Source organism: Halopenitus sp. POP-27, from assembly GCF_029889855.1.
In the GTDB taxonomy this organism is placed as follows: Archaea; Halobacteriota; Halobacteria; order Halobacteriales; family Haloferacaceae; genus Halopenitus; species Halopenitus malekzadehii.
Genome location: NZ_JARANU010000007.1, coordinates 1 through 57,671, shown reverse-complemented (window position 1 = coordinate 57,671; position 57,671 = coordinate 1). Strand labels below are relative to the sequence as shown.

The following is a 57,671-nucleotide window of genomic DNA, read 5'->3' as shown; positions in this document are numbered from 1 at the left end:
AACCACAGCATCACGGCGCCCGCGAGGACGGCGAGGGAGTCCGCACCGGCCGCGAACAGTCCCACGCCGAAGGGCGCATAGACCGCGATCGACGCCCCGAGATGACCGGTTCGATACACGGTCTGGCGTCCGCGTTCGGGACGTATGAACCGTTGGGTTTCGGACCGGTAGCGGCCGCCGCTCCACAAAACCTATTCGTGCGACTGCGGTAGACCGGACCGAGAGATGTTCGACCGCCCGTCACGTCGCCGGATCGCGAACGCCGTGGGGCGGTTCGTCCGTGATCGGGCCGCCGTCGATCGGCGCGCGCTTGCCGCCGTTCGGATCGGGCTCGGGCTCGTGATCCTGATCGACCTCCTCCTCCGTAGCCGTCATCTGCGAGCGCTCTATACTGACTCCGGCGTGTTGACGACCGACGCGCTTGCGAGCGCGTACCCGTCGCTTGCCGGCGTCTCGATGCACGCCGTCGCGGAGTCGGTTGCAGGACCCGCGGGCGTCGCCGCCCTGTTCGTGGTCGCCGGCATCGTCGCGGTCGCGCTCGCCGTCGGGTACCACAGCCGGATCGCCGCGGCCGTCTCGCTCGCGTTCGTGCTCTCGTTGCAGGCGCGCAATCCCTTCGTGCTCAACTCCGGCGATCTGCTGTTGTGGCAGCTGTGTCTGTTCGCCACGCTGCTCCCGGTCGGCTCGCGGTGGTCGATCGATGCGGTGCGTGGGACTCCGGCATCGGGTGACAGAGCGCACCCAGGGCGGGCCGACGTGCAGGTCGCGTCGGTCGCGACCGCGGCCCTCCTCGTCCACGTCTCGCTCGTCTACGTCACGAACGCGGTCTTCAAGCTTCGTGGAGACCACTGGATCGCGGGCGATGGCGCCGCGATCGCGTTCAGTATGGACCAGTTCACGGTCCTGTTGGGGCCGTGGGTCGCGGGGTCGCCGACGCTGCTGTGGATCCTGAACTACGCGTGGCTCGGACTGCTCGTCGCCTCGCCGCTGCTCGTGGTCGCACGGGGTCGGATCCGAACCGCGATCGCGGCCGGCATCGCCGGCGGCCACGCGGGGATGGTGCTCACGATGGCGATTTCGGTCTTTCCGCTGGTGTCCATCGTCTCGCTGCTGCCGTTTCTCGGGTCCGGCGTCTGGGACCGGATCGAGGCGGCGACGGCGGGCGTTCGGTATCGCCTCATAGCTGTCGTCGACGGTGACAGTAACGGTAACAGTATGGCGACCGTCGGTGCTGTGATCGGAGGTGGCCTTCACACCGCTGTTCGGGTGGTCGCCGCCGCGTTGCTCGTCGGTACGCTCGTCTGGAACGCGGCCGCGCTCGGCTACGTGGAGGTGGGAGCGGACGACGCCGGGATCGACCCGACCGAGTACGGCTGGGAGATGTTCGCTCCGGACCCCTCCGGGACCGACCACTGGTTCGTGATCGACGCCGAGCTGGCGAGCGGCGAGCACGTCGACGGCCTCGGTCGCGGGTCGGTCACGAGCGAGCCGCCCCCTGACGTGGACGCGACCTACCCCTCCGCACGCTGGCGCAAGTACCTGATCTCGATCACCGTCGCCGACGATCCGGCGGTCTCGCGATCGACTGCGGCGTACGTCTGCCGGACCGTCGCCGACCGGACCGGCGAGTCCGTCGAGTCCGTGGAGATCACCTACCACCAACGGATGGCGTGGCCGGAGCCGAGCGAGGAGATCGGAACCAACCGGCTCGTGACGCACGACTGTCGGGTATGAGATGACGGTCCGATCGCCGTCTGCCCGGAACCGGTCGGACGAACCGGTCGGGTGAAACGGTCGGACGAAACGACTTAGTCGATGACGGGAGACTCCCCGGCAGTGAGCGAACGGTGGCTCCTCGCGTGGGGGACCGGCTACGCGGCGGTGGGGGCGGCATCACTGTTGCTCCCCCTCTACGCGATCGAACTCGGTGCGGGCGCGTTCCTCGTGGGAGCGATGGCCTCGACCGCCGCCTTTGCCGGCGTCCCGGGGGCGATCCTGTGGGGCCAGCTGGCGGCACGAACGCGGCGCCGGCGCCCCTTCGTGCTCGTCGCACTCGCGTCGGTTGCGGGAGTGCTTGGCATCGTCCCGCTTTTGGGATCGCCGTGGTCGCTGCTCGTTGCGAACGCGGCCCTCTGGTTCGTCGTCTCGGCGGCCGCGCCCGTGCTCAACCTGATCGTCGTCGAGGGCGCCGACGCGGCCGAGTGGGACGTGCGGATCGGTCGACTCAACGCCGTTCAGGGATACGGGTGGGTGGCCGGACTCGTCCTCGGGACTGTCTGGACCGCGACCGTCGGCCGGCTGCTCCCCACGGTAGCGGCACAGGAACTCCTGTTCGTCGTGCTCGCCGCCGCGGGCGCGATGGCCACGCTCGCCGCGATTCGGTGGTACCCGGAGCGTCCCACGACGAGTCCCGAGCGATTCGCCCGGGTCTACCATCGGTTGAACCGCTCGGATTGGGGGGCGGGGCGGTACCTGCGTGCGACGCCGTACGGAACCGCCCGGCTCTACTGGAACGTTCGTGAGTGGCTCGACGCCAAGCGCCGCGGGCGACGTCCCGGCGGATCCTTCGACCGGCCGCTTCGGAAATACCTGGTCGCCGTCGGGCTGTTCTCGGTCGGGTTCGCCGTCTTCTGGGGGCCGATGCCGGTCTACCTGACCGAAACGGGCGCCTCGACCGGTGCGGTCTTCGTGTTGTTTCTGCTCGCGAACGCCGGCAGCGCCGTCTGCTATTCGCCCGTTGGGCGGGCCGTCGGACGACGCGGGCCATACACGCTGCAGGCGGTGGCGCTCGGCGGTCGCGCGCTGCTGTTCCCCGGGATCGCGGTCGTCGGGGTCGCCGCGCCCACGGTCGCGACGTCCGCGAACGCGGTCGGATTCACCCTGATCGGCGTGACGTGGGCGTTGATCGCGGTGACGGCGACCGGGATCGTCACGCGGCTGGCCGCCGAGCCGGTCCGCGGCTACGCGCTCGGCGCCTACACGGCGATCGCGGGTATCGGAACCGGCCTCGGGAGCATCGTGGGCGGCGGCGTCGCCGAGGTGGCGGGGTATCCGGCGACGTTCGTCGGGGCCGGGGTCGTCGTGTTGGCGGCACTCGGCCTGTTCGTGTGGTCGGTCGGGTTTGACGGAGCGGGGTCGAGAGCGTCGAGCTGACGCGCCGTGGGACGCGAGCGGAACACACGCCGCGACGCGCACGGTCGTGCCGTTTAACCGCATCCCCGCCGTGTGGTCCCGTATGGAACTGCAGCGACTCGTTCGGGGACGGATCGACTGGCCCCAGATCGAACGAGTCGCGGTCGATCTCGCCGAGCGGTACGGTCGTGAGACGGTGCACGTCCGGTTCCTCGACGCGGACAACTGGCTGTCGACCCCGATGGTCCTCGACGACGACCGCTTCGTGAAGGTGATCACCAAACAGAACACGCTGGTCCACGCCCTGTTCACGACCGGACGCAACCTCGGGGCGTTCTCCTCGGGGACGGAGGGGTTCTTCGAGCGGTTCGAGACGCCCTACGAGATGGCTCGCCACGAGCTCGAGGCGACCCGGAAGCTGCGCGAGCTCGGGATCAACGCGCCAGAGCCCATCGAGGCGCTCGAGATCGACGGGCTCGGCGTGCTCGTCCTGGAGTATCTCCCGGAGTTTCGATCCCTCGACGAGCTCGACACTGACCGCGAGCGCGAACTCGCCCCCGCCCTCTTCGAGACGCTGCGAACGGTCCACGACGCGGGACTCGCCCACGGCGACCTCCGGGCGGAAAACGTGTTGATCCTCGACGGCGAGATCTACGTCATCGACGCGACGAACGTCGCCGACGACGCCAGGGACGACGCCCGCGCGTACGATCTCGCGAGCGCGATCGCCTCGTTGGAGCCGCTCATCGGCCCGCGGGAGACGATCGCGGCCGCGCTCACCGCCTACACGACCACGGAGCTGCTTGATGCCCGTCGATTCCTGGATTTCGTCGCATTGCGCCCCGATCACGACTTCGACGCAACCGGGCTGAAGGGGGAACTCGAGAAGCGTGCCACCCGGTCGCGGGAAGCCGAAAGGGGGAACGCTGTTGGCGGGGAGACCGAGAGCAGGGGCCCCGCCTCGATCGACGAGGAACGATCCCGGTCCTGAGACTCGACCGCGCTCGACTACTCCTTCGGGTCCACGATCTCGGCGTCGTCCGCTGCGGGATCGAACCCGGTGCCGTCGTTTTCCGCCGTGCCGTCACCGCTCGCCTTCCCCGCTTCGTCGGGTGTGGAGAGCACCTCCGCGTCCTCGTCGCGATCCGAGCCGGCAGCGTCGTCTACGTCTCCATCCGCGTCTCCGTCCGCATCTCCGTCCGCATCTCCGTCCGTCTCCGCAGTCGCTTCTGCCCCGGTCCCTCCCACACCGGTTCCTCCCGCCTCGGTCTCTCCCACATCGGCCTCTCCCGCCTCGGAAGCGATCGATCTGGCGGTCTCGGTTAACCCAGGTGTGGCAACCGGAGAGTCGACCGGGGTCCCTGATGCCGGCTCGTTTTCGGCCGACGCGTCGACGTCCATCGGCGGTGCCGCGTCCTCGAGTGCCGCGTCGATCCGGGAGGCGTCGATCCCCGTTTCGGGATCGGTGGCGGGTGCTCCACCGGTGTCTCCGTCCTCATCCGCGAAATCGTGTTCTTGGGACCCGAGGAAGGCGTCCTCGACGGCGGCAACCATCTCGTCGACGGCGTCCCCATCGAGACGGTCGGCGTACGCGTCACGGACGAGCCAGGGGATCCCGTACTCATATCTGCTCCCTGCCACGTGACGGACGAGCCCCGACCGCCGAAGCGGCCGATGTCGTGCGTAGGCGTGTTCGGTGTCGCCGCCGCCGCCGGCGGCGATGTGGGCGGTGACGGGATCGCTGCTCCCCTCACGGCGGTAGTGTCGCAGCATCCCCGTCGACATCTCCGTGAGCGCCTCGACCCGGTCTCGAAGGTTCTCGACCACGGCCTCACGGGTTCCCAGATCGATCGCCTCGTCGAACCGGAGCGCGCTCTCAGCGACGTCCGCAGCGGAGATCGGGTCGACCGCGTCGATCCCGAACGCACCGTCATCGGCGACGCCGTCGGTTGCCACACCGGCGGCGTCACCGGTCGCGTCGGCGGCGTCGAGCGCGTCGGCGAGGTCACCGGCGTCCGCGACCGCCTCCGGGTCCTCGATCCACTCGATCGAGTCCTCCGTGGTTTCGGTATCCTCGCCGTCGTGTTGGTTCCCCACCCCGCGTTCGTCGTCCGACCCACGTTCGTCGTCCACCTCGTCGGTGTCCGACCAACGTTCGTCGTTCGCCTCGCGCTCGTCGTCTTCCCTGGATTCGTCAGCCGCGCCGCGCTCGTGGTCTTCGAGGGTCGACTGGCTCTCACCCGATCCGCCGCGGTGGGGGGCCTCGGCTCGTCCGAGCAGCGCCTGCGAGAACCGGTCGGCCATCCGGGAGAGGTCCTTCGCCTCCTCGAGGTCCTGTTCGAGCTGGGTGATCCGCGCGCGCTTCTTCTCGAGTTCCTGGCGGAGGTCGGCCAGCTCGGACTCCCGCCGTTCCTGCTCGTCCGAGATGGTCTCGAGCTCGGAGACGAGGTCCCCGGAGACGGACTTCAACTCCGGCCGTTCGAAGTCCTCGAGGCCGGGGGTCGCGCCGGCGTCGAAGGTTTGCTTGCGGTGGAACTGGATGCGGCGGATCGACTCGTCCCAGTCGGTCATCAGGAACGCCTCGCCGTCACCCATGTCCTCGATCGCGTCGGCGTACTCGGACCCGAGGATCCGGCTCACGACGTTGGTGTCATTGTCCCACGTCAGGCGGTGCCAGACGAGCCAGTCACACTGGGTGATGAAGTCCTTCTTAACGTCGGCCGGCCGCTGGCTGATGCCGACGATCCCCAGCCCGTGCTTGCGGCCGCGCTTGCCGACCTTGATCAGCATCTTTCCGGTCTCGTCCATCCCGCCACCCTCCGGGATGTACTCGTGACACTCCTCGATCACGAGCAGGAAGGGTCGTTTGAGCTTCTTCTCCTTCGCGAAGAGGTGTTTGACCACGTTGAGGATGAGCTCGGAGGCGACCGACTCCTCGAGATACCCCGAGACGTCGAGGATGATCGGCACGTTCTGGTCGAGCGCGAGCGTGGCGATCTTCTCCGCGTGCTCCGGCGAGACCACGATGTCGCACTCGTCGTCGGCTCCGACGTGGAGGATCTCGTACTCCTCCTTGAGCCCGTAGTACTCCCCGTCGCTGTCGACGATCAACACCGGATAGTTGTCCGCAAGCAGGTTCTCGATCAGCACCGAGGCGGTGTTCGACTTGCCGGACCCGCTTTTGCCCGTGATGAACGACCGCCCGGTCAGCACGTCGACGACGGGCAGTTCGACCGGGTCGCCCGGGTTCGACTCCGCATCCCCCCCGACCCCGTCGCTCACGTCCGCGACGTGGATCGTCTCGGCGTTGTCCTCGCTCATACCCGTAACGACGCCGGCCGGTCCTCAAAGACCTTCGCCCGCGTCCGACGGACGTCTGACGACGATCGGCGTCGATCGGCTCACGTCGTTACCGGCGGCGGGATCACTCGAACTCGGGGAGCGATGCCTGTCCCGTCCGCCGCCGGCGTCCACCGGTCCGATCGCCGTCACCGCGGTTTCGGCCGTCATCACGGCCGTGATCGTCGGAGCTCTTACCGCCGCGATCGCCGCTGGTTCCGTTCTCCGCCTGCGTGTTCTCGAACCCCGACAGGGTCGCCTGGTCGCTGTCGGCGAAGTCGAGCTTGGCGACGCGGACGCCGAGCTTGCGGGCCCGGTCGTCGGCGAACTCCGCGAGGAGGTCGAGTGCCACCGCCTCGACCAGGTCCGGGTCGTCGACGGGACCCGGGAGGCTCCGTGCGCGGGTATGCACCTCGTAGGGCGGCGTCACGACCTTCACGCCGATTGTTCGGTAGAGACACTCGCGTTCGCGGGCGCGCCGGGCCACGTCGGCCGCGAGCGCTCTGACGCGCTCGCGTTTCGTCTCCTCGTCGTCGGTCGGCGGGAGCGAGGACTCCCGCGAGAGGCTCTTCGGGAGCCCGGTCGGAGTCACCTCCCGGTCGTCCTCGCCGCCGGCGCGCTCGTGGAGTTCCCGGCCGCGCTCGCCCAGCTCGGCCTCGAGGGCCGCAGGATCGGCGCTCGCCAGGTCGCCCGCGGTCTCGATCCCCATCTCGGCGAGCGTGCGCGCCGTGACCGGGCCGACGCCGTGAACCGTCTCGGTCGGGAGCGGCGCGAGGAACTCCCGGACGCGGCCGGGCGGGACGACCACCAGCCCCTCCGGCTTGTCGTGGTCGCTGGCGATCTTCGCAGCGGACATGTTCGGCGCGACGCCGACGCTGGCGGTGACACCCGCCTCGCGCTCGATCCGGTCGCGGACGTACCTGGCGTAGCCCTCCGCGAGCGTTCGACGCTCCGCGGGTCCTGCAGCGGCGCTTTCGGGGACGTCGGCGTCACCGTCGTCCACGTCGTTCGCGTCGTCGCCGTTGTTTGGGTCACCCTCGTCGACGCCGGGCTGCCCCGCGAGTCCCCAGGACGTGCGGTCGGTCACGTCCAGGTACGCCTCGTCGATGCTCACCTCGCGGACGACGTCCGCACAGTCGTGCAGGATCGCCTTCACGTCCGCCGCGACCGACGTGTAGAACTCCAGATCGACGGGGCGGTAGTGGGCGGTCCGATCGGGATCCGGCGCGTTCGGATCGTCGGGGTCGGCCTCGGCGCGGCGCGGAAGGCGATCGAGGGCTCGGGAGATCGGGTCCGCGCTGTTCACGCCGAACGCGCGCGCCTCGTAGCTCGCGGTGGCCACCGCGCCGATCGTCTCGCCGGGCTCGTACCCCATTCCGACGACGACGGGCTCATCGCGGAGCGACGGGTCACGCAGGCGTTCACAGGACGCATAAAAGCAGTCCATATCGACGTGGAGGATAACCCGTTCATCCCCCGCCGTGGGCTGCTGTGTACCCGGAAGCGTGTCCCCATCCATCGATCGACCGCTTGGTCGGCGAGCGACTTAAACGCCGGCCGTGAACCGCCTCGGGGTCACGTGGTTCGAGACGCGAAGCGTCTCGTCATCACGGAAATCTGAGATTTCCGTCCGACCCCGGGGCATTCGCCTCGACCGCCTGTAAAGCGAACGTGATGGCGCTGTGGGGATCGGTTTTGTTGATCGAACCGGATTCGATACGAGCGCACATCTTGATTTCATATAGTAAATGTAGAATATTTTATTTAAATGGGGAATGTGGATTCAAGATCCATCGAATGTGGAGAGTGAAAACACAGTAAACGCGATCTATAGGGCTAATGATTCAATATCAAAGAACAGTATATCTGTGTGATTTTATAGTAATATAAATATATGTTATATATTAAATGTAAATGTGTCGGGGGCCGAACGGCGGTGGTGGCAGATGTGATAGCTATTAGAGAACGAAGTCGATATCGAATATCGTGACAGATATATGCGTGTAATAGAAGTCACCGGTTCACCCAATAATTCCCATCAATTCCCGGGAATCTCGACTGGGTCCCGTCAAGTCGACTGATTCAGGTAGTATCGATCCCGTCTGGCTCCGCTATGACCGATCAAGTGGTTCTCTAATAGAGAATATATGATGCTGTCATTCCGGCGTCGAGAACACAAACTATATATTGTATGACTCAAAGATGGTGACGTATGGCATCATCAGTCAAACGGCTGGACGCCGACGCGGAGGTACCGGATCAGGCGTTCGAGGACCATATCATCGATATGGACTTCCACGTCAATCCGGTCGAGGACGAGCTGTTGGCGTACGTCGAGGACGACCGGGCGCTCGACAAGCTGACGACCGAGTTCGGGGCGACGCCGATCGTCGGCAAGTGGGACGCCGCCTACGGCATCAAGGAGGGCCAGGAGGGCCTGTTCACCCAGGGACGCGCGAAGTACGCCGCCGACGTCCGGGAGGCGTGCAAGAACATCGCCGTCGACGACCCGATCGTCAATCCGGGCATCAACAACCTCAACCTCCAGCACCACCCGGTGTTGAAGAACGCCGTCTGCCAGGCGGCAAACGACTACATGCTCGATCAGTTCGTCGACGAGGGCGTCTCCACGTCGATGATGGTTCCCAAGTGGGATCCCGAATACGCCGTCGAGGAGATCGAGCGCGTCGCCGACGAGGACGGCATCGTCGCGGCCTACTCCTGGTTCGATCCGAAGGTCCCGTGGGGCAACGAGCAGTTCGACCCCGTCTTCGAGGCGCTGATCGAACACGACCTGCCGCTGTTGCTCCACGGGTCGTTGACCTACTGGCCACAGCACTCCTACATCGGCGACGACATGTTGACCTGGACGGAGGTGCTCGGGTTCGACTGGCCCCTCCACACGATGGTCAACATCGTGAACATGATCATGCGGGGCGTCTTCGACAAATACCCCGAACTCGACGTCGTCTTCCAGGAGGGCGGCCACTGGTGGGTTCCGTTCCTTCGCTACCGGATGGACGAGTTCTACGAGATGCACCCCGACGACATCAAGATCACGCCCCGGAAGATGGACTCCGGCGAGGAGTACCTCCAGCGGGCGCCCAGCGAGTACCTGCGTGACAACATCTACGTCTGCACGCAGCCGTTCGCGCTCCCGCGCAACGCGGGCCACGCCAGCGACCTGCTGAAGCTGTCGATGGCGGAGGACATGTTCATCTACTCGAGCGACTGGCCCCACCAGACGCTCGACCCGCCGACGTGGTTCTACACGTCGAACGCCTTCGACGACGACACGCGGGAGGCCGTGCTGCACGAAAACGCCGAGGAGATCCTCAGAGGGTACTGATGAGCTCAGACACCACAGCCGACGTCGACGACGAGGAGTTCGACCGTGAGGCGTTCACCAAGGTCGCGACGGTCGACGAGATCCCCGCCGGCGAGGGTGAGGGATACACCGTCAACGGAATCGAGATCGCGGTGTTCAACCTCGACGGCGACTTCTACGCGATCAGCAACCGGTGTGCCCACCAGCGGGCCCCCCTGCACAAGGCCGGCGACCGGAAGATCAACGCCGAAGACACCTGGACCGAGAAACGCGGTGGCGTCAACGTCGAGGACTGTACGGTCTCGTGCCCCTGGCACCTCTGGGAGTGGGACCTCGAGACGGGCGTCCACGAGGCCTCCGGCAAGCGAATCGGAAGCTTCGACTGCACCGTCGACGGCGAGGACGTCCTCGTCCGGATCTGATACTGGCGGGCGAAAATCCTCGTGGATATCCGTCCTCGTGGACGGACGGGGTGACAATACCTGGGAAAATATGTATTCCGCGTTCTGAAATTTCTGCTCGAGTGTTCGTTCGTCGCTGATCGTCCGTCGTCGGGAGATGGCCCGCTCGACCCGATGACCACAAACGGCGGAGAAACGGTTATTGATCCCGAAACACGGCATACCGATCGATCGTCGGACGTTCAGGTGGGGACGGTGGCTGGGTCCGTGACCCGGAACGGAAAATTTGACAGAATTATATCACGATTCGTTATATATAAATTTATTGTCACCCTATCGGCGTCACTTCAGCCGCTCCTGGAGGAAGGAGGGATGCGCCGCCGTGACGCCGTCGATCGCCAGCAGCTTTTCGGAGATCACATCGCCGAGCTCGTCGCCGTCGCCGGCGCGAACCTCGGCCATCAGCATGTGGTCACCCGAGGACGTGTACAGCGCCTCGACCTCCGGAAGGTCCTTGATCGCTCGGGTCGCCTCCACGTATCGGCCGCTATCGACGTCCATTCCGACCAGGGCGATGCTCTGTCCCGAGAGTTTCTTGGGATCGACGTCGGCCGAGTAGCCCACGATGACGCCCTCCTCCTCCAGTTGTTGAATGTACTTGCGAACCGTCGGCTTCGACACGTCAGCCCGGTCCGCGATCTCCGCGTAGGAGGCCTGCGCGTCCTCCTCCAACACGGAGAGGATGCGTTCCTCCGTCGAGACGGTGCTCATACCGGTTCTTTCGTATGACGGGAAAAATACCTTGCGAACCAACAAACAGTCTTTATTGCGGCGAAGCCGGCGTCGACGTCGTCGTCTCCGGACGTCGTGGAAGCCGGCCCGGTCGGATCCGTCAGGGACCGGGCCCGATCCGGCGTGTCAGGCGTGTTTGTCGAGGAAGTGGTCGTAGGACCGTTCCCACTCGTAGTCGTCGTCCCAGTACCGTTCGGCGAGCGGCTCATCGGGCATCTCGCCGATCGCCTGCTTCTCCTGTTGGTAGGAGGGTCGCTCCTCGTCGACGTAGAACCGGCCGGTGAGGACCTCGCCCTCGTAGAGCGCCTCCTCGGTCGTTCGCATCATCTCGGCTGCCTCGACGCGGTCGGTGACGTCGAACTCGTAGTCGTCGGAGTCGTTGACGTCGATGTAGGGGACGTACTGGCGCGCGTCCTTGTTCCAGGTGGGACACTGGGTCAGGAAGTCCACGTGCGCGAAGCCGTCGTGTTCCATCGCCTCGATCAGGATCTCCTTGGCCTGGTTGGGGTTGACGGCGGCCGTCCGTGCGACGTAGGAGGCGCCCGCGTTGAGCGACAGCGAGAGCGGTTTCACCGGCTCCTTGGCGCTGCCGTGGGGCTGCGTCTTCGATTTGTGACCCTTCGGGCTCGTCGGGGAGGTCTGACCCTTCGTCAGCCCGAAGATCTCGTTGTTGAACACGATGTAGGTCATGTCGTGGTTCTCACGGGCCGTGTGAGTGAAGTGGTTCCCGCCGATCCCGTAGCCGTCGCCGTCGCCGCCGGCGGCGATGACCTCGAGGCCGGGATTCGCGAGTTTCGCCGCCCGCGCGACCGGCAGCGATCGGCCGTGGAGCGTGTGGAACCCGTAGGAGTCGAGGTAGCTGTTCAGTTTGCCCGAACAGCCGATCCCGGTGCACAAAAGCGTCTCCTCGGGGGTGCGGCCGACCTCCGGCAACGCCTGTTTGAGCGCCTTCAGGACGCCGAAGTCGCCACAGCCCGGACACCACGTCGGTTGGGGCTCGACGCCCGGCGTGTACTCGTCGCGGTCGATCTCCCGTTCCTCGCCGATGGCTGAGAATGCGCTCATGTCTAATCACCCGCCGCAGGTACGAAGGTGGTCGTGGAACTGTCCAGGTCGTCCCCCTCGACGACGACCGACTCGAATCCGTCGACGATCTCGGCGGGCTCGAAGGGGTTGCCGTTGTACTTCAACAGGCTCGAGAGCTTCTCGCCGTGGCGACCGAGGTTCTTCTGGATGAGCCCGCGGAACTGTCCGGAGGCAGTCATCTCGACGACGAGCGCCGCGTCGACGCTCTCGATGAACGCCTCGACCTCCGCGGTCGGGAACGGCAGCATGTCCGAGACGCCGAGCGCCTTCACGGAGTGGCCGTTCGCGTTCAACACGTCGACGGCCTCCGCGACGGTGCCCTGCTGGCTCCCGAAGGTGAGGATGCCGTACTCGGCCTCCTCGGGGCCCATATACGTCTGGGTGTCGACGGTGTCGAGGTGCTCCCGGATCACCTCGAGCTTCTCGAGGCGCCGGTCGATCTGTGCGGTCCGGTTGTCGGGGTCCTCGTTGATGTGGCCGCTCGGGCCGTGCTCGTTGCCCGTTGCGAGGTACCGGCCGCCCTTCTGGCCGGGGATCGACCGCGGCGAGACGCCGTCGTCGGCCTCGTGCTGGAACCGGTGGAACTTCCCGTCGGGGGTGTGCGGCTGTTCAGTCAGCTGGGCCTCCGAGAGCGTCTTCCCGAGGTCCGCGTTGGGCTCGCGGTCGAAGTGGCTCTTCGGGACGTTCAGCATCTCGCCGCCGAGCTTCTGGTCGTACAGCAGGATCGCCGGAATCTGGTACTCGTAGGCGATCTCGAACGCGAGCCGGCTCTGCTCGTAGGCCTCCTCGACGGTGCCCGGCGCCAACACGACGCGCTGGGAGTCGCCCTGGGAGGTGTAAAGGACGTGTTCGAGGTCGGACTGTTCGGGTTTCGTCGGCATCCCGGTCGAGGGCCCGGCGCGCATCGCCTCGATGAGCACGACCGGGGTTTCGGTCATTTCGGCCAGTCCGAGCGGCTCGGACATCAACGCGAAGCCGCCGCCGGAGGATCCGGACATCGCCTTCACGCCGGCGTGTGAGGCACCGACCGCCATCGCGGCAGCGGCGATCTCGTCCTCGACCTGCTCTGAGATCCCCCCCAGCTCGGGCAGGTTCTTGGTCATGATCGTGAACACCTCGGTCCACGGCGTCATCGGGTAGCCGGCGATGAACCGACAGCCCTCGTCGATCGCCCCGTAGGAGATGGCGTCCGACCCGGACAGCAACACCTGCTGTTCGTCGTGCTCGCCCGAGGGGACGGTGACGTCGTGGGCGTCGGCGTCGTAGTTCTCGAGGACCGACTCGTAGGCGGTCTCGAGGATCTCGAGGTTCGGTTCGAAGATCTTCTCCGGCATCGCATCGCGCATCAGGTCCTCGACGTGCTCGCGGTTCATCCCGATGAGCGCGCACGTCGCGCCGACGCCGGCGGTGTTGCGCATAACCTCGCGGCCCTGCTCGCGGGCGAGCCCGCGAAGGTCGAGCGGATAGACGTGCCAGTCGTTCTCCTCGACGCGCTCGTCGAAGTCGGGGATATCGCTCGGATCGAGCAACCCCTCGTCGTAGACGATGACGCCGCCCTCCCGAAGTTCGTCCAGGTTCTCGGAGAGCGGCTTGACCTCCTCGTTGCCGTAGACGGCGTCCTCCTGGGGATTCCGGGCGAAGGAATCGCCAAGCGCCAACAGGAAGTTGTAGCCGTCGCCGCGCGAGCGGACGGGCTCCGCCGACGCGCGGATCTCGGTGTAGGTGTGGCCGCCGCGGATCCGGGACGGGTAATGTCGATGCGTGAACACGTGTAGCCCCGATCGCATCAGGGCCTTTGCGAAGTTCTGGCTCGTCGAGGCGATCCCGTCGCCGGATCCCCCGGAGATACGCCAGATGAGTTCGTTGTCAGTCATAGTTTGTCGGCCCGCTGTGGGCGCGTGGTCGAACGTTGTGAGGGGCACCTATTATGGCTTGCTATGGATTCACAATGAACGATCCTTGCAGATCCTTAGTTTATAAGTAATGATGATGATCGATCGCCGGGCGGAATCGATATCTCGTGGTCGATCACCGGCGCCGACGGACACCGCTTGTGGACCGCCCCAGTCGCGACGGACACCGCTTGTGGATCACCCGATCGATATGTCCTCGAACCGGCGACGGATTTACCCGTCTGGATGTCCTTTTAATAGGTATGCAAAAGACGGAACTCATCCACCTCCACGACCTGCTCGGGACGGTCTCGACGGACCTGTACGAGGAGGGGACGCTGGCGACGGACGACCTGTCTACGTACCGTGATCTCGGGACGTCGCCGATGTCGATCCGGGGATCACGAGCCGACCACGAGGCGGCCGTCATCGAACTGGCCGACGCGCTGGCCGGCGCGATCGAATCGGAACACGGTGCGGCCTCGACGGCGGAACGCGGCGAGGCCTCGACGGCCGAGCACGATGAGGCCTCGACGTCGGAGGGTGCCCACGAGGACGCCGAATCTCCGGTCACCGCTTAGCGACGGCGGATCCGTTCATCGCTCCGGTGCTTCCGGCGGCGCGAGCAGTTCGATCGGGTGCCGTGCGGGACGGTCGAGCAGGGCGTCGAGTTGCTCGCCACAGGACGTTCCCGAAGCGACGAGCGTCCGGTCGGTTCCGCCGAAGTCCTCAACGAGGGGTTCGCCGACGTCGATGCTCAGTTCGTAGTACTCCGTTTTATACCCGAACGATCCGGCCATTCCGCAACACTCGGTATCGGAGGTGCGGACGTCGTAGCCGGCGCGCTCGAGCACCGCGAGCGTGTACTCCTCGAGATCGAGCGTGCGGGCCTGGCAGTGCGGGTGGTACGCCAGGTCGCTGGTCCGGGTCGCATCGTCGCCGCCGACGAGCGCGTCGATCGACGCTCCGTTCTCGAGCAGGCCGTAGACGTACTCCAGGATCTCGTAGCTCGCGCCGGCGAGCCGGTCGAACGCGGCGGGTTCGAGGAACCGTTCGTACTCCGAGCGGATCATCGCGAGGTCGCTCGGCTCCACGACCACCACGTCGCGCCCGGCGTCGACGTGTTCCGCGAGCGCGGCATACAGGTCGTGGGCACGCTCCTCGGCGGTCGCGACCATCCCCTGTGAGAGCGGCGGCCGGCCGCTCGGCGGGAGGGACGGTACCCGCACGTGGACGCCGAGTGCCTCGAGCGCCCGGACCGCCGCCTTGCCGCGCTCGACGTCGACGTAGTTGGTGTAGGTGTCGGGGTAGAGGATCGCGTCGCGGTCGGCGTCGGCGAGTGGAATCCGGGCACCCCCGCGGCGGTCGAACCACTCGACGAGGCTCTCGCTCGCGAACGTGGGGAGGTCCCGCCGCCGATCGATCCCGACGACGCGTTCGAGGGCCGCCCGGACCGGTCCGGCGTCCGCGAGCTGGTTGGCAAGCGGCGCGGTTCGGTGGCCCCACTTCGCCAGCGTCGCGAAGTCGCCGACGAACCGCTTGCCGAGATCGAGCCCTGCGGGCTCGGCGTCGGGAGCCAGCCCGTCGGGGAGGAACGCGAAGTCACTCGCGTCCGCCTTGCGGCGGTTGATGCGGTCCCGAACGACCGTGTTAATCCACGGGATGTCGATCTTCACCGGACAGGCCGGAACGCACCGGGAGCAGCCGGTACAGAGGTCGTTGAACTCGCCGGCGACGTCGAGTCCCTCGATCCCCGCCTCCCACCCGCCCGCGATTCCACCGGTGTAGGTCTCGCCCCCGAAGACGTGCCCGCCGACGCTCTGGAAGTTGCCACAGGAGTTGGCGCAGGCGCCACAGCGGACGCAGTACAGCGTCTCACGGAGGTCCTCGTCCTCGCGCATCGCCAGCCGGCCGTTGTCGATCAACACGAGGTGGAACTCGCGGTCGGGGTTCGCGGTCGTCCCCTCATCATCGATCGCCGATAGCGGTTCGTCGGGCGCGTCGAAATCCGGCACCGGCGAGGCGACGGGCGGGGTAAACAACGAGGTGTACGCCGACAGCTCCTGGCCCGCTCCCGCCCGCGACAGCAGGTTCACAAACGGCTCCAGGTCCTCGACCGTCGGGACGATCTTCTCGACGCCCGAGACCGCGATGTGGGTGTCCGGGGTCGACGCCACCTTCCGCGCGTTCCCCTCGTTGGTGACGAGGGCGATCGACCCCGACTCGGCCACCACGAAGTTCGCGCCGGTCAGTCCGACGTCGGCCTCGCGGATCCGCTCGCCGAGCGTCTCGCGGGCGAACGCCGTGAGTTCGGTGGCCGTTTCCGGCGGATCCGCGGGGTCGAAGACCTCGGCGAACAGGGCGGCTATCTCCGCCCGATCCTTGTGCATCGCCGGACCGATGAGGTGGGAGGGGGACTCCTCGGCGAGCTGTATCACCCACTCGCCGAGGTCGGTCTCGACCGGTTCGACGCCGGCGGTCTCGAGCGCGTCGTTGAGGTCGATCTCCTCGGTCGTCATCGATTTCGACTTCACGACGGTTTCGGCGTCGCCGACGGTCTCGACGATGTAGCGGTTGGCGTCCGCCGCGTCGTCGGCGACGTACAGGTGCCCGCCGTTCGCCTCCACGCTCTCCCGGAGCCGATCCACGAGGTCGGGGAGGTTCTCGATCGCGTCCTCCTTCACCGCGCGGGCGCGCTCCCTGAGGGTTTCGTACTCGGGGAAGTCCTCGGTGACTGCCTTCCGGCCCGCGTTGTGCTCACGAGTGTGCTCGGCGATCGCGTCGCCCTCCTCGCGCATCGCCTCGCGGATGCGCGCAGCGCGGTCTGCCCGTTCGTCCTGTTCCGTTCGGTCGTTCCGTTCGTCCCGTCCCGTTCGGTCGCCTCGGCCCGCCCGACTCATCGTCCCGCCTCCACGAGAACGACGTGGACCTCGCCCGGCCCGTGTGCGCCCACGACCAGGCTCCCCATATCGGCGGTCGCGCTCGGGCCGGTCGCGATCACCCCGGATCCGCCCCCACGGAGATCCGGACCGAGGCGGTCGATCGCCGTCGCGACGTCCGGAACGATGTCCTCAGTGCGCAGGACCGCGACGTGGCGTTGTGGGTAGAGGCTCACGAGCTCGGTTCCGGCCCGATCGCTTTCGAGGTGGACGCTCCCGGTTTCGGCGATGCCGAGAGTTGCCGGCGTCACGCCGGTCTCGGCCGTCTCGAGATCGCCGTTCGTGGGGCGGTCGATCACGTCGGGCGGGAGCGTGAGCCCCTCCGGAAGCGGCACCCCGATCGTCTTCCCGTCGGTCGCGTCCGCGATCGCGTCCGCACACGATCCGGGAGTCGTCCGCGTGACGGCGACGTCGTGTTCGGACAGCGACTCGCGGAACGTCGTTTCGATCGACATACGGAACCTTGGCGGGAGGGTGTGTTAAATGGTCACGGTCGGGTCGGCGCGTCGTGTTAAGTTAAGCATGAGGCGTCTGATTTCAGATTCCTGTGGCCGAAACCAACCGCCTCAGCGATTCTACTGAGTGGATCGACTTGGGTTTTGTGGAGCGAGAGCGGACACTCCGCGAGATCATTGAAACGGGTATTCGCCACCACCTTGCAGGGCTCTCACTTTCGAATACAGTTATTCTTCTTGAGATTTGGGTGTCGATCGGAGCCGAACGGCGGTTCATAACTGGGTTCAAAAACCCGATCTACAGCCAGCTGGCGGTGAAAGTTCGGATCGCGTTGCTGTCGATCAGAAGGCGATCCGGATCAATTCCGAACAGTACTGGCTGTACGCTGCTGTCGATCCGGAAACCAACAGAATACTCCATTCTCGACTGTTTCCAACGTATACGATTCCGATCGGTCGAGAATTTCTGATTGAATTAGCTGAGAAACACGACGTTGAAGATGCGCTGTTTCTCGTCGATGACGCCGACGATCTCAACGGAGCGCTTCGGCGTGAAAATCTCAGCTTCCGCGTCGAAACCCACGGCTTCAGAAACGTAGTTGAAAGTGTCTTTCGTGAAATACAATAGAGAAAATTTTTATTTTCAAACTGTTTTAGTCACGTCGACCCACCGACCGCAGAAACGTGGTTACAAGCCCACGCCGTCTGGTGGAATTATGCTTAAGTTAACACCGCGGAACGACACGGTCCGACGGCTATACGATGACCCAACCGGACGTTTCAAGCTGCCACATCGACGGCCGGTCACGTCAGTCGTGGCTCATCACTTAGGATCCGTCGTCGCTGTGTTCTACCTCCAGTTCGATCGTGTTTCGTGTCTTTGAAAGGAGATACGGGTAATCTTCGGTGAGCGTCGATCCCTGAAATCGATTGGCCGGGCCGGCTATGCTCACTGCCCCGAGCACGTTTTCATCGGCATCGAGGATGGGCACGGCGACGCCGTTGATCCCTTCAATATGCTCTTCGCGGTTGAACGCGATTCCCTCCTTCCGCACCCGCTGCAGCTCCACATATAATTGTTCCCTGGTAGTGATCGTCTGGTCCGTCGTTTCCGGAAGCCCGTGCCGCTCGATTATTTCGTCGACCCGTTCTTTGGGAAAGTACGCCAACATCGCTTTCCCGAGGGCGCGATTATGGAGCGTGGCGGTGCGGCCGATCGGTGCGTCAATGTCGAGTGCACTCCCGTTGCTCGATTTATGCAAATAAACCCCGAGTCCCCGTTCCTCAATGGACAGTATCACTAACTCGTTCGTTTTGCTGCCCAGCTTACTGATCTCCTCCTTCGCAGCTCTGAAAAGTGGAATGCGCCGTCGGGCTTGAATACCGATTCCCAGAAGTTCCGTACCTAGCTTGTACTTCATATCCTCTTTTATGACGAAATCGTTCCGTAACAGCGTGTTCAGGTGGTAATGGGCGGTGCTCTTTGCGATATCAATGTGATCGGCGACCTCGGTGACGCCGACGGTGCCGTGTTTATCCAGTAGTGAGATGATCTCGAGAAGGGTAGAGTCCGAACCACGTTGGTCGGTGTCTTCACTCATTTGTGTACTGATGAATGAGTGGTATTAACTTAAGTGTAATTCCACCGGACGGCGTAGGGGTGAAGCGACGCTTCCGCGGTCTGTGGGTCGACGTGACTAAAACAGTTTGAAAACAAAGAACTGCAGTGTTATATATCTCAAAGGATGTTTTAATATAGGGTTCGATCGCCGTTGCTATCGACGCGGAAATCAGGCTTTTTCCCGGAGTGATCCGTCGAAATCGTCGGCGTCATCAACGAGGAACACGGCGTTGACGAAAGCGATGCTCCCGTTCATCCAGCAGAAATCAAGCACTTCTCACGGCGCTTTCGACGTCGCGATTTTCGGCTACTTCGGCGAGGATTCCCTGTAAATCGGGGTCATATACGTCGGAAAAACGCCGTGAATGAAGGATTGAAGCCTTGATCGACGGCAACGCACGTCCAGTATGTTCGTTATTGATTGGGACGTCCGTTGATCAACGGAACCACGGTCGGAGTGTTCGTCACCAGCTAGCTGTCGATCAGTTTTCTGAACTATAGTAACCATTAGAACTTTCCGCTCAGAAACTAATATGGTATCTAATGGATCATCTCGACGAGATCTCCGTCAAAGAACTCCAAGATGCACTTGACAACGTCGACGGGAACAAGCCAACACAACGGTTGTTAGCCGCGATCGCGTACAAAAACGGCGTCACGCAAACTGAACTTGCCGAGTGGCACGACACCGGTCGACGGACGATCTACAGCTGGTTCCAACGACTCGATACTGACGACTCACTTGAACAAGCTGTTACTGATGCTCACCGATCTGGTCGAAATCGAAAACTCTCAAAAACACAGCAACAAGAGTTTGAGCAAACAGTCCACGACTCACCCCACGAGATCGGCATTGACGCGCCGGCGTGGACGCCGGCGCTCGCGCAAGAATATCTTGAAGACACCTACGGCGTCGGATACTCAATCCCGAGCTGTCGACGGTTGCTGAAAGAGGCGGGATTGAGTTATCAAAAACCACGCCGATCAGCCGCTGAATCCGACGAAGACGACCAAGAAGAGTTTTACGACGAGATCAAAAAAAGCGGCGGGAAATGGACGCCACAGTAGTGTGTATCGATCAGACGAAGAAATCAGTCCAGGTCGAGCCGCGTGCCGCGTGGTTTCCGCGCGGCACGCGGCCCTCCGTCGAATTGTCCGGGCAGCGGGACTGGACGTGCTTGCTCGGCGCGATCACCGAGGATGGTGATCGGTTCTTCTCCCGATGTACAGAGTACATCACCGCCGACCACGCAAAAAATTTCATTTTAGCACTATGTAAAGAATTTGAAGATGATCTGATCGTCGTTCTTGGTGGAGCACCGTATTTCCAGGCGTCGGCCGTCACGGACCTGGTGGCCCGTGACGACCTCGCCTTCGTGACGCTTCCGTCATATTCGCCAGAGCTGAACCCAGTCGAGGAATGCTGGAGACAGCTTCAAGCAGCGCTCAGCAACCGCTTCTTCGACTCACTCGACGAACTGACAACAGCGATCGACACCGCTCTTGATCAAATCTCTATCCCAGAAGTGGGCAATTATTTCTAACAACTACTATAGTTATGAACGATCGGTGACTCCGATTGATGCCAAAATAGTCCGTAATATGAGTGTGTGTAGAAGTGACATTTCAGTAAGTAAAACAACGGTGGCATCCCCTACGTTCGAATATATAGAACCCCCCCTCCCCCATTGCGAGCGGCTAACTCCGGATGGAGAACCACGGTATGGTTTTCTGTCTCCTCCCGGTCGCGTTACGTTTGGCGAGCACTGTGGTAGACGGCGAAGGATTCGAGCCAGTTTTGAGCTGTCTCTAACGCGACATTGCTAAAACTATTTGCAAACGATGATGTCCGATATTCTATTTCTCAAAAGATACGTTCGATAGCGTTTCGATTTCTATGGCGAATCACTCGAAATCGATAGCCGTCTTCAGCTAAAACTGGGCCGAGATAATCGGCATTGTCAACAAGAAATTCGACATCATCGAGCTGATAGCGGTGGTGAGGCTCGGTGAGGAACCACCGCGTTATCTATTTCGTTGTGGTTGAATGACTGTGTTGAATCGCCATACAGCGGCAGGGTAGGTCGCTAAATCAAAGGAGTTGAAGCGGGAAGCTGCGGTTGTCTATGACGCAGATCTCCCGCTTCATCGGGGAAGTTGTGCCGGTTGCTCAAAGAGTTACTGGCGATGGAGGCGAATCCGCCGCCCCAGACGGTGGCGGCGGATTCGCCGACTACGCACTCGTTTCCCTCCACTGTCTGCGAATTTACCTCGACACATCCTATCGGATGACAATCGACCTACTCAAAGAGATGCCACAAATAATCGGGGATATCGGCCGCTTCAAGGCCGATCTCCCCGTGCCGTCCACGTTGTGTAAGGCGTTCGACCGGATCAGTATGAGTGTCTATCGAGTGCTGCTGCGCCAGTCGGCGCAGCTGCACGAGCTCTCCGAACACGCCGCGATCGATGCCACACTCTACGACCGCTCAGCAGCGAGCCGCCACTACTGTCAGCGAATCAGCTACCGCGTTCAGAATCTGAAAGTCACGAAACTCGTCTATACAGCGTCTCAAGCTGTTCTTGACGTTCACTGTTCAACCAACCGGGAAGGAAGTGACGCTGACCTCGCTGAGCAGATCGCCCGCCGGAACGCGGGCGATCTGCGGTCTCTCGCCGCCGATAAGGGCTATGACAAGCAATCGCTCCGCGAAGGATTACGCGATCTCGGGATCAGACCGCTGATCAAGCACCGCATTTTCGCACCGTACGACCACGCACACAACGCCAGAATCGACGATAACCGCTACAATCAGCGCTCTATGACCGAAACCGTGAACTCGGCTGTGAAGCGCTCGCTCGGCTTCGCCGTGCGAGCGCGGTCGTGGTTCCGCGAGTTCCGTGAGATCGCCTTGATGTGTATGGTCTACAATATCAAGCGCTTCGTCAAACAGTGAATCTCTACGCCTTACAGCGATTCAACAGAGCCGGTTGAATAGAGGCTAATATGGTGGATCTTGTTGGTATAGGGATCAACTGCACCATACAGCCAGAATTGCTGACCGTGGAGGCGGATCATCTTTTCGTCAACCGCAAGTTGATCCGCGGAGACCGTCGAGATTGGCTGTAGATCGGCTTTATCAACCCAGTTGTGAATAGCGACGTTGCTCCGATCGACTCCAAACTATTCGAGATATTACTCACTTCGCGTAGTGATATATAGGGTGAGTGATATTGGATCCCTACTTCAATTGCCCATCGCGGAGTTCGATCTCGTTTCACAAACGACAGGTCGATCCACGCGATACGTTCTCTGAGGCGGTCGATCTCTGGCATAGACACTCAGACATCGTCCGCCTCATCCTCTAACTTAACGCGACCCTCCTCCCGTGGAAAGAGATTAAGTAAGCGTAACTTCAATCCGGTTTCATAGTCATAATCAGTTATGTCTCCACAGATAACGCGGATCGAACTTACTGCATTCACGTATCCAATAGCGGACGTTCGGATCGATCACACGTCACAAAAGCTCGTCTACGCTCCCGGTGAGACACACGAACGTCAAATTCACGCCATCAGAATCCACACCGACACCGAATTCACGGGTGAGTATATTGGCGGGGGGAAACCGGCAGCCACCCAGGTCGGGCTCTGCGCGGAGTACCTACTGGGAGCGGACCCGCTGCAACGCGAGAAACACTGGAACGCGATGCGTGAGATGCTCCGAAAGTACGACCAGATGGGACTCGGAATCATCGACATCGCGCTCTGGGATTTCGCCGGGAAGTACGCCGGGCTTCCGATTCACGAACTGCTCGGCACGCATCGAACGAGGCTCCCGGCGTACGCGTCCACGTACTTCGCTCAGCTCGATTCCGGGCTCAGTTCGACGGAGGACTTCGCGGACTTCGCCGAGACGTGTTGTGAATACGGGTACCAAGGATTCAAAACGCACACGTGGTGTGAAACGGACGCATACGATCTCGAGGCTGAAATCGAACTGATCGAGGCCGTCGGCGAGCGGGTCGGCGACCGGATGGCGTTGATGCACGACCCGGTCGGGAAATACGAGACGCGCGCGGACGCGCTCAGGGTCGGGCGGGCGTGTGACGACTACGGATATTTCTGGTACGAGGACCCGTACAAGGATATGGGACGATCACAGCACGGTCACCGGAACCTTCGGCAGTCGATGGACACGCCGATTCTCCAGACGGAACTCGTTCGGGGAGTGGAACCGACGATCGACTTCGTCGCGAACGACGCGACGGACTTCGCCCGTGCGGATCCGGAGTGGGATGGCGGGATCACGGGAGCAATGAAGATCGCCAGAGCGGCGGAGGGCCTCGGCGTCGACATCGAGTATCATCTGGCTGGACCCGCCCAACGACACTGTATGGCGGCGACCCGCAACTCCAACTTTTATGAGATCGGGTTGGTCCATCCGACGTCCAAGGATCCACACTCGGAATATCCGGTGTATCAGGACGGATATACGGACCGGATAGACAGCATCGACACGGACGGGACGGTGGGCGTCCCGGACGGACCGGGTCTTGGCGTCGACTACGACTGGGACTACGTGAACGAAAACCGGGTTGAAAGGACCGTCTACGAGTAATCGACACCGGATGCGTTCTATTCGGTGCCGTTCTCGGACTCGCGGGACTGACGGCACGCTCGGGAATCCAGAGTGAATCGAACTTTGTTTCGTCGATCCGGCATTCGTTCGATTAAATAGAACGATTTGGTAAGAGAAATCACCGAGAGAGTTATCTGAAACGGCTACAATCCTATATGATCCATACGACGTGACCCAGTGAAGATCGTTGCCGATTGGTGTTCACTTTGTTTATATTTATTTATATATTTTACATTCACTTGATTGGGGGCGATTGGTCGTCAAGCCGTTCACGCCGATAGCGCGCCCTCCCCCATTAACTTACAAACCTACATCTGTTATTGTATCGGATGCCATCCGTGACTATCATTCGCCCTATTCGAACGAATCGACATAATTCATTTTTATTTATTCTAATTTACCGCATTATGCCGTTCCACTCCGAGATCGCTTGTCTCAGGGTCGGGAATCGCCCTGATAACGATCCCCACAACACTTATTAACCCGGTTGCTCTTAGCCGATGTGGCTACGATGAAAACGACCGCTATCGTTATGAACGAACCCGGTGAGCTCGAGATCCAAGAGATAACGATTCCCGACGTGGGTCCGAATGACGTGTTGTTGCGCGTCGAGGTGACCGGAATCTGTGGCACGGACGTGCATATGTATAATGGCGGGATGGATCTCGATTTCCCGGTCGTTCCGGGACACGAGTTTACCGGGGTGATCGAGGAGGTCGGGGAAAACGTGGAGCGGGACTCCAAGGGCACCGAGATACGGGAGGGTGATACCCTGTCGGTCGTCCCGGCGATGGACAACGACGGGACCGATTGGTACTCTCGAAACATGCCGGGGCGTCCCCGGTTGAGCGAGAACGCCGATCGGTTCGGCTTCGATAACGTCGCGGACCAATACGCCGGCGGGATGAGCAAATACGTCGTGTTGCCGTCCAAATCATACTACTACAAGCTTCCCGAGGACGTCCCCTCCGAGTTGGGCGCGCTCGTGGAACCGATCTCGGTCGGGATGCACGCCTTCGAGCGGTCGATGCAGCCCGGACATCCCCACATCCGTGAGGGGTTCGGCGTGGGGCAAAGCGTCGCGGTACAGGGTGCGGGACCGATCGGCCTCTTCGCCATCGCGTCGGCGAAGGCCGCAGGCGCGGGACAGATCATCGCGATCGACGCTCTCGACGAACGACTGCAATTGGCAGCGCAGTTCGGAGCGACCGATCTGGTCAACCTAACCGAGTACGGGGAAGACGAACTCATAACGACGGTAAAGGAGCTCACCGCAGGTAACGTCGGGCCGGACATCGTTATCGAAGCAGCTGGCGTCCCCACGGCGGTCGAACAGGGGATCGAACTCCCCCACGACGGCGGCACCTTCGTTGAGGTTGGTCATTTCGCCTACAACGGCGAGGCCGAGATCAACCCGACGCGAATCGTCCAGAAGGAGCTCGACGTCCTCGGGAGCCTCGCCTACCCGCCGACACAGTTCGAGTCGGCGATCGCTCTCATCGACCAGTTGCAAGACGAGGTTCCCTTCGGGGATCTGTTCAACTTCAAAACGACGTTCGAGGACGCCGAGAACGCATATGAAGCACAGGAAAGCGGTGAGGCCTATCGAGCCACGATTCATCCCCATGGGCTGGAGTGACCACGGGTGGTACCCTCGATGACGCGTCCGTGACCGACCGTATTGACGGATGGCACAGGCGGCCCCAGTAGCACGATCGGGATTCCCAGCAACGCTACCTGGAAGTACGCGTGTACCGCCACTTTGGGTTCGTGGGTCGTGCCTCCAAGTTATGCTTCCTCCGGGTCGTGCTTCCACCCGGTTCGGCGGGAGGTCGTGCGCCGGGGCGTGTGCCCCGTTTGATTCCGTGCGTCCCAAATGTTAATATACGAGCGACGAGTTCCGACGGACGCATGTCGCTAGACCAATCAGAACGGACGGACAAGGATATGCTCAGTAACGGCACGTGGATCGAGGGCGACGAGCGAACGGACGTGATCAATCCGTATGATGGGACGACCGTCGGTACGATTCCGGTGGCGAGTCGCGAGCAGGTAACGGATGCCATTGAATCGGCCAGGGACGCCGCCGAGCAAACGTCGCTCTCGGCGTACGAGCGGTATGAGCTCCTTTCGATCGCTGCGGATCGCCTCGAGGAGCGGATCGAGGAGGTCGCGGAGATAATCACGAGCGAACAGGGCAAACCGATAACGGAGGCGAGAACTGAAGCCGACCGGACAGTACAAACGCTTCGGCTCTCAGCAGAGGAAGCAAAGCGTCAGTTCGGGGAGTACGTTCCGATGGATCCCCAGAAGGGGATGAGACGGGATCACTGCTTCACACAGCCGGAACCTGTGGGAGTCGTGGCCGGAATCACCCCGTTCAATTTCCCCCTTATGCTGATGGCACACAAGGTCGGGCCGGCAGTTGCTGCGGGGAACGCGTTCGTCGGAAAGCCGGCGACCACCACTCCGCTTTCCGCGCTCGTGCTGTTCGAATGCCTCGACGCCGCGGTTACGGAAGTGGACGCACCGGATGGCCTCGTGAACGTCGTTACCGGAAGCGGGTCCGTGATCGGCGAGGAAATCGTCAATCACGAGGCGGTCGACTCGATCTCCTTTACCGGTTCGACCGCGGTCGGCAAATACCTCGCGAACAACAGCGGAATGACTGACGTGACGCTCGAACTCGGCGGAAACGACCCGACCATTCTGTGGTCGGATACCGACATCGAACGGGCTGCCGTCGAGATCGTGCAAGGGGCGTGCTCCAACGCGGGGCAAGTCTGTAACAGCGTCGAGCGGGTTATCGTTGACGAGACGGTCGAGGATGAGGCGCTTGCGGCACTATCCGACGCTGCAAGCCGGCTGAACATCGGCGACCCCTTCGACGACGAGACGGACGTCTCGGCGATGGTCAGCGACGAGGAGTTCAACGGGACCGTGGAGCTGTTCGAGGAGACGGTCGAGCAGGGAGCGACCGTCGAATACGGCGGGCGGTACGGTCGCGATCTCGGCGATCGGGTCTTTGAACCGACCGTTCTCGGAGGCGTTACGCCGGATATGCCCGCAGCCAGCGAGGAGACGTTCGGGCCGCTGATCCCCGTCATCCCGGTTAGTGGCTTCGGTGAGGCGCTGGCGGAAGCGAACGATACGGAGTACGGCCTCGAGGCCGGGATTTTCACGCAAGACATCGACCGCGCGAAGCGAGCGGCGGATACGATCGACGCCGGTGGAGTGAACGTCAATACTGTCAGCGGATTCCGGACGGACCATATGCCCTACGGCGGATTCAAGGATAGCGGCACGGGCAAGGAGGGGATCAAATACGCCGTTGAGCACTTCAGCAGGACGAAACTGGTCGGGTTCCACGACGGGATGAACGGCTAACCGGACCCATTCGAGAGACGGCGTTCAGCATTTGTCGAGTGCTTGTCGACTCGCTCCTTGAACCGGGTATGATCGACCGAACCGTTCGTTTTTCGCCGCTTCGGATGCGGTTGCGGTCATCACAATATAATACCTATTAAACCTATTATCTTGGGAAAAGGTTTATATTATGTGTGTGTGTATAGTCGTCTCGTGACACGTAATAGCACACGGCCATCCCGGCGCAGAGTTCTCAAAGGAGCTGCTGGTTCCGCCGGTCTTCTCACACTAGCGGGGTGTGTTGAAGATAGTGGCGGAAACGGTGGCAACGGCGGGAGCAACGGCGGCGGAAACGGCAACGGTGGCGGCAATGGCAACGGCAGCGGAAACGGCAACGGTGGTAGTGCCGAATTGGAGTTCACCATCGGCGGAGTGATGTCACCTCCCGGCAGTGAATGGGAAGGTGCACAACCCTCCGGACACTGGGAGTTCGAACGGCGGGTGGAAGAACAGAGCGACGGGCGCATCCAAGTGGACAACGTCGCCGAAGGGCAGATCTGTGGCGAGCTGGACTGTCCGGAGAGCGTTCGTAACCAGTCCGTCGAGATCGGGAGCGCCTCGATCGGTAACTCGAGCGCGAGTTTCCCGATGAACGACATCTGGATGATTCCGTACACGTTCCCGAGCGAGATATCGCTCGCATACACGCTCACGCAGGCGGAAACGTACGAGCAGTTCTGGGTGCCGTTCGCCCAGGAGTACGGTGTTATCCCGCTTTGGTACCACGCGCCGGCATTACGGGCGATACACATCGGCGTCGATAGGGCGGACAGTACGGATTACACCCATCAAGTGCCCAGCGACGTAGAGGGGATGGACTGCCGGAGAACGGCGAGTCAGGTCTCCGGAATCGCGCTGAATGAACTCGGTATGAATCCGGTCTCGCTCTCCTGGGCGGACGCCCTGCAGGGGCTCCGATCGGGGACCGTCGACGGGGCGGAAGCGGCTGCCTCGCCCATCTGTGCGTACGGCGGGAACAACGCCGAGGCGCTTGCTTCAAGCATCATCAACAAATGGACCATCCACAACGACACGAAGTGGGCCAACGTCGAGTGGCTCAAAAGTCTCTCGGACGAGAACCTGTCGCTGCTCGCGGACGTGTCGAAGTCCGTCTACGAGGATCTCGTGCAGAAGAATATGGACGAGATCCATCAACAACGGCTCGGAATGTATACCGACGATCCCCCGGAGTCCTCGTGTACGATCGAACACGATCTGGAGTACAACTACCTAGACGACGATCAGATGCAGGAGTGGGAAGCCGCCATCGGCTATGAGGACAATCTGGATCTGTACTCGGATATAATCGGTTCGGCAGGTCAGATCGGCGTCGATGGTGAAGCGTTCCACGAATACCTCGTCGATACAGCTCGGGAGGACTCCGTCCCATCCAGCCACAGCGACTTCACCGTTGACGCGTGGTGGGACGAATACCTCTCCGAAATGTAACGCGAGGTTTTATTTTATTTGGAGGAAATATGTCAGATACTAACAAATATGGTACGGCGTTGGGGAAGGTAGAGGAGAACTTCGAAGGGTACATCGCGATCGTTCTGATAAGTCTCTATACACTGTTGATCTTCTACACGGTGATCCAGCGGGTTACGTTCGAGAACCCACCTTCGTTTACGCTAAACGGAACGCTCCTTCTGTTTACCTGGATGGTTTGGGTAGCGGCGGCGTGGGCGATCCGCCACGAATCGCACTTCCGGTTTTCGCTGGCCAGATCGAGGCTGTCGAACAGGGCGAACTACGTGTTACGGTACGTCGATTTCGTAACATGGGTCTCGTTCGCTGGTATCGTCGGGTACTATTCGATAGAACTCGTTCAAAGACGGCTTGCCACCGGCAGACCCATCCTCGGCACGCCGATTCCGCTGTGGGTGGCTTATTTGGCGATCCCCGTCGGAATGGCGCTCATCATACTACGGGCGACCCAGCAAATAATTATGATCAAACGGAAGTACGATAGCGGTGAAGACGTTACGCCGACATCGGATATCTCAAAATGAATGCTCCAGTACTATTAGCAGTCTCCTCGACCGAATTCCTGATCGGCATTACGGTACTGACTGTCGTCGCATTTATTCTTGGTATTCCGATATATTTGGTGTTCGGATTGTGGGCTCTCGGATACCACGTCGGGTTCGATAGCTTCCCGCTGATCAATATGTCTCAGAGCCATTACGGGGTTCTCCAGAGCTTCTCGTTCACCGCGATTCCGCTGTTCATTCTTGTCGGAGACCTGATACGTGAGGCGGGGATCGCCGAAAACCTCGTCGCGTTTACCCGAGAGTTCATCGGATGGATCCCTGGGGTAACGGGTAATACGGCGATCGGTACAGCCGCGATCTTCTCGGCGATCACGGGCTCGAACGCGGCAACGACGGCATCCGTCGGCTCCGCGCTGTATTCGCCGCTCTGTGAGGAAGGGTATGAAAACGATTACGCCGCAGCCACCATCGCCTCCGGCGGCGTGTTGGGAGCGATCATCCCCCCGAGCCTCCTGCTGATCATCTACGGGGCAGCCTTCGGCGTCTCGATCGTCGATCTGTTTCTCGCGGGCGTCATCCCCGGATTGGCGATGTTGTTCGCCCTTCTAGCGACGAATACCGTTATCGCGTATCGCAACGATTACGGGGTCACGGACGAGTTCGGAATCGACCTCAAGCAGCTCCTGGTCAAAACGTGGCACGCAAAGGTCGGTCTCGGTACGATCGTGGTCCTGCTCGGCGGTATCTTCCTCGGGATCTTCACGCCAAGCGAATCGGCCTCCGTCGCCGTCGTGTACATCCTGGTTGCGGCGATCGGCTCCCGTCAAATAACGTCGATCGATTCGATCGTTCGTGCCTGCTACTCCTCGATCCTCCTGATCGGGATTATCCTGCCGATGGTCGTCACGTCGATCCTGATCCAACAGAGCCTCTCCGATCTCGGTCTCCAGGAGGCGATCTCCAACGCGATCATCTCGCTGGGTAACCCCGTGTTGATCGCGTTGGTTATGACCGTGATTATGTTGTTGGCGGGATCGGTCCTCGACGGGACCCCGAACATGCTCCTTACCGCACCGATGCTGTCCGGGGCAGCGGCTTCGCTCGGCTGGTCGCCCGTTGCCTGGGGTATCATCTTTATGATGGGTGCCTCCATCGGATACATCACTCCTCCATACGGGCTGAATCTGTACGTCATTAGCGGCATCGCGGATATCGATTATATCAAGGTCGCGAAGGCCGCGAAATGGCACTGGGCCGGATTTGTCGTCGTCTGGATCGGCGTGATGATCTGGTATACGGGGGTCGGTGGGATGTAGGGGGTCGTCTCATCCGGGACAACGCCGGTTTGCAACCACGTTTCAGCCGTTCGTGGATCAGCGTTGATGAAACATACAAAAACGTAGATTTTTGTTGCTCTACTTCTTTGAATATATGATCGGGTTTTCCTCGATCGATCCGCGGTTCATCCCTCACATCGAGGCCATCGCCGTCGGAGTCTTTGGAACACGTCATCGGAGTCGACGAGACACACGGCACGTTTGCCGTCGTACATATCAGACATTCTAGAGGATTTTCGCCAGATCGGGGTCTGATCCGCCGAAAAAGACGGTATATTGGGGCGTCACCGGAACTCGGATCGACAACAGCGTGTCGCCGGTACTGCTCAGTGTTGATAGGGCACCTTCGTGCAACGACGATATGATCGGAACGTTCGATCCCGGGTGATCGATCGGCGCTCCGAGTCGAAGTGATAAGCGGCGGTTCCGGTCTCGTCAACGCCATATCAATCAATTATCAAGTATATATTCAAAAGCGATACTTCTGCACGATAGTGGCGGTTTCCCGGTTCACTGAGCGTTTGCGTTCCACGAACGCCACGTCGCTTCGCCGGGGAAGCCCGACGGATGCACTCGGGCGATGAATCCCCTCAGCCTGCTCCGTCTGCAGAGTTCGAAATATCAACCACCTTCCCGTACACCGCGGGCCTCCCCGTACGCCGCGAGCGCGAGTCAACTATCATTTATACGCGGGGCGTCCCACGGGGAGGTATGAGCAAACGCGCGAGTGCGATCACACCGAATGACACGGATCCTCTCGTCGACGCCGACTTCGACTACCAAGGCGGAGACGTCGAGCGGCCGGAACTACTGGCGGCGCTCTCCGAACGCGTCGACGGCGAAGTGCGCTTTGACACCTACACCCGCCAGCTGTACGCCACCGATGCGTCGGCCTACGAGGTCATCCCGATCGGCGTCGTCTTCCCGCGGTCAACCGACGACGTCTCGCGCGTGGCCGCCTACTGCTTCCGGGAGGGGATCCCGGTGCTCCCTCGCGGCGGCGGTACCTCCCTGGCGGGCCAGACGGTCAACGAGGCGGTCGTCCTCGATTTCTCGCGGTATATGGACGAGATCCGGGACGTCGAACCGGACGCGTCGACCGCGACCGTCGACGCCGGCGCGTACGTCGGCGACCTCAACCGGGCGCTCGAGCCCCACGGCCTGAAGTTCGCCCCGGATCCGGCCTGGCGCGACAAGTCGGCCGTCGGCGGCGCGATCGGCAACAACTCGACCGGGTCACACTCGCTCGTCTACGGCAAGACCGACCACTACGTCGAGGAGCTCGAAGTGGTGTTGGCGGACGGCACCGTGACGACGTTCGGCGAGGTGGACGTCGAGACCCTCCGCGAACGCGCCGCGGGAGTGGACCTCGAGACGGAACTCGACCTCGAGGCGTCGCTCGAGGGGAAGCCCCCGGAGACGGCAACCGGATCGGCCGCGGGGGCGGCCGACGATGACGTCGATCTCGAGGCCCGGATCGCCGCGGCCGTCATCCGGATACTCGACTCGGAGGCCGACGCGATCGACGACCGGTTCCCCGAGCTGAAGCGGAACGTCTCCGGGTACAATCTGGACCGCCTGCTCGCGGAGTATCGCGGTGAGTACGGCGAGGCGGGGACCATCAACCTCGGGCGGCTACTGGCGGGCAGCGAGGGAACGCTCGCGGTCGTGACGCGGGCCACCATCTCGCTGGAGGAGATCCCGGAGACGAAGGCGGTCGCGTTGTTGACCTACGGCGACCTGGTCGACGCGATGGAGGACGTCGACCCGATCCTCGAACACGACCCGGCAGCCGTCGAGGTGATGGACGACGTCTTCCTGGATCTTGCCGGCGACACCGAGGATTTCGGCGAGGTCGTCGAGATGTTGCCCGAGGGGACCAACGCCGCGCTGCTCGTGGAGTTTTACGCCGATGACGACGACCAGGGCCGACGAAAGGTCGCCGACCTGATCGCCGACCGCGTTCCGGACGGCGACTCGGAGGCCGACCCGAGCGAGGGCGCTGCGGGCGTTACCGACGCGCCGCGACACGCGCTGACGGCGATGGAGGCCCACGATCAGGAAACGCGCGACCGGTTCTGGAAGATGCGCAAGGCCGGCCTGCCGATTCTCCTGGGTCGGACATCGGACGCCAAGCACATCTCGTTCATCGAGGACTGCGCGATCCCGCCGGAGCACCTCCCCGAATACACTCGCGGGTTCCAGGAGATCCTCGAGGACCACGATACCTTCGCGGCCTTCTACGCCCACGCCGGCCCGGGCGTGCTTCACGTCCGCCCGCTCGTGAACACCAAGACCGTCGAGGGAATCGGGACGATGGAGTCGCTCGCCGACGACGTCTCCGACCTCGTCGTGAGCCTCGGCGGGTCCATCTCGGGCGAACACGGCGACGGACGCGCCCGGACCCAGTGGAACCGGAAGCTGTACGGCGAGGACCTCTGGCGGTCCTTCCGGGAGCTCAAGACCGCCTTTGACCCCGACTGGCTGTTGAACCCCGGCCAGGTCTGTGGCGACGTCTCGATGACCGAGAACCTCCGCTTCGGCCCCGACTACGAGTACGACGCCGGCTTCGATCCGGCCCTCGAGTGGACCAACGAGAACGGGATGCAGGGGATGGTCGAGCTCTGTCACGGCTGTGGCGGCTGTCGCGGCCCTCAGGAGACCACCGGCGGCGTGATGTGTCCGACCTATCGGGCTGCCGAGGAGGAGATCCAGGCCACCCGCGGCCGGGCCAACATGCTGCGGCAGGCGATGTCCGGCGATCTCCCCGAGGACCCGACCGACGACGAGTTCGCGACCGAGGTGCTCGATCTGTGTGTCGGCTGTAAGGGCTGTTCGAAGGACTGCCCGAGCGAGGTGGATATGGCCAAGCTGAAGGCCGAGGTGACCCACGCTCGCCACCAGGAACACGGCGCGAGCCTCCGCGACAAGCTGTTCGCGAGCATCGAGTCGCTCGCGCCGATCGGGTCGACGTTCGCGCCGATCGCGAACGCGCTCCCGAAGCTGCCGGGCGCCGGCTGGGCGATGGAGAAGACGGTCGGGATCGCGGCCGAGCGCGACCTCCCGCAGTTCCGGTCGGAGAGCCTGATCGACTGGTTCGAGGCCCGCGGCGGAGCCGCCGTGCCGGCCGCGGAAGCCACCGAGCGTGTCCTCCTGCTCCCCGACGTCTACACCACGTATATGCACCCTGCGGCCGGCAAGGCCGCGATCCACGTGCTCGAGGCCGCCGACTGTCACGTCGCGATCCCGGACGTCGACGGCAGCGGCCGGCCCGCGTACTCGAAGGGATTCATCGACCGCGCCCGCGAGACCGCCCGTGGGACGGTCGCGGAGGTCGCCCCGAAGGTGGCCGAGGGATGGCACGTCGTGAGCGTCGAACCCTCCGACGCCGTGATGCTCCAGTCGGACTACCTCGACATCCTCGGCAGCGACGACGAGGACGTCGTCCGCGTCGCCGAGAACGCCTACGGGGTCTGTGAGTTCATCGACGCGTTCCGGCTCGACGACGATCTCGCGTTCGACGCGCCCGCCGAGTCGCTGGCGTATCACGGCCACTGTCACCAGAAGTCGACGACGAAGGACCACCACGCGGTCGGCGTCCTCCGGCGAGCCGGCTACGCGGTCGACCCCCTCGATTCGACCTGCTGTGGGATGGCCGGCTCGTTCGGCTACGAGGCTGAGCACCTCTCGATGAGCGAGTCGATCGGCGCGATCCTCGCCGACCAGGTCGGCGACAGCACCGGCGAGACCGTCGTCGCGCCCGGCGCCTCCTGCCGGTCGCAGCTCGATCACCTCGAGGTCGAGACCGACGGCGAACCGCCGCACCCGATCGAGAAGGTCGCGGCGGCGCTGGCGTAGATCGTCGAACGACTACCCGATCACGGACGACTCACGTCACCGCCGAAGCGTTCGGTACCGGGCCCGATCGCGCCGTCGTTCCAAGAGGCTGGTGAGCCCCTTACCGGGACCCCCCTCGATCGGCCACCCCTGCGTGCGCCAGGCGGGCGGCTCCGGCGAGAATGAGGCGCAGGACCCCGAACACTCGCGTGCGGTCGGACACCGTCCCTTCGCGGCGCAGTCGGGGCGCATCGCCTCGCCCGAGTGCGCCAGCCGGAAGTGGCGACAGTCGGGCCGCATCGTGTCGTGGAACGAGCGCCAGCCCCGACCGTAGACGCGCTCGGCGAGGACGAGCCGGCGGGTCTCGCGGTCGGGATCGGCGGAGCCGTGATCGACGGGATCACCACCACTTCCACCACCAGCCGCCCGCAGGTCGCTCGGAAGCCACGCGACCGTCCCCGAGTCGGGATCGACGCCCGTCTCGAAGTCGGTCAGGACGATGCCGGCCTCGATCGGGATCTCGCGTCTGAGAGCCGGCTCGAGCCGCGACCCGGTCGCCTCGGTCGCGAGCCAGGTCTCGTCGAGGAGCCCGGCGTCGACGTCGTACGCCAGCTGGTCGGCGAGCGCCGCGGCGGCGCTCGCGTCGAGGTCCGGCTTGTTCTCGATCGCGACGACGCGGCGGACCCAGTCGGGGTACGGTCGCCTCCGCCGGATCTCGATCCGGCCGCCGCCGGCGCTCCCGCTCGTGCGCTCGTCGATCAGTCCTCGGTCGGCCGCCCGGTGGACCGCCTCGCGGACGTAGCGCCAGGGATACTCGGGCTCCGGGAGCGCGTCCCGGTACCACTCCCAGTCGGCCGGCGCCTTGCGGACGATCTCGAGCAGTTCGCGATCGATCTCCCGGTCGCCGAAGGCCCGGCGCCGGCGGAGGGCGTCCGGATCCACCTCGACGACGACGGTGTCCCAGCGGCGCTTCCGGGTGCCGATCTGCCGGCCGACGATCACGGGCGTCGGATCCCCCGCCGGGCGCCAGGCCAGCTCGGCCCACCGGCAGACGAGCAGCTCGTAGCCGAACTCGGCGTCTGGAACCACGTCTCGAGGGAGAGCCCGCACCGACAAAACGGTACGGTCGTGGCCGGACGTCGTCGTTGCCGGACATCGTCGCACCGGACGTCACGTGCCGCCGGCGAGGCGTTTATGGTTGCGGCCCGAGGAGTACCCCGGGAACACGAATGGCGAAGCCTGTGTTGAAGTGGGCCGGCGGGAAGCGGCAACTCCTCGAGGCGATCTACCGGCGGTTCCCGATCGACTACGACCGGTATCACGAGCCCTTCTTCGGCGGCGGCGCGGTCTTTTTCGATCTCGAGCCCGCGGACGCGACGATCAACGATACGAATCCGCGGCTCGTCAACTTCTACGAACACGTTCGGGACGAGCCAGAGGCGCTGATCGATCGTCTGGAGTCGTTCGAGGATCCGGAGTCGGATCCGGATCCGGATCTGGCGTTCACCGAGGAGACGTCGACGGGACGGGACGTCGAGAACTACTACTACCAGCAGCGCGCCCGGTTCAACAGGCGTCCGTACGGCCACGACGTCGACGAACTCGAGGAGGCGGCGCTGTTGGCCTACCTCAACCGGACCTGCTACAACGGGCTCTATCGCGAGAACGCCGACGGCGGATTCAACGTGCCGATCGGCCGGTACGCCGACCCCGACTGGGTACAGGCCGACCGCATCCGTGCGGCCAGCCGTGCCCTGCAGAGAGCGACGATCCACAACCGCGACTTCGAGTACGTCCGGGAGGTCGCGGCCGCGGGCGATCTGGTCTACGTTGATCCCCCCTACGAGCCGATGAGCCCGACCGCGAACTTCACCGACTACAGCGCTGACGGGTTCGACCGCGAGGACCAGGAACGGCTGGTGGACCTCGTCACGGAGCTGGACGACGCCGGCGTCTCGGTCGTCGTCTCCAACAGCGGCGTGACCGCCGACCGATACCTCGAGGCGGGCCTCGACGTCGATCTCGAGGGCGCGACCCGAGCGATCAACAGCGATGCGAGCAACCGTGACGAGGTCGACGAGATCGTCGCGACGACCGTCCCCGACGAGAAGCGACGCGGAACGACCCAGACCGGACTGGGCGAGTTCTCGGGGTGACCGGCCCAACCCGGACCGACCCAGCCTCGGACCAGCCCGGACCGACCCAGTCTCGGACCGACCCAGCCCCGGACCGACGACGCCGCGATCGCGTCGCCGGAACGCCTAAGTCCGTGTCACCGTACCGTCACGTATGGCCCTCCATGCCCTCCAGGACGTCGATGACGCCCTCGAGGCGACCCGATCGTTCCTGTTCCCGCTTCGACTCGGCCGCTGGCTCAAACTCGCCCTGATCGCCTTTTTCGTTGGCGGGGGCACGAGTATGCCGACGGTACAGATCCCGGGCGGCACGAGCAGCCCCTCGGACCCCGGAACGTCGCCGCCGACCGGCGACGTCCCGATGTCGATTCCGGACGACGTCCTCCCGTTGCTCGTCGCAGGCCTCGCCGCGGTGATCGTGCTCTGGCTCGTGCTCGGCGCCGTGAGCGCGACGATGGAGTTCCTTCTCGTCGAGTCGCTCCGCCAGCGACGCGTCGCGCTGCGGGAGTACTGGGGCGCGCGATGGCGACAGGGGCTCCGTCTGTTCGGGTTTCGGATCCTGATCGGCCTGCCGATCGTCGCGCTGTTCCTCGGCTGGGTCGCGCTCTTCGTCGCCCCCCTGATGGGACTTGCCGACCCGATGATCGCGTTTCCGGTGTTCCTGATCGGGCTCGCCCTCCTGGCCGTTATCGGGGTTCTGTTCACCGTCGTTGACACCCTGACGACCGTCTTCGTGGTTCCGATCATGGTGATCCAGGATGCGGGCGTGCTGGCGGCCTGGCGGCGCCTGTGGACATCGATCCGGGTCGCCTGGAAGCAGTACCTCGCCTACCTCCTGGTGGCCGGCCTGCTCGGGATCGCGGCCAGCCTGCTCGCGACGATCGGCGTCGGGGTCGTCGCGCTCGCGTTCCTGATTCCGGTCGCCGTCCTCGCGTTCGCGGTCCAGGCGACCCTCACGTTCGCCTCCACGGTCGGCGGCGCGATTCTGGCCGTCCTCGTCGTCGTCTACCTCGCGGCGGTGTTCGTGGTCTGGCTGCTCGCACAGGCCGCGATCGTGACGTACCTCCGGTACTACGCGCTGTTCGTGCTCGGCGACGTCGAGCCGTCGCTGGACCTCATCCCGAACCAGCGTGCGGCAGTTCGGAATCCGCCGGCCGCGTAGCCGATCGACTCGCGTCGGTCCGGTCCGCCGGCATGACACCGGAGTTACCGATCGCCGGCCGAGATCTTTGCTGTGCGCGACTGATAGGGTTCAACCCCCTTGGCGCGTTCTCCCACACGGACTCACTCGTCGCTGTCGCTCATCGTTCGTAGTTGTGGGAGGATGCGCCGGCCGGGATTTGAACCCGGGTCGTTGGCTTGGAAGGCCAAAGTCATACCAGCTAGACCACCGGCGCGCATCTATGCGAAATCACCGGTGGAATAAGGACCTTACTCTTTCGAGGCGCTCCCGGCCCCGGGACGCACCGTCACGTAGCAGTTCCCGCTCGAGACCTCGAACGACTCGATCGACAGGTCGCTTGCCGCCAGATCGGTTCGGAATCCCGCCGGCGTATAAATGTGGTAAAACCGCGGCACCCGCTCCCCGCCTGGCAGCGTCCAGTCGACGGTCGTGTCGAACCCGATCGGGGTCCCCTCCACGTCGGTGACGGCTTGCACGTCCGCGTCGGCGACCGGATCGACGTCGGCGAAGCGGTCGTGGGCGGCGCTCCAGGTGCTCACGAGCGCGACACCCGCGGGGTCGAGCACACGCGCGAGTTCGTTCAGGCTCCGAATGCGCCGGCGGCGAGGCCGCAGATGGTGGATCGTCGCCACGTAGATCCCGAGGCCCGCGGTGCCCGTCGTGACCGGCAGCGCCGCGGCGTCACCCTGCAGGAACGACGCGTCGATCCCGCGATCCTCAGCGCGCGTGCAAGCCTCCCGAAGGAGCCCCCGACTCGCGTCGACGCCGAGGGCCGTCTCGGCGCGGTCGGCGAGGAGTTCGGTATGCCGACCGTTTCCACAGCCGATGTCGATCGCCCGGGTCGCGTCCCGGTCCGCGAGGAAGGATTCGACCTCCGGCCAGGCGTACTCGCGCGTCTTCGAGAAGTGGGTCGCGATCCGGTCGTAGGTTGCGATCGGGTCGTGATCGGTGAGCGCCGGGTGGGCCCTCCCTCCGGCGTCGTCGGCCGTCTCATCGCCCATCGCCATCACGTCCGAGTCGAACGAGCATACCGGCGCTCCGGGCGTTGACTTCAAATCCCCTCCGGGATGGAGACGGATCGGGACTGCCGACCCACCGGATGGCCCGGGCGATCACGCCATATCTCACGATCCGAGGACGGCCCGGAGCGCGTTCAGGTACGCTGAGGGGGCACGCCGCCGTGCGCCGGCGAGCGCGCCGGCGAGGCGGTCGCCCGCGTGTTCGTAGATCCCCTCGCCGTGGCCGACGAGGATGCGGTCCGGATCGAGCCCGCGGAGGGGCTTCCGCGGCGGGAACGGACGGAGGGCCGGGTGGACGCCGAGGCCTTCGCCCGCCGCGAGAAAGAGGCCGTTCGTGCCGACCGCCTCGGGGACGATCAACGTCGATCCGTCGAAGAGGGCGACCTCCTGCCAGGGCGGGATCGAGGTGTTCTTCACGCGGATCGCCTCGAAGCCGGTGTCCGCGAGTCGGGGGCCGAAGCGTTCGACCGGCGCGTCCAGCTCTGCGGCGACGCCGGTCATCCACTCCGGGATCCAGACGGCGACGTCGTGGCGCGTCGCGACCGCGGCGGCGTCGCGTTTGTGCCGGTCGAGACAACACACGACGCCGGCCACGTCGCCGAGGTCAGCGAGGAGGGCATCCAGCCGATCGGCGCCGTCCTCCCCCGGCGGATCGACCGGGTCGATCACCCAGACGTCGGGGACGCCACCGGTCCCACCGTCATCTCGGGCCTCCTCGTTCGGGATCGCGATCGCGTGGCTCGCGCGCTGCATCGGCTCGTCCGGATACGCGACCCACCCGATCCCGTCGGCGAACCGATCGATCACGTGGAGGCCGTGGCTGGCGTCGTCGTCGGTGCTGTTGTCGTCAGTGGCATCATCGTCAGTGGCATCGTCGTTTGTGGCGTCGCCGTCGGAGTCACTCATCGTTCCGGATACGGCTCCGAGACGCTTAAAAGCCGGTTCGAACGACGCGGTCGAACGATCCCGGCCGTCCGACTGGACCCGACTTCCCCGACTGGACCCGACTGCCCCGACTGGACTCGATCGCCCGACTGGGCTCGACCGCTTCGACCGCTCCGGTCGGCTACTCCCGGTAGGCGATCTGCCAGCCCGTGACCCCCATCACGATCAGCACGAGCGGCGAGAGGAAGCCGAAGAAGTAGAACGGGGCGTACTCGAGCGTCGCGACGCCGAGCGTTCCCGCCATGAACAGGCCCCCGCTGCTCCAGGGAATCAGCGCGCTGGTGGTGGTTCCCGAGGCCTCGATCGCCCGCGAGAGGTTCGTCGTCTTCAGCCCCTGCTCGGCGTAGAGGTTCTCGAGGGTCATTCCGGGCACGACGATGCTCACGTACTGCTCGGCCGCCAGCGCGTTCATCGAGATCGCGGAGAGGGCGGTGACGCCGGTCAGGCTTCCCACGCCGCGAACGAGCCGACCCAGGTGGTGTGCCAGAACCGCGAGGACGCCGGCCCGTTCGAGCATCCCGCCCAGCGAGAGGGCGGCGATCGCGATCGTGACGATCCACGCGCCGCCGATCAGCCCCCCGCTTGCGAGCAGTTCGTTCACGAGCGCCAGCCCCGTCTCGGGAGCCGTCCCGGACTGGGCGGTCGCCCACGCCGCGCCGAATCCGGTCCCCTGCACGGCCATCGACGTGAACACGCCCGCGAAGACGCCTGTCCCCAGGGTCGGCAACGCGGGGATTCCGTATATCGCGAGCCCGAAGGTGACGACGAGCGGGAGGAACACGACCGGGGAGACGACGTACGTGCTCTCGATCGCCGTCTGGATCTCGGCGATGCGGCCGGCGGGAATGTCCCCGCCAGCACGCAGTCCGAGGACGACGTACAGCAGCACCGACAGGCCGAACGCGACCAGCGTTCCCGCGCGCATCGCGTTGATGTGGTCGTAGAGATCGGTGTTGGTGACCGCGGCGGCGAGGTTGGTCGTGTCCGACAGCGGCGACTGCTTGTCGCCGGTGTAGGCCCCAGTGAGGATGGCGCCTGCGGTCATCGGCGTCGGGATCCCGAGCCCGGACCCGATCCCGATGAGCGCAACGCCGAGCGTGCCGGCGGTCGTCCACGAGGAGCCGACGGCGAAGGAGACGACGGCGGCAAGGACGGCCGAAACCGGGAGGAAGATCGTCGGGGTGAACAGATCCAGACCGTAGTACATCAGGCTCGGAATCGTCCCGGCGTCGATCCACGACGCGATGAGCGCGTAGACGGTGAACATGATGAGAATCACCTTCATCCCCATCAGGAGGCTGCTCGAGACCCCCTCATAGAGGTCGGCCCACGAGAGCCCGAGGTGATAGCGGGCGAACAGGCCGGTGAAGGCGATCCCCCAGAACAGCGGGAACTGCGGGTCGAGTTCGAACGCGACGATGCCGACGCTGAGAAAAAGGATCATCCCGGCGATCGGGACGAGCGCCGCCGCGAGCGACGGGCGCTCCTCCGGCGCGAGATCCTCGTAGAGACGGGGCTCGAAGTCTACCATCGGTTCACGTCGTCGTCAGCGCGCTCCGGTACAATTACCTTTTCAGTCGCGCCCGGTTCGAGAGGGAGTCACACTCAGTGAGACAGGTGGCGCGACCGTATCGGATCACCCGCGGACGGGGAACTATTAAGACGATCAGTCCTGTACGGACGTGTAGAACGATGTCGGCTGACAAGCGCATCCCGGTGACTGAGGAAACGCGGAAGGAACTCCACGAGTTGAAGGAGCCCGGACAGACGTATGACGACCTCCTGAAGGCCCTTGCCAAGCAGCGACGACGGCAGGACTTGGAACAGCGTTTCCAGAAGTTGGAGGAGGCGGACGGCGACGAATTGACGGCCCTTTCGGATGTCTGAGTACGACGTCCTGCTCGGCGACGACGCCCGTGAATTTCTCGATATCGCTGACGAGAAGACCGAACGGATCTGCAGGGATAACCTGAGCTACCTCGCCGAGAACCCGTACCCGGGACGAGGTCGTGGCGACACGGAGAAGCTTCCCATCGACGGACGACGTGACCGGTATCGAATGCATATCTCCCGGACCTACACGGCACTGTACACCGTCCTGGAGGACGAGAAGGAAGTACGCGTGCTGGAGATCACGGACATCGACGACGCCCACAAGCGATACGGATTCTGATCATCCAGCCGATCGTCCCCCGTTTCTCGGATGGTTTATGATCCGGTGTCGGTACTCTCCCTACTCTCGGTCCCTGTATTGGAAGGACGAACGGAACGCTTCGCCCGTTTATTGCGGAGAAACGATCACTCGTTCAGCCGGTCGGAGTCGATCGCGACGTCGGGCGGGGTGACGACGAGGAAGCCGCGGAAGTGCATCAGCTCGCCGTCCATATCCCGGATCTCGCGGGCGAAGCCGGCGGCGAGTTCGTTCAGATCGCCCTCGATCGACAACACCAGCGTGTTGCCGTATTCGACGTGGCGGACCCACTCGGCTGGGTCGGTTGACCCGTCGAGTACCCCGAGGACCACGTCGCCGCGGGCGTCGATCTCCTCGAGTTGGTCCTCCGCGTGTCTGAGGTCGAGATCCCAATCGCTCATACCCGGACGTCCACGCGTGACTTAAAAAGGATTCCCCCATCGCGACGGCCGACGGGGATCACGCTCGGAAACCATCGTTCGATGTTCGACGAACGGTCACTTGATATTTAACCATCGTTCCGTTTCGGCGTTCTCCGAGGCAGATCTCGAGTCGGTCATCGGTGGAATACCCGTCATCGGTGTCCAGTCGGTCGGTTGTCGACGCCGGGTTCGGACGCGCATCGGGTCGCGGATCTGGGGATCGCGGCCGTCGCGAAAAGCTTTAATAGGGTGACGGCCTCAAGTCGAAATGCGATGACACAACATACGGAGGCTTCGTCGGACACCCCGGCGGATCGAGTTCTTCCAGGGCACGATAGCTTCTAATATCGATATCGGTCCTGTTCGAATTTTCGACACGACGTTACGAGACGGTGAACAGTCACCACGCACGTCCTTCAGTTACGACGAGAAACGACGCATAGCGTCCACGCTGGACGCGATGGGGACCCACGTCATCGAGGCTGGCTTCCCGGTCAACTCCGAGGCGGAGTTCGAGGCCGTCAGCGACATCGCGGCCGCGACCGACGCCACGGTCTGTGGGCTGGCACGCGTCGTCGACAAGGACGTGGAAGCAGCGATCGACTCGGGTGCGGAGATGGTCCACGTGTTCGTCTCCACGAGCGACGTCCAGCTCGAGGACTCGATGCACGCGACCCGCGAGGACGCGGTCGAGCGCGCCGTCAACAGCGTTCGCCGCGTCAAGGAGGCGGGCGTGGAGTGTATGTTCTCGCCGATGGACGCCACGCGCACCGACCCCGAGTTCCTGATCGAGATCGTCGAGGCGGTCTCGGAGGCCGGCGTCGACTGGATCAACATCCCGGACACCTGCGGGGTCGGCACGCCGACCGCGTTCGGGAAGACGGTGAAGGCGGTCGTCGAGGCCACCGACGCGCGCGTCGACGTCCACACCCACGACGACTTCGGGCTGGCGACGGCCAACGCGCTGGCCGGCTTCGAGAACGGCGCCCACCAGGCGCAGGTCTCGGTCAACGGCATCGGCGAGCGCGCCGGCAACGCCGCCTACGAGGAGGTCGTGATGGCCGCAGAGTCGGTCTACGGCGTCGACACCGGGATCGACACGACCAAGATCATCGAGCTGGCCCGGATCGTCGAGGACGCCTCGGACATCCCGGTGCCGGCGAACAAGCCCGTGGTCGGACGCAACGCGTTCTCCCACGAATCCGGAATCCACGCCGCCGGCGTCATCGAGAACGCCGACACCTTCGAACCCGGCGTGATGACCCCGGAGATGGTCGGAGCCGAACGCGAGTTCGTGCTCGGGAAACACACGGGAACCCACGCGGTGCGGAAACACCTGAACGAGGCCGGCTTCGACCCGACGGACGCCGAGGTCCGGACGGTCACGAAGCGGATCAAAAAGCAGGGCGCGAACAAGCGGCGCGTCACGGCTGGCGACGTCGAGCGGTTCGCGGAGGAGGAGGGCATCGAACGGCACGAGGAGGTCACGGTCTGATGACCCCCGCCGTGTCGGCGTTCGCTCGGCAGCGACAGCCTCGCTCGAACCGCCATCGAGACAGATTTATGGTGGTTCGGCGACATCGCTCAAGTGATGCGCCGACACGGCACCCGACCACTGCGGCTTCGCGACCTCGAGACGCTCGCGAGCCGCCGGCTCGGAACGTTCCGTGTCACGCCGATCGTAGGGGCATAAGCCCCGTCTATCCCATCCTTCTTCCGACTCGACGCACCGTTTCGACGACCGGATCGACCGGCCCGACCGAACCGGTCGGACCGACTGAACCGGTCGAACCGATCGACCACGCCGATCCGATCCGGTCACCCGATTCCGACCACCACACGGCACCACCGACACGACACCAGCAATGACCACTCGAGACGAACCGACCGACGGCGAGGAGACGGCCGCAGCCGCCGGCTCGGCCGACGCAGGCGAACCGACACACGAACCACCGTCCGATGCCGCGACCGACGGCGGCACCGCTGCCGCTGAGACCGACGCCGGCGCCGAGGAGACCACGGAGGCAGCCGCGACGCGCACCCCAACGACCGGCGCCGAGTCGGTCATCGCCGCCCTCGAAGCGGCCGGCGCCGAGACGGCCTTCGGCGTGCAAGGCGGGGCGATCATGCCCGTCTACGACGCGCTGTACGCCTCCTCGGTCCATCACGTGACGATGGCCCACGAGCAGGGCGCCGCCCACGCCGCCGACGCCTACGGCGTCGTCTCCGGCGAGACCGGCGTCTGCCTGGCCACGTCCGGCCCGGGCGCGACGAACCTGGTCACCGGGATCGCCGACGCCTCGATGGACTCGGACGCGCTGCTGGCGCTGACCGGCCAGGTCACCACGGACCTCGTCGGCAACGACGCGTTCCAGGAGACCGACACCATCGGCGTCACCGCACCGGTGACGAAACACAACTACTTCGCGAGCGGGACCGACACCGTCGGCGATACCGTCGGCGAGGCGTTCGCCTACGCCGAGACCGGCCGACCGGGGCCGACGCTCGTCGACCTGCCGAAGGACGTCACCCTCGGGGAGACCGACCGCACCCCGAAACCCCCGGAACCGCCGGCCGGTGCAGAGGTCGACCCCGAGGCGAACCCTGAGGCGGTCGAGCGTGCCGCACGCGTGATCGAGGCCGCCGACCGACCCCTCTGCCTGTTCGGCGGCGGCGTCATCAAGAGCGACGCCAGCGACCAGGCACGCCGGTTCGCCCGCGACCACGGCATCCCCGTGACGACCACGATGCCCGGGATCGGGTCGTTCCCCGAGGACGACCCGCTCGCGCTGTCGTGGGCGGGGATGCACGGCACCGGCTACGCGAACATGGCGATCACCCACACCGACTGCCTGATCGCGGTCGGGACGCGTTTCGACGACCGGCTGACCGGCGGGATCGAGACGTTTGCGCCGGAGGCCGAGGTCATCCACATCGACATCGACCCGGCCGAGATCTCGAAGAACGTCCACGCCGACCACCCGCTGATCGGCGATGCGGGGTCGGTCCTCGAACAGCTGATCGCCGCGATCGACGATGACCCCGACGCCGAGGCGTGGCGCGAGCAGTGTGCCGACTGGACGGAGGCGTACCCGATGACCTACGCGATGCCCGAGGACGAGCCGCTCAAGCCGCAGTTCGTCGTCGAGGCGTTCGACGAGGCGACCGACGACGACACGATCGTCACCACGGGCGTCGGGCAACACCAGATGTGGGCCGCCCAGTTCTGGACGTACACGGAGCCACGCACGTGGGTCTCCTCACACGGGCTGGGAACGATGGGCTACGGCGTTCCCGCTGCGGTCGGCGCACGTCTCGCGGCCGATACCGCCGGTGAGACCGACCGCGACGTGGTCTGTTTCGACGGCGACGGCTCCTTTTTGATGACGATCCAGGAGCTGTCGGTCGCGGTGCGTGAGGACCTGAACATCACGTTCGCGGTCCTCAACAACGAGTACATCGGGATGGTTCGCCAGTGGCAGGACGCCTTCTTCGAGGGGCGCCATATGGCCTCCGAATACGGGTGGATGCCCGAGTTCGACAAGCTCGCCGAGGCGTTCGGCGCGAAGGGCTGGGCCGTCTCCGAGTACGACGCCGTCGCCGACACGATCGAGTCGGCGCTGGCCTACGACGGGCCGTCGGTCATCGACTTCCGCATTGACCCTGCCGAGAACGTCTACCCAATGGTGCCGAGCGGCGGCGCGAACGGGAAGTTCGCCCTCTCGGAGGAGCAACTATGAGCGGCGCCGACGACCCGACGCCGAACAAGCCGGACCCCGGATCGACCCATCGGGACACCCGCGGGAAGAACGCGGACAGGCCCGGAATGCCCGGACCAGCACCGGAGGAGCGGCCCCATCCGGAGGGTCGACGAAACAGCCAGGGGATCCGCATCGACCCCGCCGTCGAGGCGGAACACGAGCCGCGGCGGGCGACGATCTCCGCGCTGGTCGAAGACGAGCCCGGCGTGCTCTCACGCGTTTCCGGGCTCGTCTCGCGGCGCCAGTTCAACATCGAGAGCCTGACCGTCGGTCCGACCACGGTCGAGGGCCACTCCCGGATCACGATGGTCGTCGAGGAATCGGATCCCGGAATCGACCAGATCGAGAAACAGCTGGCGAAGCTAAAACCCGTCATCTCCGTGGGTGAACTCCACGATGACGCGGTCTCGGCCGAGCTTGTCCTGTTGAAGGTTCGTGGTGAGGAGCCGGACAAGGTCCACGCGATCACGGAGATGTACGGCGGCCAGACGCTCGATGCCGGCCCGCGGACGATCACCGTCCAGCTGACCGGCGACGAGCGGAAGATCGACGACGCGATCGATGCCTTCGAGCAGTTCGGCATCATCGAGATCGCCCGGACGGGCCAGACGGCCCTCTCACGCGGCGACACGCAGACGGTGCCGGGCGAGGAGCCCGGCACCTCGGGTGAACCGACCAGCCACGCGACGGACGTGGGTGAAACCACACAGCAACCCTATCACGATCCGTGACGAGCGGGTCGCGACACGATCCGTAACCATAACCACACGCGACGACAGCGATCAACACACAATGACGAACGACACACCCTTCGACTCGAACGTATATTACGAGGACGACGCCGACACGGCCCAGATCCTCGAGAAGACCGTCGCCGTGCTCGGCTACGGCTCCCAGGGCCACGCACACGCACAGAACCTCGCTGAAAGCGGCGTTGACGTCGTGGTCGGCCTGCGTGAGGATTCCTCCTCGCGATCCGCTGCCGAGGCGGACGGACTCGACGTCGAGACGCCGGCCGAGGCGGTCGCGCAGGCCGATGTCGTCTCCGTGCTGGTCCCGGATACGGTCCAGCCTGACGTCTACGAGAACGCGATCGAGCCTAACCTCGACCCCGGCGACACGCTCCAGTTCGCTCACGGGTTCAACATCCACTACAACCAGATCCGACCGCCCGAGGACGTCGACGTGACGATGGTCGCGCCGAAGTCACCGGGCCACCTGGTCCGCCGGAACTACGAGAACGACGAGGGAACGCCCGGCCTGCTGGCGGTCTATCAGGACACGACCGGAACGGCCACCGAGGAGGCGCTCGCGTACGCGGCCGCGATCGGCTGTGCGCGCGCCGGCGTCGTCGAGACGACGTTCCGCGAGGAGACCGAGACCGACCTCTTCGGCGAGCAAGCCGTCCTCTGTGGCGGCGTCACCTCGCTGGTGAAACAGGCCTACGAGACGCTCGTGGAGGCGGGCTACTCCCCGGAGATGGCCTACTTCGAGTGTCTCAACGAGCTGAAGCTCATCGTCGATCTGATGTACGAGGGCGGACTCGGCGAGATGTGGGACTCCGTCTCCGACACCGCCGAATACGGCGGGCTCACGCAGGGCGACGTCGTCGTCGACGAGCACGCCCGCGAGAACATGGAGCAGGTCCTCGAGCAGGTCCAGGACGGCACCTTCGCCCGCGAGTGGATCGCGGAGAACCAGGCCGGTCGACCCTCCTACACCCAGCTGCGCGAGGCCGAGCGCACCCACGAGATCGAACAGGTCGGCGAGGAGCTGCGGGCGCTGTTCGCGTGGGCCGAAGAGGAGGCCGACGAGGAGACGGAGGCAGTGACCGCTGATGACTGAGCGGACGACCGACCCCCGACGGACCGAGGTGACTGCCGTATGAGCGACGGAACGCTCTACGACAAGGTGTGGGACCGCCACAAGGTGACGGAGCTGCCGACCGGACAGGACCAGCTGTTCGTCGGCCTCCACCTCGTCCACGAGGTCACGAGCCCGCAGGCGTTCGGGATGTTGCGCGAGCGGGACACGCCGGTCGCGTTCCCCGAACGCACGCACGCGACCGTCGACCACATCGTCCCGACCGGCAACCGCGATCGGCCCTTCGCCGACGACGCGGCGGAGACCATGATGGCGGAACTCGAGGAGAACGTCCGCGAGGCGGGCATCGAGTTCTCCGATCCGGACTCGGGGAACCAGGGGATCGTCCACGTCATCGGCCCCGAGCAGGGACTCACCCAGCCCGGAATGACGATCGTCTGCGGCGACTCCCACACCTCGACGCACGGCGCCTTCGGCGCGCTGGCGTTCGGGATCGGCACCTCCCAGATCCGCGACGTCCTCGCGACCGGCTGCGTCGCGATGGAGAAACAGAAGGTCCGGAAGATCGAGGTCACCGGCGAGCTCGGCGACCACGTCACCGCAAAGGACGTCATCCTGACGATCATCCGGAAACTGGGCACCGACGGCGGCGTCGGCTACGTCTACGAGTACGCCGGCGAAGCCATCGAGGACCTCGGGATGGAGGGTCGGATGTCGATCTGCAACATGTCGATCGAGGGCGGCGCCCGCGCGGGCTACGTCAATCCCGACGAGACCACCTACGAGTGGCTGCGCGAGACGGACGCCTTCGCCGACGACCCCGAGCGATTCGCGGCGCTCAGATCCTACTGGGAGTCGATCGCCAGCGACGATGACGCCGAATACGACGACGTCGTCACGATCGACGGCTCCGAGATCGAACCGACCGTCACGTGGGGAACCACTCCCGGGCAGGGCGTCGGCGTCACCGAGCCGATCCCGGCCCCGGAGGACCTGCCGGCCGACAAGCAGGACACCGCGCGGCGCGCCCAGAAGCACATGGGCGTCGAGCCCGGCGAGACGATGAAGGGCTACGAGATCGACGTCGCCTTCCTCGGGTCGTGTACGAACGCCCGGCTGAAGGACCTGCGGGAGGCGGCCGCGTTCGTGAAGGGCCGCGAGGTCGACGACGACGTGCGCGCGATGGTCGTTCCCGGCAGCCAGCGCGTCCAGCGGGCCGCCGAGGCGGAGGGCCTCGATGAGGTCTTCACCGAGGCCGGATTCGAGTGGCGCGAGCCCGGCTGTTCGATGTGTCTCGGGATGAACGACGACCAGCTGCAGGGCGACGAGGCCAGCGCGTCCTCCTCGAACCGCAACTTCGTCGGCCGACAGGGCTCGAAGGACGGTCGGACCGTCCTGATGAGCCCGACGATGGTCGCAGCGGCGGCGGTGACCGGCGAGGTCACCGACGTCCGCGAGATGGAGGAGGTGGTGTCGGTATGAGCGGATCCGACGCCGACGTCGACCACGAGAGCTTCGCCGAGGGCGAGGCACCCGCCGAGAAGGTGACGGACGTGTCCGGAACCGGCATCCCGGTTCGGGGCAACGACATCGATACCGACCAGATAATCCCGGCCCGGTTCATGAAGGTCGTCACCTTCGATGGGCTGGGGCAGTTCGCCTTCTTCGACCAGCGGTTCGACGACGAGGACAACGAGAAGGACCACCCGTTCAACGAGGAGCAGTACCAGGGCGCGAACGTCCTGGTGGTCAACGCCAACTTCGGCTGCGGCTCCTCGCGTGAACACGCCCCCCAGGCGCTGATGCGCTGGGGGATCGACGCGATCGTCGGCGAGTCGTTCGCCGAGATCTTCGCGGGCAACTGCCTGGCGCTCGGCATTCCGACGGTGACCGCCGACACCGAGTCGATCGAGGCGCTACAGGACTACGTCGCGGCCAACCCCGACGCGGAGCTGCACGTCGACGTCGAGAACGAGCGCGTCGCGTACGACGACGAGGCGATCGACGCCACCGTCAACGACGCCCAGCGGAAGGCGCTCGTCGAGGGTGTCTGGGACACGACGGCGCTGATGGGCGCCAACGCGAGCGCGGTTCGTGAGACCGCACGATCGCTGCCGTACGTGCCCGAGGAGGACGTTCCCGCCGCCGATGGCGGACACGACCGCCCGACGGGGGACGACTGAATGAGCGAGGAGATCGTCGTCATCGAAGGCGACGGGATCGGCCAGGAAGTGATCCCTGCCGCCGTCGAGGTGCTCGACGTGGTCGCGGAGACGTCGGACGCCGTCGATCCGTTCGAGTACGTCGAGGCCGGCGCGGGCGACGCCGTGGCGGCGGAGACCGGCGAGGCGCTCCCCGAGGAGACCTACGAGCTGGCGGCGAACGCGGACGCGACGCTGTTCGGCGCGGCGGGCGAGACGGCGGCCGACGTCATCCTCCCGCTTCGGGAGGCCGTCGGCTCGTTCGTGAACGTGCGACCGGCACGCGCATACCCGGGCGTCGACGCGGTGCGGCCGGAGACGGACGTCGTCTTCCTCCGTGAGAACACCGAGGGCGTCTACGCCGGCCACGAGGACCGGCTCTCGGAGGACCTCTCGACGCTCACGCGCGTGGTCACGGGGTCCGCCTCGCGGCGATTGGCGGAGTACGCCTGCGAGTTCGTCGCCGACGGGCGCGGTCCGAACCACCGGGACGGGTTCACCGTCGCGCACAAGGCGAACGTGATGCGCGAGACCGACGGCCGGTTCCGCGAGGAAGTCCTCGCGGTCGCCGAGGAACACGGGGTCGAGGCCGACGAGGAGCTGATGGACGCCTTCGCGACCAAGCTCCCGCTCGACCCGAGTCAGTACGGGGTCGTCGTCTGTCCGAACCTGGCGGGCGACGTGCTCTCGGATCTGGCCGCCGGGCTGGTCGGCGGGCTGGGGCTCCTCCCGTCGGCGAACGTCGGAGCCGACAACGGCCTCTTCGAGCCGGTTCACGGCAGCGCGCCCGACATCGCCGGCGAGGGTGTCGCGAACCCGACGGCCGCGATCCTGTCGGCCGCGATGCTGCTGGAACACCTCGGCTACACGGCGGACGCCGACCGCGTCCGCGCGAGCGTCGAATCGGTGCTCGCGGACGGCCCGCGGACCGGCGATCTCGGCGGTGCCGCGAGCACGACCGAGATGACCGACGCGATCGTCGACCGGTTGTAGTCGGTCACGCAGGCTCGTTTTCTCACGTCGTCGGCGCCTTCCATCCGGACTGTCGTCCCATCAGTCGTCGGCGCGCCCCGATTCCGGCGTGAACGTGACGCCGTCGATCTCGATCGATTCGGGAACCCCGCTTGCGTCGTGGGATCCGACCGGCGGCAGGTTCGTCGTCGCGGCCTCCGAGGCGGTCAGGTCGGGACCGGTCGAGCCAGCCGGGTCGTCCGCCTCCGAAGCGTCGTCGCCGATCGGGGTCATCTCGCCGTCCTCGCTGGCGGCGCGGGCATCCTGGTCGATGCGCATCGAGCAGAACTCGGCGCCACACATCGAGCAGAACCGGGCCTCCGTGTAGTTGTCACCGGGCAGGGACTGGTCGTGGAACGATCGGGCACGATCCGGGTCGAGCGCGAGCTCGAACTGGCGGGTCCAGTCGAAGTCGTAGCGTGCTGCCGACAGCGCGTCGTCCCAGTCGCGTGCGCCGGGCTGTCCGGTCGCCACGTCGGCGGCGTGGGCGGCGATCCGGTAGGCCGCAAGCCCCTCGCGGACGTCCTCGCTCGTCGGCAATCCGAGGTGCTCCTTCGGCGTCACGTAACAGAGCATCGCCGCGCCGGCGCGGGCGGCCTCCGTCGCGCCGATCGCGCTCGTGATGTGGTCGTAGCCCGGCGCAATGTCGGTGACGAGCGGTCCAAGCACGTAGAAGGGTGCCCCGTCACAGACGGCCTGTTGGCGCTCGACGTTGGCGGCGATCTCGTCCATCGGGACGTGGCCGGGCCCCTCGACCATCACCTGCACGCCGTGGCTCCAGGCCGTCCGCGTCAGCTCCCCCAGCGTGTCGAGCTCGGCGAACTGCGCCTCGTCGCTCGCGTCCGCCAGACATCCCGGCCGGAGGCCGTCCCCCAGCGAGACGGTGACGTCGTGTTCGTTGAGGATCGAACAGATATCCTCGAAGGAGGTATACAGCGGGTTCTGTGCGCGGTTCGTTTCGATCCACTGGGCCAGGATCGATCCGCCACGCGAGACGATCCCGGTCGTCCGGCCGTCCGTCAGCGGCAGGTGCTCCAGGAGGACGCCGGCGTGGATCGTCATATAGTCGACGCCCTGTTCGGCCTGCTTCTCGATGACGTCCAGCAGCAGGTCTCGGGTGATCGATTCCGGATCGCCGGCCCGTTTGACCGCCTCGTAGATCGGAACGGTTCCGACCGGCACGGGCGAGTGAGCGACGTTCGCCTCACGGACCGCGTCCAACCTCGATCCCGTCGAGAGGTCCATCACCGTGTCGGCGCCGTGGTGGACCGCCGTGTGGAGTTTCTCCAGTTCCCCCTCGAGGTCGCTGGTCGTCTCGCTGGTGCCGATGTTGGCGTTGACCTTCGTCGAGAACTCCCGACCGATGATCATCGGGTCGAGTGCGTCGTGGGCGTGATTCGACGGGATCACCGCCTCCCCGTCGGCGATCCGCGATCGGACGAACTCCGGGTCACGGTTCTCGCGCTCGGCGACGCGTTTCATCTCCGGAGTGATCGTCTCCGACCGCGCAGCTTCCAGTTGCGTCTTGGGCATATATAACCCAGTAATATTACTTGATAATAACTTCTGGGATCCCGGATTCACGGACCGTTTTGCCGATCGAGTCGACGAACGCTTCCCCACCAACGAGCAGGAAAGGACTGGAACGGGAAAAGAGAGGACTGGAACGGGGCAGGAAAGGACTGGACGGGATGGTTCCGTCGGGAGACGCCGAGCCGGAATTGAGCATCACCGAACCACACCGAACCGCACCGAACCACACCGAACCAGTTAGCCGTTCGTCGCGATGACGGGAGCAGCCGACTCCGCCCGGGAGTTTCGGGCACGTTCGGTCTCCGGCGTTTCCTTCAGGCCCACCTCGTTCCACTCGAGGTCGGTGCCGTAGTGGAACGCGCGGTGGTCCCGTGTCGGGTCGACGACCGTCAGCGAGAGCCAGTCGTTGTCCAGCAGTTCGGCCACGTCCTCGTTTTCGGCCAGGACGGCGGTGACGCGGTCGACCGGCGCGTGAACGACCGTCGAGAGGCGGAGCGGCTGGTGGTGCGGCTCGTCGTCGGCAGCCAGCAGCGACTGCAGCGGGAGGCCGGTCATCAGGTCGCCCCCGTTGCCCTGGTAGACGCCGATGTTTCCGACGGGGTTCTGGGTGATCTTCGACCCGCCGCCGTAGACGGCGTTGTCGACCGTCGAGAAGTAGTACTGGGCGTTGATCCACTGGGTGACGACCAGCGGACCGGTGACGATCGCTTCGAGCGCCTCCCCGTCGGGGTCGGTCGACCAGTCGTACGAGTGGAGGAACGCGCGGCCATCGAGGTCGACGTCGCTCGTCAGGTCACGGGGTCCGATGACGAAGCCCGCGTTGCCGGCCAGCCCCCACTCCGGACGCGTCTCGGCCCAGTCGGCGGCGCGGCGTTCGGTCTCACTCACCGCCGTCGCGGCATCATCGTCGGCGCCCATCGACGCGACGCGCTCGGCGGCCGCGTTCTCGCGTGCGACCGCGAGGTCATCGCGCAATCGCTCGAGGTCGTCGGCGTGACTCTCGGGGACGTCACCGTCGTACAGCTCGATCTCGTCGGTCGTCGTGTTGTGTTGCCCGGCGAGGAAGACGGTATCGTCCGGGACGTCGTGGCCACGGTCGCGAAGCGCGGCCCTGACGTCGTCATCGTTGCAGATCATCGCGAGGACGCGGGCGTTCGGCCCGCCGGGATTGCCGGCACAGGCGCCACAGTCGAGGCTCGCCTCGTAGGGGTTGTTGGCGGTCTCGCTGGCGTGGCCCGTGAAGACGACGAGGCGACCGAACCGGTCCCAGCCCATCAACTCGAAGGCGGCGGCCGCGTACTCGACCTTCTCCTCGGTCGTCATTCCTACCGGGAGATCGCTGCTGTGGTCGTCGGCGCCGGCGGTGGTGTGGTCGTTGGTGCCGGCGGTGGCGTCGCCGGCCGCGCCGACGCCGGTGTCCCCGGTGTCGACGAGCGGCTCACAGAACTCGTGATCGTCCGGGACGGTTTCGTCGGCCGTCTCGAACAGGTCCCGAACGCGCCCGGGGACGAGCGTCCGGGCCGCAAGCGAGAGACCGTAGCCGCTGCCGGCGGTCTCGACGTAGCCGTAGGCGGTGGCGGCGTTGGCCTCCAGAGTTTCGATCACCTCGTCGGCAGCCGCACGGATGCTCGACCGGCGGTCGTGCCGTTCCCGGGTGGCGTCGTCGGCCGGCAGATCGGCGACGTGGTGCTGTGGATCGACGATCGGCGGGCAGGAGTCGATCGAGACGTCGGCGTCGTAGGCCCGGTACTCCATCGGAATCCCGAAGAAGCCGGCGTAGCCGTGGGTCTCGTAGTCGCCCGTCGCCTCGATGTGGCGACGGATGATCTCCGAGCGGGTGTCGATGCAGAAGACCAGCTGTGCGTCCGGGCGGTCCGCTGTGTCCGGGCGGTCCGTGGTTCCGTCGTCGGTCGTCGATCGGTCCTCTTCGCCGATGGTCGCCGATCGACTCTCCCCGTCGTCGGCCATCGACCGACTCCCCTCGGCGACCGTCTCGACGAGCTCGCCGCGGTAGGTCGCCTCCCAGGCACGGAGGAACGCCCCGGCGAGTTCCTCCGCCGGATGTCGCTCGTCCACGTCGGTCGAGGGCTCGATGTCGGCGTCGACGGCATCAAGCAGCGCCAGACGCGCGGCGAGGTATTCTGCAAGCGAGATCGGATATGCCGATTGCCAGGCGCCATCGTCCGCGGCGCGTTGCTTGATGAGGCCGGTCCATCCCGGCAACGCAGCCAGCTGCTCCTCGAAGATGGCTTCCCACTGCCGTTGCGGGTACGGCTCAAGGACCGTCTCGATGGTCTCGATCGGCGTCTCGGGGAGGTCGGTTACGATCCCCGCGTCGGGGACGTTGCCGTCGTGAGGGAACGTTTCACGGACGGCGACGTAGAACCCCGCTTCGCGGTTCGGCATCGACCAGTGGGCGACACCCTCCTCGAGGAAGGCCGACAGCCACTTCGTCAGCACCCGATCGACGTGGTCCGTGGCGGCATCCCCGTCCGCCGTCTCGGCGTCGACTGCATCGGTGGCACCATCACCGTCACCGACGTCGCCGGCGGTCGCGCCACTGCCGGTCGCCGTGTCGCCATCAGTGGCGTCAGCCATCCGGTCGAGCAGCGTCTCGGGGTCGTCCTCGTAGCCCGCCTCGGCGAGTTCGGCGTCGAGTTTCTCCGGGTCTATCTGGCCGCGGTTCAGCGCCGTTCTAAACGTCTCGGCGCTGGGGTAGCCGCGACCCCCGAACAGGGCGGCTGCCCGCCCGACCGCCTCGCCGAACGGCCGGTCCTCGAGCCCGGAAAGCGGGTTGGCCGTCACGAACGAGTGGATCGGCCAGCGGGAGCCGACGACGGTCGCTGCCTCGTCGATCGCGTTGTGGATCGTGTCGTTAGTACTCATTGTAGTCCTCCGTGGACGTCAGGACGGTGTCCGCCGACGGTTGGGTCGCGTTCAGGAGCGCCACGTAAAGCCGGCGGCTACGTTCGTGGATGCCGGTCTCGATGGCGACGTAGATGCCGATGAACCCGACGGTGATGACTCCGTGGATGGGGGTCAACGCGGTCGTCGCCGTCGGAACCGTCAGAAGCCCCGTGACGCCCTTATAGACCACGGCGTAGACGACGATCGCCGGGAAGAAGACCGCGGGGACGGCGACGTAGCGGGCCATCGCCGACAGCGAGGTGTGCTGGATGGCGCTGCGAGCCGCGTGGAGCGTCGTGAACACCACGAAGACGGTCAAGAGGAGGCCGCTGTCGACGCTCGTCCCCTTCCCCGTCAACACCGCGAACACCGCCCCGCCGGCGAAGCCGGTGAGCACCGCCACGATGGCGCCGACGGCGCTCGTGGTGCCCCCGACCGTATGCTCGGTGGTCCCGGTCGGGCGGGTGCGTTCGACCTGCTCGCCCGAGCTGAGGAACTGGTAGGCCTTGTAGAACCCGTGGAGGATGAGATGGGTGATCGCGGCCCCGAAGAACCCGAGGCCGACCTGCATGATCATGAATCCCATCTGGCCGACCGTCGAACAGCCGAGCTTGCTCTTGACGTCCGTCTGGACGGACTTCAGGAGTTTCCCGCCGATGGCGCTGGCTCCGCCGATGGCGACCACCGCGAGTAGAAACGTCGGGTCGACCGTGATGACCGGAGCGAAACGAGTCAACAGGATCCCGCCCGCGTTGACGAACCCGGCGTGCATCAGCGCCGACGCCGGCGTCGGCGCGGTCATCGAGGAGAGCATCCAGGTGTGGAACGGGACGAGCGCTGACTGGATCATCGCCGCGAGCACGAGCGCGCCGGCGGCGAGTAGCCACACGGGGCCACCGAGCGTGTCGGCAGCCGTACCGATCCCGGAGACCGTCGTCTCACCGGTCGCCCACCACAGCGTCACCAGAGCGATCCCGAGGATCGCGCTGCTGGCGAGGAAGTACCTGCGGGCGACCGCCGCCGCCGCCCGTGCCTGCTTCCAGCCGCGGATGGTCCCGATGAGCGCCGCCATCAGCATCCCCATCGCCAGCCAGAGCAGTCCGAACAGGGCGATGTGGTCGGCCGCGACCAACCCCAGTACGGCGACCGTGAAGCCGAACGTCGTGAGGAAAAACGTCGTTTCGTGGACGCTCCCGGCCAGATAGCGGCGCGAGTAGCTGTGGACGATCCCGCTGAAGAAGGTGACGACGACCCACATCAGGGTGGTCAGTCCGTCGATGGCGATCACGCCGGCGATCTCCCAGACGCCACCGAACCGGATCCGGATACCGAGTACGGTGATGCTTGCCACGAACAGCGTCCATACGACCCACGTTACGACGGCGGGAGCGGGCAACGATCCCGGCGTCGTGTCCGGAAGCGCGCCGATCGTCGGTTTCGAATCGTTTCCTGACATCGTTCGGTCCATCACACGACCATCCCGGCAACCGTACCGATCCCGGCGTCCGTTTCTGGTCGTCTCTACCCGACAGTAAGAACAGAATGTGCATTAAACCTGTCTATATTCACAGATAGTTCGTGAGTTATGGATTATAGAACATTATGTTTATCCTTCCCCTCGGCTCGTCTCGGGTCCCTGACCCGTCGGATTCGGATCCGGTCGGATCCTCGATCGTCACCGATCAGCACTTCGATCGTCACTCGTCCGATTTTTCGGGGTCGAACCGGCCGAACGGGGTCGTCTCGTGGGTCCGCACGAGGACCTCGTCGGCGACGGTGAGCCCCATATCCAGCAGTTCCTGCGCGACGGGCGTGATGTCGTCGTCGGATTCGCCGACGACCGTCACGAGGAGGTTCTGTTCGCCGGTGACCAACTCCTGGACCGAGACGACGCCGTCGATCGCCAGCACATCCGCGATGAGGTCGCCGCGGTCGGGTATCGACGCGGTACAGTAGAGCAACATCCGGAGCGGATATCCGGATTTCTGGTAGTCGACGCTGGCGCTGTATCCCTTGATCACGTCCTCCGACTCGAGCCGCTGAATGCGCTTGCGGACGGTGCTGTCCGAGGTGTCGGTCCGTTCCGCGATGTCTCCGGACGACATGTTTCGGGCATCCTCCTGTAGCGCGTACAGGATCGCCCTGTCGACGTCGTCGATGTCCCCGTCAGTCATACCCACGTATCGACGACACAGCCACTTTACCTTTGTACGTTGCTCGGGGGGCGACCGCCACCACCGACCCACCACCGACTGGCCGCCATTACCGACCGCCACCAGTCTCATATACACTTCTGACGCTGCCGACTGTGCCCATAG

42 protein-coding genes, 1 tRNA gene and 3 pseudogenes (1 of these 46 running past the window's edge) are annotated in these 57,671 nt (G+C 64.6%); 27 read left to right on the top strand and 19 right to left on the bottom strand.

Going from position 1 to position 57,671, the window contains the following annotated elements:
• Window positions 1-119, bottom strand: the 5' portion of a protein-coding gene (locus OQF70_RS06055) for a metal-dependent hydrolase (RefSeq protein WP_280536464.1). 379 nt of this gene lie to the left of the window's left edge; only the first 119 of its 498 coding nucleotides appear in the window; its start codon is at window positions 117-119; its stop codon lies off the left edge, out of view.
• Between the two features lie 106 nt (window positions 120-225).
• Between OQF70_RS06055 and OQF70_RS06050 the strand changes: the two genes are divergently transcribed.
• The 3 genes and pseudogenes from OQF70_RS06050 to OQF70_RS06040 all read left to right on the top strand — a co-directional run.
• A complete protein-coding gene (locus OQF70_RS06050) occupies window positions 226-1,734 on the top strand; it encodes an HTTM domain-containing protein (protein WP_280536463.1) in 1,509 nt (502 codons plus the stop codon).
• Between the two features lie 102 nt (window positions 1,735-1,836).
• A complete protein-coding gene (locus OQF70_RS06045) occupies window positions 1,837-3,153 on the top strand; it encodes an MFS transporter (RefSeq protein ID WP_280536462.1) in 1,317 nt (438 codons plus the stop codon).
• Between the two features lie 82 nt (window positions 3,154-3,235).
• A pseudogene (locus OQF70_RS06040) lies at window positions 3,236-4,027 on the top strand (phosphotransferase); the annotation flags it as partial.
• Window positions 4,028-4,140: 113 nt separating this feature from the next.
• Here the strand turns inward: OQF70_RS06040 and OQF70_RS06035 are convergent.
• Together OQF70_RS06035 and OQF70_RS06030 are read right to left on the bottom strand one after the other, a co-directional pair.
• Window positions 4,141-6,453: a DUF87 domain-containing protein gene (locus tag OQF70_RS06035; RefSeq protein WP_280536460.1), complete on the bottom strand. Its 2,313-nt coding sequence runs from the start codon at window positions 6,451-6,453 to the stop codon at window positions 4,141-4,143.
• 103 nt (window positions 6,454-6,556) lie between these two features.
• Window positions 6,557-7,990 carry a DNA polymerase IV gene (locus OQF70_RS06030; protein WP_280536459.1) on the bottom strand — a complete coding sequence of 478 codons (1,434 nt, stop codon included), beginning with the start codon at window positions 7,988-7,990 and terminating at the stop codon, window positions 6,557-6,559.
• 693 nt (window positions 7,991-8,683) lie between these two features.
• On the opposite strand from OQF70_RS06030, the gene OQF70_RS06025 reads away from it, so the two are divergent.
• Both OQF70_RS06025 and OQF70_RS06020 read left to right on the top strand, forming a co-directional pair.
• On the top strand, window positions 8,684-9,820 hold the full coding sequence (locus tag OQF70_RS06025; RefSeq protein ID WP_280536458.1) for an amidohydrolase family protein: 1,137 nt from the start codon (window positions 8,684-8,686) through the stop codon (window positions 9,818-9,820).
• Window positions 9,820-10,221 (top strand): Rieske 2Fe-2S domain-containing protein, encoded by a 402-nt coding sequence (locus OQF70_RS06020; protein WP_280536457.1) that lies wholly within the window; start codon window positions 9,820-9,822, stop codon window positions 10,219-10,221. Before OQF70_RS06025 ends, OQF70_RS06020 begins: the two co-directional genes overlap by 1 nt.
• A 321-nt stretch (window positions 10,222-10,542) precedes the next feature.
• Here OQF70_RS06020 and lrpA1 read toward each other — a convergent pair whose 3' ends face one another.
• The 3 genes from lrpA1 to OQF70_RS06005 form a co-directional block, all read right to left on the bottom strand.
• Window positions 10,543-10,971 (bottom strand): HTH-type transcriptional regulator LrpA1, encoded by a 429-nt coding sequence (gene lrpA1 / locus OQF70_RS06015; RefSeq protein ID WP_280536456.1) that lies wholly within the window; start codon window positions 10,969-10,971, stop codon window positions 10,543-10,545.
• A gap of 147 nt (window positions 10,972-11,118) precedes the next feature.
• Complete coding sequence (locus OQF70_RS06010) at window positions 11,119-12,057, bottom strand: thiamine pyrophosphate-dependent enzyme (protein ID WP_280536455.1); 939 nt, start codon at window positions 12,055-12,057, stop codon at window positions 11,119-11,121.
• 2 nt (window positions 12,058-12,059) lie between these two features.
• A complete protein-coding gene (locus OQF70_RS06005; RefSeq protein WP_280536453.1) occupies window positions 12,060-13,952 on the bottom strand; it encodes a 2-oxoacid:acceptor oxidoreductase subunit alpha in 1,893 nt (630 codons plus the stop codon).
• Window positions 13,953-14,233: 281 nt separating this feature from the next.
• Between OQF70_RS06005 and OQF70_RS06000 the strand changes: the two genes are divergently transcribed.
• On the top strand, window positions 14,234-14,551 hold the full coding sequence (locus tag OQF70_RS06000; protein ID WP_280536451.1) for a UPF0058 family protein: 318 nt from the start codon (window positions 14,234-14,236) through the stop codon (window positions 14,549-14,551).
• Between the two features lie 15 nt (window positions 14,552-14,566).
• Here the strand turns inward: OQF70_RS06000 and OQF70_RS05995 are convergent, their stop codons facing one another.
• Together OQF70_RS05995 and OQF70_RS05990 are read right to left on the bottom strand one after the other, a co-directional pair.
• Window positions 14,567-16,768, bottom strand: a complete 2,202-nt coding sequence (locus OQF70_RS05995) for an LUD domain-containing protein (RefSeq protein ID WP_280536534.1) — start codon at window positions 16,766-16,768, stop codon at window positions 14,567-14,569.
• A 98-nt stretch (window positions 16,769-16,866) separates the two neighbouring features.
• A complete protein-coding gene (locus tag OQF70_RS05990; protein WP_280536450.1) occupies window positions 16,867-17,364 on the bottom strand; it encodes an LUD domain-containing protein in 498 nt (165 codons plus the stop codon).
• A 92-nt stretch (window positions 17,365-17,456) separates the two neighbouring features.
• On the opposite strand from OQF70_RS05990, the pseudogene OQF70_RS05985 reads away from it, so the two are divergent.
• Window positions 17,457-18,088, top strand: a pseudogene (locus OQF70_RS05985) (IS6 family transposase).
• A gap of 103 nt (window positions 18,089-18,191) precedes the next feature.
• Here OQF70_RS05985 and OQF70_RS05980 read toward each other — a convergent pair.
• Window positions 18,192-18,965 carry an IclR family transcriptional regulator gene (locus OQF70_RS05980; RefSeq protein ID WP_280536449.1) on the bottom strand — a complete coding sequence of 258 codons (774 nt, stop codon included), beginning with the start codon at window positions 18,963-18,965 and terminating at the stop codon, window positions 18,192-18,194.
• A gap of 563 nt (window positions 18,966-19,528) precedes the next feature.
• On the opposite strand from OQF70_RS05980, the gene OQF70_RS05975 reads away from it, so the two are divergent.
• From OQF70_RS05975 to OQF70_RS05935, 9 genes are all read left to right on the top strand, one after another.
• Window positions 19,529-20,529, top strand: a protein-coding gene (locus OQF70_RS05975) for an IS630 family transposase (RefSeq protein ID WP_280536448.1) whose coding sequence is annotated in 2 segments (ribosomal slippage) — window positions 19,529-20,021 and window positions 20,021-20,529 — 1,002 coding nt in all. Because the reading frame shifts where the segments join, the coding sequence is not laid out codon by codon here.
• A 582-nt stretch (window positions 20,530-21,111) separates the two neighbouring features.
• The gene (locus OQF70_RS05970) at window positions 21,112-21,942 is read left to right on the top strand and encodes an IS5 family transposase (protein WP_280536447.1); all 831 of its coding nucleotides are present in this window, start codon (window positions 21,112-21,114) and stop codon (window positions 21,940-21,942) included.
• A gap of 551 nt (window positions 21,943-22,493) precedes the next feature.
• Window positions 22,494-23,606 carry an enolase C-terminal domain-like protein gene (locus OQF70_RS05965; RefSeq protein ID WP_280536533.1) on the top strand — a complete coding sequence of 371 codons (1,113 nt, stop codon included), beginning with the start codon at window positions 22,494-22,496 and terminating at the stop codon, window positions 23,604-23,606.
• Between the two features lie 532 nt (window positions 23,607-24,138).
• Window positions 24,139-25,266 (top strand): zinc-binding dehydrogenase, encoded by a 1,128-nt coding sequence (locus tag OQF70_RS05960; RefSeq protein WP_280536446.1) that lies wholly within the window; start codon window positions 24,139-24,141, stop codon window positions 25,264-25,266.
• Between the two features lie 272 nt (window positions 25,267-25,538).
• Entirely contained in the window at window positions 25,539-27,014 is a 1,476-nt protein-coding gene (locus OQF70_RS05955) for an aldehyde dehydrogenase family protein (protein WP_280536444.1), read from the top strand.
• Window positions 27,015-27,428: 414 nt separating this feature from the next.
• The gene (locus OQF70_RS05950; protein ID WP_280536443.1) at window positions 27,429-28,502 is read left to right on the top strand and encodes a hypothetical protein; all 1,074 of its coding nucleotides are present in this window, start codon (window positions 27,429-27,431) and stop codon (window positions 28,500-28,502) included.
• Between the two features lie 29 nt (window positions 28,503-28,531).
• Entirely contained in the window at window positions 28,532-29,065 is a 534-nt protein-coding gene (locus OQF70_RS05945; protein ID WP_280536442.1) for a TRAP transporter small permease, read from the top strand.
• Window positions 29,062-30,363, top strand: a complete 1,302-nt coding sequence (locus OQF70_RS05940) for a TRAP transporter large permease (protein ID WP_280536441.1) — start codon at window positions 29,062-29,064, stop codon at window positions 30,361-30,363. The genes OQF70_RS05945 and OQF70_RS05940 overlap by 4 nt, the downstream gene beginning before the upstream one ends.
• 732 nt (window positions 30,364-31,095) lie before the next feature.
• Entirely contained in the window at window positions 31,096-34,242 is a 3,147-nt protein-coding gene (locus OQF70_RS05935; protein ID WP_280536440.1) for an FAD-binding and (Fe-S)-binding domain-containing protein, read from the top strand.
• 36 nt (window positions 34,243-34,278) lie between these two features.
• Here the strand turns inward: OQF70_RS05935 and OQF70_RS05930 are convergent, their stop codons facing one another.
• Window positions 34,279-35,310, bottom strand: a complete 1,032-nt coding sequence (locus OQF70_RS05930; protein WP_280536438.1) for a DUF5787 family protein — start codon at window positions 35,308-35,310, stop codon at window positions 34,279-34,281.
• 140 nt (window positions 35,311-35,450) lie between these two features.
• Here OQF70_RS05930 and OQF70_RS05925 point away from each other — a divergent pair, with 140 nt between their 5' ends.
• On the top strand, window positions 35,451-36,377 hold the full coding sequence (locus tag OQF70_RS05925) for a Dam family site-specific DNA-(adenine-N6)-methyltransferase (RefSeq protein ID WP_280536437.1): 927 nt from the start codon (window positions 35,451-35,453) through the stop codon (window positions 36,375-36,377).
• Between the two features lie 133 nt (window positions 36,378-36,510).
• Window positions 36,511-37,518 carry a hypothetical protein gene (locus tag OQF70_RS05920; RefSeq protein ID WP_280536436.1) on the top strand — a complete coding sequence of 336 codons (1,008 nt, stop codon included), beginning with the start codon at window positions 36,511-36,513 and terminating at the stop codon, window positions 37,516-37,518.
• Between the two features lie 163 nt (window positions 37,519-37,681).
• On the opposite strand, the gene OQF70_RS05915 is transcribed toward OQF70_RS05920, so the two are convergent.
• From OQF70_RS05915 to nhaC, 4 genes are all read right to left on the bottom strand, one after another.
• Window positions 37,682-37,753, bottom strand: a tRNA-Gly gene (locus OQF70_RS05915).
• A gap of 34 nt (window positions 37,754-37,787) precedes the next feature.
• Window positions 37,788-38,540: a class I SAM-dependent methyltransferase gene (locus OQF70_RS05910; RefSeq protein WP_280536435.1), complete on the bottom strand. Its 753-nt coding sequence runs from the start codon at window positions 38,538-38,540 to the stop codon at window positions 37,788-37,790.
• A gap of 123 nt (window positions 38,541-38,663) precedes the next feature.
• A complete protein-coding gene (locus tag OQF70_RS05905; protein ID WP_280536434.1) occupies window positions 38,664-39,464 on the bottom strand; it encodes a hypothetical protein in 801 nt (266 codons plus the stop codon).
• Window positions 39,465-39,624: 160 nt separating this feature from the next.
• Complete coding sequence (nhaC, locus tag OQF70_RS05900) at window positions 39,625-41,034, bottom strand: Na+/H+ antiporter NhaC (RefSeq protein ID WP_280536432.1); 1,410 nt, start codon at window positions 41,032-41,034, stop codon at window positions 39,625-39,627.
• Window positions 41,035-41,195: 161 nt separating this feature from the next.
• Here nhaC and OQF70_RS05895 point away from each other — a divergent pair, with 161 nt between their 5' ends.
• Together OQF70_RS05895 and OQF70_RS05890 are read left to right on the top strand one after the other, a co-directional pair.
• A complete protein-coding gene (locus OQF70_RS05895; protein ID WP_280536431.1) occupies window positions 41,196-41,390 on the top strand; it encodes an antitoxin VapB family protein in 195 nt (64 codons plus the stop codon).
• Window positions 41,383-41,676, top strand: a complete 294-nt coding sequence (locus OQF70_RS05890; RefSeq protein WP_280536430.1) for a type II toxin-antitoxin system RelE/ParE family toxin — start codon at window positions 41,383-41,385, stop codon at window positions 41,674-41,676. Before OQF70_RS05895 ends, OQF70_RS05890 begins: the two co-directional genes overlap by 8 nt.
• Window positions 41,677-41,804: 128 nt before the next feature.
• On the opposite strand, the pseudogene OQF70_RS05885 reads toward OQF70_RS05890, so the two are convergent.
• A pseudogene (locus OQF70_RS05885) lies at window positions 41,805-42,095 on the bottom strand (DUF5779 family protein); the annotation flags it as partial.
• A 355-nt stretch (window positions 42,096-42,450) separates the two neighbouring features.
• Here OQF70_RS05885 and OQF70_RS05880 point away from each other — a divergent pair.
• From OQF70_RS05880 to OQF70_RS05850, 7 genes are all read left to right on the top strand, one after another.
• Window positions 42,451-43,611, top strand: a complete 1,161-nt coding sequence (locus OQF70_RS05880; RefSeq protein WP_092817206.1) for a 2-isopropylmalate synthase — start codon at window positions 42,451-42,453, stop codon at window positions 43,609-43,611.
• A 370-nt stretch (window positions 43,612-43,981) separates the two neighbouring features.
• On the top strand, window positions 43,982-45,856 hold the full coding sequence (gene ilvB / locus OQF70_RS05875) for a biosynthetic-type acetolactate synthase large subunit (protein WP_280536429.1): 1,875 nt from the start codon (window positions 43,982-43,984) through the stop codon (window positions 45,854-45,856).
• Between the two features lie 86 nt (window positions 45,857-45,942).
• Window positions 45,943-46,608: an acetolactate synthase small subunit gene (ilvN, locus tag OQF70_RS05870; RefSeq protein ID WP_280536532.1), complete on the top strand. Its 666-nt coding sequence runs from the start codon at window positions 45,943-45,945 to the stop codon at window positions 46,606-46,608.
• Window positions 46,609-46,669: 61 nt separating this feature from the next.
• Entirely contained in the window at window positions 46,670-47,722 is a 1,053-nt protein-coding gene (ilvC, locus tag OQF70_RS05865; protein ID WP_280536428.1) for a ketol-acid reductoisomerase, read from the top strand.
• Between the two features lie 39 nt (window positions 47,723-47,761).
• Complete coding sequence (leuC, locus tag OQF70_RS05860) at window positions 47,762-49,183, top strand: 3-isopropylmalate dehydratase large subunit (protein WP_280536427.1); 1,422 nt, start codon at window positions 47,762-47,764, stop codon at window positions 49,181-49,183.
• Window positions 49,180-49,884 (top strand): 3-isopropylmalate dehydratase small subunit, encoded by a 705-nt coding sequence (leuD, locus tag OQF70_RS05855; RefSeq protein ID WP_092817211.1) that lies wholly within the window; start codon window positions 49,180-49,182, stop codon window positions 49,882-49,884. The genes leuC and leuD overlap by 4 nt, the downstream gene beginning before the upstream one ends.
• A complete protein-coding gene (locus OQF70_RS05850) occupies window positions 49,885-50,895 on the top strand; it encodes an isocitrate/isopropylmalate family dehydrogenase (RefSeq protein ID WP_280536426.1) in 1,011 nt (336 codons plus the stop codon).
• A gap of 60 nt (window positions 50,896-50,955) precedes the next feature.
• On the opposite strand, the gene thiC is transcribed toward OQF70_RS05850, so the two are convergent.
• The 4 genes from thiC to OQF70_RS05830 form a co-directional block, all read right to left on the bottom strand.
• Window positions 50,956-52,446 (bottom strand): phosphomethylpyrimidine synthase ThiC, encoded by a 1,491-nt coding sequence (gene thiC, locus OQF70_RS05845; protein ID WP_280536425.1) that lies wholly within the window; start codon window positions 52,444-52,446, stop codon window positions 50,956-50,958.
• Between the two features lie 237 nt (window positions 52,447-52,683).
• Window positions 52,684-55,332, bottom strand: coding sequence for a DUF2309 domain-containing protein (locus OQF70_RS05840; protein WP_280536424.1), 2,649 nt, complete (start codon window positions 55,330-55,332; stop codon window positions 52,684-52,686).
• On the bottom strand, window positions 55,322-56,809 hold the full coding sequence (locus tag OQF70_RS05835) for a proton-conducting transporter membrane subunit (protein WP_280536422.1): 1,488 nt from the start codon (window positions 56,807-56,809) through the stop codon (window positions 55,322-55,324). Before OQF70_RS05835 ends, OQF70_RS05840 begins: the two co-directional genes overlap by 11 nt.
• 241 nt (window positions 56,810-57,050) lie before the next feature.
• Window positions 57,051-57,527 carry a winged helix-turn-helix transcriptional regulator gene (locus OQF70_RS05830; RefSeq protein WP_280536420.1) on the bottom strand — a complete coding sequence of 159 codons (477 nt, stop codon included), beginning with the start codon at window positions 57,525-57,527 and terminating at the stop codon, window positions 57,051-57,053.
• Window positions 57,528-57,671 lie beyond the last annotated feature (144 nt).

What these genes read in the sequence shown, in the direction of transcription:
- ilvB (WP_280536429.1), top strand. Translation starts at nt 43,982, where the DNA reads ATGACCACTCGAGACGAACCGACCGACGGCGAGGAGACGGCCGCAGCC.
- OQF70_RS05890 (WP_280536430.1), top strand. Translation starts at nt 41,383, where the DNA reads ATGTCTGAGTACGACGTCCTGCTCGGCGACGACGCCCGTGAATTTCTC.
- OQF70_RS06035 (WP_280536460.1), bottom strand. Translation starts at nt 6,453, where the DNA reads ATGAGCGAGGACAACGCCGAGACGATCCACGTCGCGGACGTGAGCGAC.
- OQF70_RS06010 (WP_280536455.1), bottom strand. Translation starts at nt 12,057, where the DNA reads ATGAGCGCATTCTCAGCCATCGGCGAGGAACGGGAGATCGACCGCGAC.
- OQF70_RS05970 (WP_280536447.1), top strand. Translation starts at nt 21,112, where the DNA reads ATGACGCAGATCTCCCGCTTCATCGGGGAAGTTGTGCCGGTTGCTCAA.
- OQF70_RS05895 (WP_280536431.1), top strand. Translation starts at nt 41,196, where the DNA reads ATGTCGGCTGACAAGCGCATCCCGGTGACTGAGGAAACGCGGAAGGAA.
- OQF70_RS05940 (WP_280536441.1), top strand. Translation starts at nt 29,062, where the DNA reads ATGAATGCTCCAGTACTATTAGCAGTCTCCTCGACCGAATTCCTGATC.
- OQF70_RS06030 (WP_280536459.1), bottom strand. Translation starts at nt 7,990, where the DNA reads ATGGATGGGGACACGCTTCCGGGTACACAGCAGCCCACGGCGGGGGAT.
- OQF70_RS05910 (WP_280536435.1), bottom strand. Translation starts at nt 38,540, where the DNA reads ATGGGCGATGAGACGGCCGACGACGCCGGAGGGAGGGCCCACCCGGCG.
- OQF70_RS05950 (WP_280536443.1), top strand. Translation starts at nt 27,429, where the DNA reads ATGTCACCTCCCGGCAGTGAATGGGAAGGTGCACAACCCTCCGGACAC.
- OQF70_RS05905 (WP_280536434.1), bottom strand. Translation starts at nt 39,464, where the DNA reads ATGAGTGACTCCGACGGCGACGCCACAAACGACGATGCCACTGACGAT.
- OQF70_RS05850 (WP_280536426.1), top strand. Translation starts at nt 49,885, where the DNA reads ATGAGCGAGGAGATCGTCGTCATCGAAGGCGACGGGATCGGCCAGGAA.
- OQF70_RS05835 (WP_280536422.1), bottom strand. Translation starts at nt 56,809, where the DNA reads ATGTCAGGAAACGATTCGAAACCGACGATCGGCGCGCTTCCGGACACG.
- OQF70_RS05830 (WP_280536420.1), bottom strand. Translation starts at nt 57,527, where the DNA reads ATGACTGACGGGGACATCGACGACGTCGACAGGGCGATCCTGTACGCG.
- OQF70_RS06025 (WP_280536458.1), top strand. Translation starts at nt 8,684, where the DNA reads ATGGCATCATCAGTCAAACGGCTGGACGCCGACGCGGAGGTACCGGAT.
- OQF70_RS05960 (WP_280536446.1), top strand. Translation starts at nt 24,139, where the DNA reads ATGAAAACGACCGCTATCGTTATGAACGAACCCGGTGAGCTCGAGATC.
- OQF70_RS05935 (WP_280536440.1), top strand. Translation starts at nt 31,096, where the DNA reads ATGAGCAAACGCGCGAGTGCGATCACACCGAATGACACGGATCCTCTC.
- OQF70_RS06050 (WP_280536463.1), top strand. Translation starts at nt 226, where the DNA reads ATGTTCGACCGCCCGTCACGTCGCCGGATCGCGAACGCCGTGGGGCGG.
- OQF70_RS05925 (WP_280536437.1), top strand. Translation starts at nt 35,451, where the DNA reads ATGGCGAAGCCTGTGTTGAAGTGGGCCGGCGGGAAGCGGCAACTCCTC.
- leuD (WP_092817211.1), top strand. Translation starts at nt 49,180, where the DNA reads ATGAGCGGATCCGACGCCGACGTCGACCACGAGAGCTTCGCCGAGGGC.
- nhaC (WP_280536432.1), bottom strand. Translation starts at nt 41,034, where the DNA reads ATGGTAGACTTCGAGCCCCGTCTCTACGAGGATCTCGCGCCGGAGGAG.
- OQF70_RS05840 (WP_280536424.1), bottom strand. Translation starts at nt 55,332, where the DNA reads ATGAGTACTAACGACACGATCCACAACGCGATCGACGAGGCAGCGACC.
- OQF70_RS06005 (WP_280536453.1), bottom strand. Translation starts at nt 13,952, where the DNA reads ATGACTGACAACGAACTCATCTGGCGTATCTCCGGGGGATCCGGCGAC.
- OQF70_RS05955 (WP_280536444.1), top strand. Translation starts at nt 25,539, where the DNA reads ATGTCGCTAGACCAATCAGAACGGACGGACAAGGATATGCTCAGTAAC.
- lrpA1 (WP_280536456.1), bottom strand. Translation starts at nt 10,971, where the DNA reads ATGAGCACCGTCTCGACGGAGGAACGCATCCTCTCCGTGTTGGAGGAG.
- OQF70_RS06000 (WP_280536451.1), top strand. Translation starts at nt 14,234, where the DNA reads ATGCAAAAGACGGAACTCATCCACCTCCACGACCTGCTCGGGACGGTC.
- leuC (WP_280536427.1), top strand. Translation starts at nt 47,762, where the DNA reads ATGAGCGACGGAACGCTCTACGACAAGGTGTGGGACCGCCACAAGGTG.
- OQF70_RS06020 (WP_280536457.1), top strand. Translation starts at nt 9,820, where the DNA reads ATGAGCTCAGACACCACAGCCGACGTCGACGACGAGGAGTTCGACCGT.
- OQF70_RS05945 (WP_280536442.1), top strand. Translation starts at nt 28,532, where the DNA reads ATGTCAGATACTAACAAATATGGTACGGCGTTGGGGAAGGTAGAGGAG.
- thiC (WP_280536425.1), bottom strand. Translation starts at nt 52,446, where the DNA reads ATGCCCAAGACGCAACTGGAAGCTGCGCGGTCGGAGACGATCACTCCG.
- ilvC (WP_280536428.1), top strand. Translation starts at nt 46,670, where the DNA reads ATGACGAACGACACACCCTTCGACTCGAACGTATATTACGAGGACGAC.
- OQF70_RS05995 (WP_280536534.1), bottom strand. Translation starts at nt 16,768, where the DNA reads ATGCGCGAGGAGGGCGACGCGATCGCCGAGCACACTCGTGAGCACAAC.
- OQF70_RS05990 (WP_280536450.1), bottom strand. Translation starts at nt 17,364, where the DNA reads ATGTCGATCGAAACGACGTTCCGCGAGTCGCTGTCCGAACACGACGTC.
- OQF70_RS05980 (WP_280536449.1), bottom strand. Translation starts at nt 18,965, where the DNA reads ATGAGTGAAGACACCGACCAACGTGGTTCGGACTCTACCCTTCTCGAG.
- ilvN (WP_280536532.1), top strand. Translation starts at nt 45,943, where the DNA reads ATGCCCGGACCAGCACCGGAGGAGCGGCCCCATCCGGAGGGTCGACGA.
- OQF70_RS05920 (WP_280536436.1), top strand. Translation starts at nt 36,511, where the DNA reads ATGGCCCTCCATGCCCTCCAGGACGTCGATGACGCCCTCGAGGCGACC.